Source organism: Riemerella columbina DSM 16469 (assembly GCF_000374405.1).
GTDB classification, from domain to species: Bacteria; Bacteroidota; Bacteroidia; order Flavobacteriales; family Weeksellaceae; genus Riemerella; species Riemerella columbina.
Map to the genome: position 1 here is coordinate 57,672 of NZ_KB894281.1, position 57,671 is coordinate 115,342.

Genomic DNA, 57,671 nt, shown 5'->3' on the forward strand with positions numbered 1-57,671 from the left:
ATTTCTTGAAAACTTAATGGCATGGACATTCGGGTTTTTAGCCCTTAGTGTCATAATAACTTCCCAAGAATTATCCGTACTTCCATCGTCTACAAACCAAATTTCGTAAGAAATATCCGCCTCTAGACAAGTGGTATCAATACGCTGATAAAGTTCTTCTAAAGAAGAGGCTTCGTTGAGTAATGGAATGACGATAGACAAGTTCATAAAAGGGAGTATAAAAGATTAATATTCGCTTTTGCTTCTGAAAAAACTTCCAAAAAACACCGATAAAATAATAAAAAACAAACAGTAGCCAGCAAAGACTAATGAGAAATAGTACGCCGAAAACATATCTTCTTTGGCTTCTACTTTTTTAGCAATACGCAGTTTGCCTTCTTGATATTTTTTTTCGAGGTCTTTGGCTTCTTCGGTGTTTGGTTTTACCATAGATTTTGCCTTTGCATATTCCTCTTCTAAAGAGTTTTTAAAACTTTCAATATATTGTCGGTTAAGGACTTGTTTTACTTCGGCATCACCAAAATTAATAAATAAAAATATAGAACCAATGGATAAAAAACCCGCCATAAACATGGGTAAAAAAGCACGATTGAAGGCTTCTTTAAAACTCATTCTTCCTTTTAGTTTCTTATAAGTATAGACCGAAACAAAAGCACCAACCGCAAAAATCAAAGGCAATACGAACGCATTCATCACCATAGTGGTTCTAAAGTATTGCTCGTTCATAAAGAAATAATAAACACCAAAAAACAACACCAATACCGCCACATACATCCACCATGCGTACTTTATAATATCTTTATTCATCTAGTTTTATTTTGTTAAAGCCTTTTAGAAGGCATATATTTTAAAGGCGTAAAATTACGGATTATTTTTTAGACTAAACATAGGATTTAGAACCAACCTCGCCGAAGTTGCGTGATAATGGCAGAAAGGTTAAAATTAAACATAAATCGTATGCGTTTGTCATAGTGAGGTAAGCTCGGTTCAAAACCTAAAGTGGATTGTACTGGGAAATAAATTTCAAAAATATCTGGAATCAACTGAAGCCCCACACCACTATCATAGATAAAATGGCCTTTGTCATTTCTATTTTTATAAACCCCAGCATCGGCATAGAGGCTGAAAAATTTCCATACTTGTAGATTGGTATTCAAAGTGGTAATCCACTGATTAGCGGTATCATTTATAGACGATTTAAAGGCTCCTTCGGCTAAAACGAACTGGCGTGGTGCATAATAATTTCCCGTAGGTCGGCGGATGATACTATGCGAAAAACTATAATTAGACAGTGTGGAAATTCCAAAATCAAAATAAGAATTTCTGGTTTCGTTAGTTAGAAAATATCCACCAAAAAGTCTAACGCTTAATTTTTTATCTTGAATATATTCCCAGCGATAAAAGGCTTCGGCAGAAACTTTATTGAAATCTTGGGCATGTTGCAGAGTAATTCCCATAATTTTTTCGTAGATGGCTTTCCTATCAGAATAGACATAGCCTAAGTTCCAAAGATGATACGAATCATAGTCATTTAAAGCTTTCATAGTCGAGCTTAAATCTTTATTTACATGATCAAAAGAAAGGCTTAAATATCTTCCAATTTGGCTTCTTGGATGTTTATTAAAACTCAACTGAGAATACAAACTTATTTTTCTAAATGCCAAATCTTTAGCATAGTGAAAATAGGATGCTTTAGCCCCGATGCGCCAACTTTGGAAAAATGCATCAGCAGGTAAAAATTGATAAGATGCTCCTGCTAGTCCCGTCATCTGCCCCGTTCCCGTACTATAATAAGGCTTTACCACAAAGGTAAATGGACGGTTTAACAAATTTTCATTCGTAATGCCCAAACCTATTAAAACTTTATCGTAATAATTGTATTTAAAGGTAGGACTAAGATAAAGTTCGTTATATTCTGGATTAGGAACATCGGTAAATAGTTTTAGTTTTGGCTTTTTCATATTCGAGAAAAAACCTCTGGTATAGAGATAATTATCTCGGTCATTGCTTTCTGGAAATAGATAATCATCATTAATGATAATTTTCTCTGCCTGATGTTCTGGAATAATATAAGTGGATTCCTTTTTGGAACTGGTGTCGTACCAATATTGATGTTCTTTTCCTTGAGAATCTATGGTTTTAAGTTGAAAAGGAATCTGGGCTTCGGTATTTTTTTTAACCTTTACCGCAATGGTACCATCTTCTTGCCTCTTAAAGTTTTTAAGTTTAAAATTCACTCTATTTTTAACCTGAATAAAATCCTCTAAAAACACACTGCTATATTGAGATTTTTGTGCCAATTGGTTAAGAAATTCGGATAGCACAATTGGTTGATGAGGATGGGTAGTAATCCAATTTTTCAAAAAGGCATTAAACTTTTGAATACCCATTTTTTCGGCGATAAAATTAAATAAAGTTCCCGCTTCCATTTGACTAATTGCCAACTGATTAAAATTGCTCAATTCTGGATAAGAGGTTGCCATGGCTTGGTCTAGATTTTGGCTCATCATATATTGATAGCCTAAACCATAGCGGTCCGAAAGGGTTAATTTGGAAAGGTGCGTCCACTTTAAAGGACTGATTTTAAACAATATCAACTGTTCTGGTAAATCACCCAATAATTTTTTATCATTATAAAAACGCTTAATGTACTGCATTTCCAAATAAGTCTTAATCCCATTTTCTATCCAATGATTTTCAATGCCATCGGTATTAAAAAGTTGTGTAGCACATGCCTTAGAAAGTGTAGAAAAATAATCTAAATCATTTTTTTGGGCATCATTGAACAATTGAAATCTAAATTTCCAAAAGGTAATATCATCAATTCCGATAAAATGTTGGTCGCTTTTAATTTTTTTAGTGATAAGGATTTTCTTTGGTAAAGTGCCCAAGTATTCCTTAATGAAATTGAGTTGTAGTGGAATATAGAAATTGAGATATTGCTGCTGATTGGCATCTACGGGATAAGTAAACGCTACCAAAGTTTCTTGATAAGTAATGGTAAAGGACGGCTGTTGCTGCGATTGAACCACAAAAATAGGGTCGGTATTCAATAGCCCTTCAAAATGATGGGCATCGGTTTTGGTAAGGTTAGAAGATACCGATGCTGGCGTTTTAAAATCTACCGTCCAATACATATAGTTCGATTGTCGTTCATCTACATTATAGAAAGATTTTGGCTTATCAGAAGGCACTAAAAAGAAATATTTTAATAAAGCCTCTTGACGGTCTACCCCGTAACCCGTAAACTTTTTAGCAGGCAACGCCAAAGTATAATCCAACTGCAATTGGACAGCCTCGCCTTGTTGCAAAGTTTTTTTTAGAGGAATGGCAATCACTTCTTGATTTAATGATTTATAGACGATGCCATCAACCTCTAACCGCTCTAGTTTTCCTTGTTCTTCGGGTTTAGAAAAATACAAATCGGTTTTTCTAGATTCCAAAAGTCGCTTGGATAGTGTAGAACCATTGGGCTGATACGCAGAAATCCAGTTTAAAAGATATAGCGTATCCATTGGTTTTGCCTCTGGATTATGATAAATAATCGATTGATTGACTCGCCATTGACTAAAGTCTTGCCCCACTCTATTAACCTCCATAGCAATACGATTTTGCTGTGCAAAACTCCAAAATAAGGTCAATATGAGCCCGAAGGATAAGGATTTGGTTAGAGGTCTCAAGGTGTTCTATTTAATTGTACATTCATTATTCACTTAATGAATTTTGATAGGCTTGCCACCCTTCTATTTTATATTTTAATGACGCTTTTTCGGCATCGTCGGCTTTATAAATGCCTCTGCCCACAATAATAAAATCGGTATGCAACTGTGCAAAAGCGTATTCTGGCGTGTTATATTGCTGCCCTTTAGCATCGCCTTTATTTTCTAAATTGATGCCTGGTGTAAATAGTAACATTTCTTCTGGCAAGGCATTTTGAGCTACTCCGCCAATCACATTCGCATGAGATTGTGCCACTTCCAAAGCCTGCTGTTGATAGTGAGCGTCCGTTAAAGTTCCTTTAGAAGACATCCCCAAAATTGCGATAACGCCAGAGTTTAAGAAGTAATCCAAAGACGCTTCGCCACCAATCATATGAGAGGTAATTAAATCTGCCCAAAAGGAAATTCTATAAATGCCATAAGAATATTGCAACTCCTGCGTATTCCCGATGTCCCCGAATTTTCGGTCTTCCATCAGTAGGAAATTGTGTTTTTTAGCAAGGTCTTGAAGTGGCAAAATAGTGTTATCAAAATCAAAATCGGTAATGATATCCATATGTGTTTTTAGTGCCACAATATTAGGTCCTACCCTATCAGCAAACGCCAATAATTCTTTTGTGGTAATGACATCCGCAGAAGCGATTAAGTTAGATTGTTTTTCTATCGCAATTTCTAATAATTTCTTTGCAGACGAATGTTGAGCGTGTTGAAGTTTTTCCTCGTAAGTCAGGCGTCTTTTTTTCTCAAAACTAATCGGGTTGCCAGCAATAAAATCCTTAATCTTATTTAATTCTTGGTCTGGCAATAAACCGTCTTCGTTTAGGTAGCCACAAACCTCTTGAATGGTAAATAAAGTATGTACTCGGTAGCCTTTATTCTCTAATAATGCCTTACCACCTTGCTCTCTATCCAATACCACAAGGATATCGCGAACCTTTATCCCTTCGTTTTCAATTTCTGGAAGGGTTTCTAATAAAGATTTACCACTGGTGATTACATCTTCTACCACCGCACATTGTTGCCCAGCTTTATAGATGCCCTCAATCAATTTTTTAGTACCATAGGCTTTGGCTTCTTTTCTTTTGATGATTAAAGGAATACCACTTTCCAAAGACATGGCTGTTGCCATAGGTAGCGCGGCATAGGGCACACCACAGATGAGTTCCGTAGTCGTTTTATCTATACATTCTAATAAAAAATGACTTAACTTTTTAAGAATAATCGGGTTCGATGCCAAAGGTCTTAAGTCTACATAAAACGGGCTTTCGATACCACTTTTTAAAGTAAATTTTCCAAATTTTATAATGCCTAATTGGTAGCACTCTAAGAAAAAAGATTTTTTTGATTCCATAAGATTAAGTCAATATTTTTTAAGATTTGTGTATATATCGTGTGAGTTTGATGCCCATATCCGTCCAAAGAATTTTGCTGTTGGCGTTTCTACTCAAATGGTAGTCGGCTTCGGAAATTTCATTTAAAATGTCCTCGATATTGGCACCGTGGATAAAATTGGAAAAGGCTTCCCAATTAAAATTATTTTGTATCAATTTTTTATAAACCAATTGGTCTATATTATAACTCTGCATCAATGCCAGCCTAAACACATCGGCACAGAACTGCAAGAAACTTTTTTGCTTTTCCCTATTCCAGTCGGCAATGGCTTTTGCCCAAGTAATTAAATCCTTTAGCACTTGAGGTTTCTTTTTAGCCTGAAATGCCAAACGCACCCATTGGATAAAATAAGTTTCAAACTCCTCCTCTATCGCATTAGTTTGTAATAGTTTAAGTGCAGTATTGTAGTTCCCTTGCGCTTGATGAATAATTTCAACTAATTTTTGTGGGTCACTCACTTGATGCATCAAAGCCTGCTCTAGCTCTTGGTCTTCTATCCTAGGGACACTCGTCACTTGGCAACGCGATAATATGGTTTGAAGCATCGTTTCCGTAGACGAAGCCGTAAGGATAATCACTGTTTTTTCAGGAGGCTCTTCTAAAAACTTAAGGAATTTATTGGCGGCATCTTCCCTCATTTTATCGGCATTCCAAACGATTAAAACTTTAGTCCCACCTTCAAAACTTTTGAGGCTAAATTTTTCGTTTTTGTCCTTTATTTCATTAGAAGAAATAAAAAGCTGTTTGTTTTCGGCATTCAATATTCCTACCCAATCCTGATAATTACTATAAGGATTTTCTAAAATCATATTTCGCCATGTTTCAAAGAACCCACTACAAACCCCTTTGTTTTTGTCTTCGCTATAAACTGGAAAAGAAAAATGCACATCTAAATGGTTAAGATGCTGTACTTTGTCCGCAGATTTTTCGTGTTCCCTTTTAAGAAGTTCGGTCGCATACGCTAGTGCCAAAGGCAGCGTGCCGTAGCCTTCATTGCCTACAAAAAGCTGGGCATGGCTTACCCTGCCATCCTCAATACTTTCTTTGAGTACTTGTTTTACTTTTTGCTGTCCTATTACCGCCTCCCAATTCATAAGCCCAAAGATAATAAAATCCGATAATTTTACAAGCCCAAGGCAGAATTATATTTTGTCTTAACAAACTTTAACGCCTGATAAATTTTAATATTCCATATATAATTAAGATATTTGCGTTTTGATACAAGATAAAAAACGCATGAAGAAAATCATACAAGCCTCGTTTATGGTATTGGCAGGTTGCCTTGGCGCGCAGAGTTTAGGAAATTCCCCTTATGCCGCATTTGGTATTGGCGACATAAAATATGACCATCCTGCAGATGTAAGTGCGATGGCAGGGATATCCACTGCCCATGTTTGGGATTTTAATAATATCTATAATTTTAATAACCCCGCAGCCAATGGGAATTTTGACCTTACCAGTTTCAAAATTCAGGTGAATAATGAAAATCAGTTTTTCAAATCGGATTATAATCAATTGGATGTTACCAAGCATTCTACTTACCTATCCAATATTTCACTGGCATTTCCTATTGCTAAAAAGGTAAAATTTGGATTAGCCTATCAGCCGTTTTCATCTAAAAAGTACAATATCCTTAAAACCACCACTAAAGCTGGCGACCTAACTCAAGCTAATTCTTTTAGTGGTGAAGGTTCTATTAATATGATTCAAGGGGCTTTAGGGTATCAAATCACACCTTCGTTTGGTGTCGGAGTAAGAACCAACTTTTATTTTGGCAAAATTTCCGATATCGAAGAAATTGCCATTTCTGATACAGAACTAGTAAATGGATTTGAAACTTCTAGAAAAATTAAAAGTTGGAATTTCACTACTGGGGCAACCTATCAGCACCGACTTGGCAATGATAGAAAACTGACTTTAGGAGGGACTTATACCTTCGGTAAAGTTGGTAAAACGGACAACCAATACATCAATAGCACTTATTATTATATTGGTAAAGAAAAAGTGAATAAAAGCATCATAGAAACCAAAGACTACACCCAAGAAAATGTGATCCCGCAAAAGGCGTCTTTCGGTGTAGGCTATGGGCAAGAAGCTAAATGGTTTGTTTCTACTCAGTTGGATTATACTAATGGTGGTAAAATAGAGTTTAATGGGTTACCCGTTAATTTTAATGACAGTTACAGAGTTGCCGTAGGTGGCTGGTATTTACCGAACTATAATAACTTTAGAAATGTATTTTCTAGAATTATCTACCGCTATGGGGCATACTACGAGAAAGGAAATTTAACCATCAACAATCATAATATCAATGAATTTGGTCTAACCTTTGGGGCGACGGTTCCATTCCAAAACAATAGTGTTTTGAAGATGAGTGGCATCGACTTTGGTTTAGAAATTGGAAAAAGAGGAACCAGCAAAGACCAATTGGTATCGGAACGATTCATCAACTTTAAGGTTGGGCTTAATTTTGCCGATAAATGGTTTAATAAACGCCAATACGACTAATTTTATTCATCCCAATACCCATCTCTAATGAAAATATGGGACTTTAAACGGAGTTATAAAAAAAATATAGTTGCCACTATTGCGGGAACTATATTTTTTATGTTATGCTCCTGCGAAGAAGATTTGGCAAAATACGATAAAAATAAACCGACGAATTTCCCCTCCAGAATTATCCATAATGCTGATATTATAAAGCATGATTCTGGAATGGTAAATCTAAAATTTAAGGCCCCACTAATCGAGGAATATGAATTTATAGACACTCCTTATGTAGAAATTCGCAAAGGGCTGTATTTGGAATTTTATGATAAGAAAAAGCCTAAAATCCCAGGGAAACTTTGGGCTAAATATGCCAAGATAGTAGAGAAAAAAGGACTCTATATGGCGAAAGGTCGTGTGAAAGTGATTAATAATGAAGGAAGAACCTTCGTTATGGAATCTATATATTGGGATAAAAAAAATAAAAAAATGTATACCCAAGACACGGTATTCATCACCGATAAAGAAGGGAATACTTTTGTAGCAGCTGGCGGAATGAATGCTAAAGACGACTTCTCGGAATATACTTTGTATAATAATTCTGGCAACTTTAATGCGAAAGCCATTCCAAAAGCAGGAAAGTAATTTTAGTAAAAAATAAAAAGGCTACTTTAAAAAATTTAAAGTAGCCTTTGTTTTTTAGAATGGATAACCAATCGCCAAGTTTAGGGTTGGTTTTAATGGCTGTATTTCTTTAAACCTCCATCTGGAGCCTTCTGGCTGGTTAGGGTCGTAGATTTTATAGGCTAAATCCAATCTTAATGTAATATAGGCTACATTTATTCTTAACCCTAATCCACTACCTACACCAAGTTGCTTCCAAAATTTATTGAATTTAAACCCATCGCCAATGCCAGATTCTTTAAGCGACCAAATATTCCCCACATCGGTAAATACTGCCCCTTCAAACATACTGGTCAGCGGAAAACGATACTCCACATTGGTCGTTAGTTTTACATTTCCCATGATATAAGAACGGATTTTTTCGTCTAATTGCGTATCCGCAGGTCCTAATCCTCCATAAGCGACCCACGCACGAATATCATTAGACCCACCATTAAAATAAGATCTTACAAAAGGCATAGTTTTAGAGTTGCCATAAGGAACGCCTACTCCAATAAACTGTCTTAACACTAAAGTATGTTTATTGTCCGACTTATTAAAAAATGTAAAATACTTTCTGGCATCAATATCAAACTTCACAAACTGAGAGTATGGAATTTTAAAAATCGTTTTCTCTCTATCTTGCAGGACGCTTTCGGATGCATTCGCCTTGCCTACTAGACTTAATAAATTCCCTGCAAGTTCCATCTTTCCACTAAAATAAAACGGGTTTGTATAATATTTATTCCCCATTTCATTATATAGGAATTGGTATTTTAGAGAAGAAATTAATATATCTTGGGTTTGTCTATCCTTATTCAGCAACGATTGTAAAAATGTGCTGAGTAATTCTTCATTTTGATTACTTAAACTCGCCATAAAATTTTGGTCTGCCAAGATATGTCTGGAAACTTCATCGTAGGAATATGCCTTTACATTATAACTTGGGTTATAGGTTTTATAAAGATTAAACACTTCTGCCCTTACCTCATCATCCCCTCTAAAGAGTTCGTAATACTTATCTTTATTTCGGGTTAAACTTAACTGCGTATCAAACAACGATAGTCGGTGCGAAACTACACTATTGATATTGGCATTATAGCTCAATTGACCATTAAAGTTGATACGGCTCATCCCAATATTATTCTGTATGGAAGTTCCCAGTCCGATAGATGATGTAGGCGAATAGCGTTTAGGAATCCATTTATAATAGTTAAAAGGCAACATAAATCTCGGAAATTTAAGCGCTACCTGTGCCGAAAGTTCATAAGCGTTAAAAGTTTTCCCTGGATTTTTAGCATTGTTGGTAGTCCCCACAATTCCATAAAAACTGGTACTTAAGTTTTCCCCACCGCTTAAAATATTTCTTGAAGTCAGCTCCACAGAAGGCGAAAATCCAAAATTCAAAATTTGAGAATAGTGTAAATCCAACGCTGTCTTAAGTTCGTATTTTGGTAATGGCTTTAGAAAATATTTAATATTTAAGATGCTGTCATTGGGCTTTTTAGATAAACTTTCATCATAGTTAATACTAAAATTATTCATCGCCATTATGTTTCGCTTGGTAAGATCTAAGTTTTCTTGATTGTATACCTCGCCATGTTTTATCGTTACGGGTAGCCATAGCGATTTGGTAGTAAACTGGTCATTGAGTTTATGAATGTGCACCCCGTCATCTACCTTAGCTTTTTCAAATCGGTAAGTTTTGGTATTCAGTGTATCCTTCACATCATTTACCACATAAAGGTCAATATCGCCAATGGTCGTTTTTCTGTACGGACTATCTATGGAATCTTTGTGAATATCCATAGTTAGAGGTACATTTTTTCTACTTTCTAGAGTATCCGTAGTAAAATAGATTTCCTCACCACTACGATTGAAAGAATAATACCCTTTTTCTCTCATAAGTTCTGTAATACGCTTTACCTCGTCTTCCAAATTCGATTGGTCTAGGATTTCGTCTGCCTTTATTTTACTTTTATCACTTTCTTGTTTGTAGAGTTGGCGAATGGCTGTATCTGGAATATTGTAGTAATAATTTTTAATTTTTGTAGGTTCGTTAAAGGTCATTTTATATTCTACCTGAGCTTTTTTTGCGGCAGAATCTAAATCTTGTTTAAAGTCCACATGGGCATCCCAATAGCCTCTGAACACCATATACTGGCGGATATTCTTAGCACTGGCAATGGTTTTACCTTCATCTAAAATCACAGGAGGCTGACCAATGGTGTGATAAAATCTATTCCAAAACAAGGACTTGCCTTTGTATTCTGGGTGACCGTATTTTACAAATAAAGAATCCCTCAATGCTTGGTTTCTCATCTGTCTTGGGTAAGTCATATATTCTGCCAATATCGTATCGTATTTAGGGTTCGCCATATTATACGCATATAGCCCCATAGGAAATAAGAATAGAACTTTTTTATTCGGTTTTTGACTTACATAGTTAGGGATTTTTCCCGTTAATAATTTTTTATCTTCATATTTGAATTTATTTTTCGTGAGCAAATATTCCCCATCAGGTACTTTTTTAGTCGCATTACACGCATATAAAAATCCAAGTAACATTGCAGAAATGGAAAATATGTAATACTTTTGAAAATAATTTCTCATATGCTTACGTCTCATAGAATAAAGATTTTAAGGTCTTTGGATAAAAAAAAATTTAGACAAAAATACAATTTGTTTTTGGTTGAAGGGAATAAAATCATCAAAGAATTAAAACAATCTCTTATCAAGATTGATGCCATATATTCCCAAACTCCTGAAGATTTGGACTTTAATCCTGATTTAATTACAGAAATTAATGAGTCGCAACTCAAAAAAATAAGTTTTCTACAACATCCTAAAGATAGCGTAGCAGTTTGCCATTTACCTAGTTCCGAGCAATGTATAGACACCGCTATCAATTTGGTATTAGATGGCATACAAGACCCTGGCAACTTAGGCACTATCATTCGCCTTGCCGATTGGTTTGGCATCGAGCAAATCATTTGTAGTAAAGATACGGTGGATGTTTATAATCCTAAAGTTATCCAAGCCACGATGGGGTCGTTTACGAGAGTCCATGTTTTTTATACCGATTTAGAACCTATTTTAAGCCAACACTCTCATACCAACATTGGTACCGATATGGAAGGGGAAAATTTATACCAAACCCATTTTGAATCACCTTTTAATTTAATTTTAGGCAATGAAGGCAACGGCATAAGAACCAACACCAAAGCATTAATTCATAAAAATATTACCATTCCAAGATTTAGCCAGCACCAGTCTACCGAAAGCCTTAATGTATCTATGGCAGCCGGTATTATTTTAGGACAAATATTTGGAAAAAAATAAATTCTACAATTTTCTAAGCATAAAATATAATCTAATGAAAACCATCACCATAAAAGCTAAAGATTTTTTTGAACTTTTAAAATTAAGAGATGCCTCTATGTGGGATATTTTCTCTCAAATGATAAACGGCGAAGAAAAACAATTGTTATTTATCGCAGAAAACGATACGCTTTTATTCGACTATATTCTACCTAAAACTTTAGAACAACTAAAAGAAGACCAAGCGACATTTGCCAAAGAATACGCCGAAAAATTATCCCAAAATTAATCTATCTGCTTTATCGTTTGCATCGCTTCTGCTACATCGTGTACCCTAAGTATGGCAGCGCCTTGTTTTAGCATTTTCAAATGAAGGGCTTGGGTTTCTGCATTAATATCATGTGGGGACTTTCCGAGAGGTTTATAGATAAAAGATTTTCTAGAAATACCAATCAACAAAGGATATTCGCCCAACCCAATATTGCCCACTTCATCTACCATTTGCATCTGGTTTTCTACGGTTTTCCCAAATCCAAAACCAGGGTCTAGGATAATGTCGTGGATACCCATTTTTTTTAACTTTAAAGCCATCTCAGAAAAGTATAAATTCAATGTGGTAACGATATCATCATACTTTATCTTTTCGTGCATGGTCTCGTAGGTCGCATTGCTGTGCATTAAGATATAAGGTAATTGGGTTTTGGCAACAGTAGTTAGTAATGCATCGTCAAAACTACCACCAGAAATATCATTAACGATATCAATCCCTTCATTATAACCGAATTTTACCACTTCCGAATAAAAAGTATCCAAAGAAATGAGTACTTCAGGAAAATGCGTTTTAATAGAAGAAATGACAGTTCCTATACGACGAATTTCCTCCTCAGCAGAAAGATACTCGGCATTGGGTCGGGTTGATTGTGCGCCAATATCAATAAATGTAGCCCCTTCGGATAGCATTTTTTCGGTTTGTTTTAAGGCTGCGGTTTCGGAATTAAAGCGTCCACCATCGGAAAAGGAATCTGGTGTCAGGTTTAGAATCCCCATGACTTTCGGTGTAGACAAATCTACCAAATTCCCGTTACAATTGATACTATGGTATTTTTTTGGTTTTAAATTCATTAGGCTGGTTCTATAAAATCGATTTCTGGATTCAGGATTTCTTTAATGATAGTTGCAACGGAAATCATAGCTTCTGATAGTTCACTATTAAGATTTAGCGACTGCACGCCTCTACTCACTTCGGCAAAGCTCCAAATGCCACATTCCATCATTTGGTTAGGGAAATAACCATTTCGGGACAAAGCATATTGATACATACACAGTTGCAAGGCTTGTTTATAATCCGAATTCATAAATAAAGTTTCTCTATTCTTATCGGTTATTTTTACTTGTAGTTTCTTAGTTTTAGCCGTTTTGTAATCTATAACTCTCAATACGCCATTCAAACGGTCTATTCTATCAATAAAACCTTTAAAATAAACCGTTTGTTCATCGTCTATTTTAAAAGGAACACCCTCAATTTTCTTTTCCAGTTCTACAATTTCTAAAGTATTTCCAGATTTCACCAAAACCAAATCTAAATTTAATACCTCTTCTATCACTTTTTTAGCCATAGCTTTATGAACGAAATTCATTCCTCGCTGGTAAAATTCAGGCTGATGTTTGAGTGTTTTGATAGCAAATTCTATACTCTCATCAATAGAAGCAATAGCCTTTTCTAAATCACTCACTAACAGTACTTTACCTTTTAATTGTTCATAGAGGTGTTGTAAGGCATAATGCACTAAGTTACCATAATTTCTTACCGAAAGTTCTTCTTCTATTGCATCCATTTCCTTTACCCCAAGTACAATTTTCATATAAAAATCTACGGGATTGTAGAGGTAAGTCATCAAATGCGATGCTGCCACGCCCTTAGTCCAATCTTGAAGTTTCTGAAGCACCTGCTCGGATTTTTTAAACTGCATAGGATTCTGCTCAATAGGCTCAGAAGGATTTTCGATAACAATTTGCTGAATATCGTGAGGGCTTTCAATCTTTAATTGCTCTATAAATCGGCTTTTTTCGCCTGTATTAACACCCGTTGATAATCCATTGTACAATAAATGCACCTGCTGACTATCTTGCAACAATCGGTAAAAGTGGTAAGCATAGATGCCATCGTTTTCTATAAAAGTATTGAGCCCAAACTGCGCCCTTACATCAAAAGGCAGATAGGTGTTTTGAGAATTCCCCAAAGGCAATTTACCTTCATTGGTCGACAATAAAATAATGGTGTCAAAATTAAGCAATCGGGTTTCCAAAAGTCCCATCACTTGAAGCCCTGCGAGCGGCTCCCCCTCGAAATCGATATTTTCTGAATTGAGCATTTGTTGGATAAGCACTTCTAAATTTTCTATTTTAATCTCGAAATCGTAAGGCGAAATTTGATTTTTTACAATTCTAAAATTCTTTTCAAAATAGGCTATCGTCTCGAATAAAATATCGTCTATCTCTCGGAATTTTAGTTGGTAGCAATAATCAATCAATAAGTTTAATAAATCCTTTGCCGACTGTGGTTGCAGTAGAGGAAAGTAAACCAATGTCCCCAGATAGTCTTTTAGCAACGCGGCTGATAAATACACCACATTATGCTCCGTGATGTGTTGCTTAAAGGTTTTAATGATTTCTTCTTCCTCCGCAGTTGCGGGTAAACTTTCTAAAATGGTGATAACATCTTTATAATAATATGAAGCTTTTGGTTTTTTAAATAATTGATTTTGAAGGTAAAACACCTGCTTCATCGCGATACTAAACGAAAGATTTTTAATGGGTAATCCCATTGTAATATTCAATTGTGGCACCGCAGATAGAGCGTCCAAAGTAGTAGGCAATAAGTTTTCATCAAGCAGTACTATGGCGGTTTTGGTATAATCTTCTGGTGTAAAGCCGTCCAGCAATTTCGTTAATAAATGCGTTTGGGTTACATTGCCAGACACCTCGTAGGTTTTAATTTGTTTTGGCTTAGAAAAATCATCTTCTATCCATTGGAAAGGGCGGTAATCATTAAATACCTCCCATTGCTTGTATTGCCTTAAAAACTGACCTGCCTCTTGCCTTCCGTCCTCCATATAGTAAGTATCGGATTGGAAAAAACACAGGGCTTTATCCATAGATAGAGCCGTTTTTACCAAGCGTTCTTCGATTGGCGTTAAGGCATTAAACCCACAGAATACCAGAGTCGCATCTGTATTTTGGATATAAGATTCCAAATGATGCTTTGCCTCTTGATGCAGCATCCCCGATGTAGCAAAGCCTTGTTGTTCTAATTCTTTTTTTAAAACAGGCAGAAAATCTTTCATTTTTCGCCAAAAATCTAAGTGACGGTTTCTCGCATTGTCCTCATCGCCAAGTTGTGCGCCCCAGTTTTTGATGCGTTCTTCATCAAACATATAGTCGAGAACGGCAGTATCATCATCGGTAAATTTTAAAATATCGTCCCAATCTTTCAACAAAGTAGGAAACCACTTTAAAAACTGACTAAAATCCTCCGCAGGAAAAAGCCTTTGATAGACTTGATAACTGAATAACCACAACACTACGCCTTTTAACTCTTGTTTTTGGGCGATAGATGTTATTAAATCTTCAATCGTGCTAAACTGCGGTAGAAAACCAGAATACTGCTTTTTATTTTTAAGGATATCTCTAATGAATACCACCGGTCTTTTCCCCGGTAGCACCACATGATAATGCGATAAATCCTTAGATTCTGCCAATAGAGCATCTATTATTTTATTGAGAAATTTCATGGGTTTATATCATAAAAATGCTTAGATCAAAGTATCTAAAAAATCTTTGACTTACAATGGTCAAAGATAGCGAAATTTCTTTCAGATGCCAATAAAAATCGGTGGCTAAAAAGGATTAAGCAAAAATATTTTCTTAATTTTGTGTCTTTTACAATCAGTATGGATATTAACCAATTATATACCAACCAGCGCACTGGAAGCGACCAACCTACGCAAGTCTCTAGAAATGATTATCAGCGAGATTTCGATAGAATTATCTTTTCATCAGCGTTTAGAAGATTACAAAATAAAACTCAGGTTTTTCCATTGCCTGGCAGTGTGTTTGTGCATAACCGCCTCACCCACTCTTTGGAAGTGTCTTCGGTAGGGCGGAGTTTGGGCAGCCTAGCAGGAAATTTTATCGTAGAGCAATTAGGTTCACAACTCAATGAGGACTCAAAATTATTCTATCAACACCAACTTAGCGAAGTGATTGCAGCCGCGTGTTTATGCCACGATATTGGCAACCCTGCTTTCGGACATTCTGGGGAAGATGCCATCGCCAGTTATTTTGAAAAAAATGAAACCGACCTAAAACCATTATTCTCGGATGAAGAATGGGCGGATATGATTCATTTTGAAGGTAATGCTAATGCGATAAGAGTGCTAACCCATCAACAAAATGGAAAAGATGCTGGTGCTACACAACTGACTTACACCACTTTGGCAAGTATTGCAAAATACCCTTGCGAAGCCATCGCGAAAGACAAAGACCAGATTTCTAAAAAAAAATTCGGGTTTTTCCAAAACGAAAAATCTACTTTTAAATCAATTGCAGAAGGTACCGCAATGAGATTGGACACCCAAGAACCTCTCAGTTATTATCGTCACCCTTTTGTTTGGCTGGTAGAAGCTGCTGATGATATTTGCTATAATATCATTGATATGGAAGACGCCCACCGATTGGGCATTGTCTCTACCGAAGATTGTAAAAATTTGTTCTACGATTTAATTCGTTCAGTAGATGGAAATACTAAACGCGTAGATGATAAATTGTTAGTGGTATCGGATAAAAACGAGCAAATCTCTTACCTTAGGGCTAAAGTCATTAATGCTTTGGTCAATAAATCTATTGCTCTCTTTCAAACTCATTTTGAGGACATTCTCAATGGAAAACTCAATAAAGCATTAATAAAAATTTACCAAGACGAGAATACATCCTTACAAGAAATAGAACAGTTTTCGATAGAAAAAATATACAATCATAAAGCCGTAGTAGAAATAGAAAATGCAGGCTATAATGTTATGTATGAATTGCTCGACCACCTAGTACCGCCTAGTATTTTGAACAAAGATAAAAGAAAAAAATACGATAAAAAGGCGTTGCAACTCATCCCTAACCAATTCCGATACGAGCAAGGCGGCGTCTATCAAAAAGTTTTGGGCATCCTTGATTTTGTAAGTGGCATGACGGATAACTACGCCACCGACCTTTACCGAAAAATAAAAGGAATTGATATCGGTATGACGATGTAATTGCATCAATGCAAAAGGCTGCCTAATTCTAGACAGCCTTTTTATTAACCTTAGCAAATAAGATTATTTTACTTTTACCAACTCTACATCAAAAATCAAAGTAGCATTTGGTGGAATTACGCCACCAGCACCTCTAGCACCATACGCTAAGTCCGATGGAATTAAAAGTGTGGCTTTTTCGCCCTCTTTCAATAGCATAATACCTTCATCCCAACCTTTGATTACTCTTCCCATTCCTACTGGAAATTCAATTGGTTCACCTCTTTTAAAAGAATTATCAAATTCTTGACCATTAACCAATCTACCAGCATAGTGTACTGCCACAGAATCGCCTGCTTTTGGAGCTTTACCATCTGTTTCGTGTGTTTTCTTATACATCAAACCACTAGCCGTAGTCGTCATCCCCTGCTTTAATTCTTCTAATTTTTTAGCAGCTTCGGCTTCTTTTTTAGCATCGTAAGCCTTATTTTGTTCTTGGATTTTACCTTTACCTTCGTTAAAGATTTTAGCAGCATCATAAGATTTATAAGCATCACCTTTAGTAAATACTTCTACTTTTTTGATGACCACATCTTCTTTAGGTTTATCCTGAGCACCTTTTTCTACATCAGCAATAGTATCTATCACTTCTAAGCCCTTAATTACTTTCCCAAATACGGTATGTCTACCGTCTAACCAAGGTGTTGCCACTTCGGTAATGAAAAACTGAGAACCATTGGTATTCGGTCCAGAGTTTGCCATAGATAAATAGCCTTTAGCTTCGTGCTTAAGGTCATTTCTTTCATCATCAAATTTATAACCTGGGTCCCCCATACCTGTACCAGTAGGATCTCCTCCTTGAATCATAAAATCTTTAATTACACGGTGGAAGATAATTCCATCATAATAAGGTTCGCCTTTTTTCTTGGCTTTATTTTCGATTTTCCCTTCTGCTAAACCAACAAAGTTGGCAACGGTAACAGGCGCTTCTTTATCAAAAAATTGGATAATCATATCGCCTTTTGAAGTTTCCATTTTTGCATAAACGCCATCTGGAAGAGCGTTATAAAATTCTTTGTCTAAATTCATTTTTTTATATATTGGATTACAATTCGTAAGTGAAATTAATGCCACAAAGGCAAAACACAAAATTAATATTTTTTTCATAGTCTATCAAGTTTTAAATTATCTATACTCTAAAGAATCAAAGTACAAACATACTAAAAAGTTTTTCCTAAATTAAAAGATTTCTAAAATATCTATCAAAAAAAACCGAGAATTAGTCTCGGTTTAATGCATTATAATGTATCAGCAAATCCTTTTTCTACTTTGTACCTCCAGCCAAATGGGTCTTCTAGTAAGTTAGTTTGGATACCTACCAATTGCTTTTTCAGCTGAAGTGCAAAACTTTCTTCATCGCTTAGTTTAGGTAACTCTAGCTTTTCATCTTTATAACCTAAAGCCTTGAATGGGCTTACGACCACCGCCGTTCCCACACCCCATACTTCTTTAAGTGTACCATTTTTATGGGCTTCTACTACATCAGAAACCTTCACATGCTCTACTTTTACTTCGATATTATTGGCTTTAGCCAATTGGATAAAACTATCTCTTGTTATACCATCTAAAATTTTTTCCGAAGTTGGAGGCGTATAAATGGTATCATTAATTCTTACAAACACATTCATCGTTCCACTTTCTTCAAAATATTCGTGGGTAGAGTCGTTCGTCCAAATAATTTGTTCGTAGCCTTCTTCATTGGCTAATTTGGTAGGATAGAATGATGCTGCATAGTTTCCTGCTGCCTTTGCCGAACCTACGCCACCGCTTGCCGCTCTAGAATAGTAATCTGCAATTTTTACAGCAATCGACTCCGCATAATAAGCTCTAGCTGGCGTTGCCACGATGGCAAACATATATTTATCTGCAATTCTTGCTTTTAAAGCCTCCTCAGTAGCAAATAACAATGGTCTTATATATAGCGATTCGCCCTCGCCGTAAGGTACCCAACCTCTATCTACATCAACTAATGCCTTTAATCCATCCATAAAAATAGATTCTGGAAGTTCTGGAATAGCCAAACGCTTAGCCGATTTGTTGATTCTTTTAAAATTCTTTTCAGGTCTAAACAGAAATACCTCCCCATCTTTATCTTTATACGCCTTCATCCCTTCGAAACACGCTTGTCCATAGTTTATGCCCATCATTGCTGGGGTAAAACCTAGAGGACCATAAGGCATCAATTTGGGTTCGCCCCACTGTCCATTTTCGTATTCACAGATGACCATATGGTCTATAAAGTCAAAGATACCTGGTTTAAAGGTACTCACACGAGGATGTTCTGATTTCTGAATTATCATTTTAAAAATTTTTAAGATTGTTTACAAAGATAACATAATTTTTGAAAATTACAATTTTTAATTTATTTTAGCCAAAAATTATTATGCAAAGAGAAATAAAAAATACCGCTGACGGATCTAAAACACTATATATAAAAGATTTAGAAGAGGGCTATCATTCCCACCATGGCGCCTTACAAGAAGCTCAACATGTATTTATTAAAAATGGAATTAATAATATAAAAAATTCAGAAATTAATATTTTAGAATTGGGTTTTGGAACTGGACTCAATGCACTCGTTACTTTGGAATACTTAAAAAATTCTGAACAAAAACTCCAAATCAATTATTTTTCTTTAGAGAAATATCCCGTTAAGATAAACGAAGTTGACAACTTAGCATTTCATCAACTATTTAACGATTCCGATTTTGAAGCATGGAACACCAAAATTCATGAGTGTACATGGGAAAGTCCTCAGTCCATCACTCCACAGTTTAACCTAACCAAATTCAATACCGATTTCTTTAACTTAACCCAAGTTGACTTACCTCCCATAGACTTAGTCTATTTCGATTGTTTCGGAGCACGGGTACAGCCCGAACTATGGGAACTGCCCCTTGCAGAAATGATTGCCCATAAGATGAAATCTGGAGGACTACTGACCACCTATTCCTCAAAAGGAAGTTTTCAGAGGGTGCTAAAATCGTTGAACTTTGAAGTGAAAAAAGTGGAAGGCCCAAAAGGAAAACGAGAAATGATAAACGCTTGGAAACATTAAAACTTTAATTTCAAAAGAAATACTACGGGATTCGTTCAGCATTTTAGTTATCGTTTTTTATCTTTGCAAATTATACTAAACTACGCTCATGGTCATCAACCTTAATCAAAATAAGAATTTAAAATTATTTAAAACTATATCTGAAGTCGCTGCCACACAACAGCAATCCGTCTATATTGTAGGTGGCTATGTGAGAGATTTGTTGATGAAACGCCAAGCACCTACCGACATTGATTTTGTCACCGAGCAAAGTGGCATCGATTTAGCTAAAGCAGTCGCCAAAGCCTTAGATCCTAAACTAAAGGTATCTGTATTTAAAACTTACGGCACTGCCATGATTAAATGGAAAGGACTAGAGCTAGAATTTGTAGGAGCTAGAAAGGAAAGCTATAGCGAAGACAGTCGCAATCCCGCAGTAGAACAAGGCAGTTTAGAAGACGATCAAAAACGAAGAGATTTTACCATTAATGCCATGGCAATTTCTCTTAATAAAGAAAATTTTGGAGCTTTGATAGACCCTTTTAATGGACAAAAAGATTTAGAAAACAAACTTCTAAAAACCCCACTAGAGCCTTTACAAACCTACTCTGACGACCCTCTAAGAATGATGCGTGCCATTCGTTTTGCTACAACGCTTCAATTCAATATTGATGAGCCTTCTCTACAAGCCATCACTCAAGAAGCCGAGCGTATGGATATCGTTTCTAAAGAGCGTATCATGGTAGAGTTTAACAAAATTATGAGTGCACCTAAGCCTTCTATTGGGCTCAGTTTATTAGAAAAAACAGGGTTAATGCATCGCATCCTTCCAGAACTTACCAACCTAAAAGGGATTGAAGAGATTGAAGGACAAACACACAAAGATAATTTCTACCATACTTTAGAGGTTGTAGATAATATTTCCGAAAATACAGATAATCTTTGGCTCAGATGGGCAGCCCTCCTCCACGATATTGGCAAAGCACCCACTAAAAAGTTTGTAGAAGGGACAGGATGGACATTCCATGGTCATGAATTTCTAGGAGCTAAGATGGCAAAGCCTTTATTCCAAAGGCTAAAGTTACCCTTAGGAAATGATTTAAAATATGTTCAGAAAATGGTGCGTTTATCTTCTAGACCTATTGCTTTGATCACCGATGATGCTTCCGATGCTGCTCTAAGACGCTTATTATTTGATGCAGGGGAAGATTTAGAAGATTTATTTACCCTTTGCAAAGCCGACATCACCACAAAAAATACCAAGCGCCAAAATCGCTACAAAAAGAATTTTGAATATGTGGCTCAAAAAATAAAAGAAGTAGAAGAGAAAGATCATATTCGCAACTTTCAGCCGCCTATTTCTGGGGAAGAAATTATGGCATTGTTTGGGATAAAGCCAGGTAGAGAAATCGGCATTCTAAAAGAAAAAGTAAAAGAAGCCATTCTAGAAGGCGATATTCCCAACGACCCTACCGCTGCGAAACAATTGGTAATTGAAGAAGCGAAAGCATTAGGGTTGAATGTGGTGTAAATTCTTAGTGATTATGTATTATTTATTAATAATTTTTTAAAATTTTACCATTCACCCAAAACATCGGTAATATAAAAATAAACATAGTCGTAATAGGAAAAATAAAATAATAAAAATAAGCCGCATAATATCCCATATCACCATAAGAAACAATACACTTCAGTAGAGCAATATTTATAATTATAAATGTTAAGGTTAATTTTGATAAAACTACAATAATGTGTTCTTTACCGTAACATCTATATACGATGAAAAATAAAAAAATAAAATTGAACTTATAGCTAGATTAAAGAGAAATATATAAAAATCCCCATAATAAATGTACATCCGTATATTAACCTCGTGTAATATCAACTTTCTAAAAATACGCCCAATAGGCGTAAATATCACATCACCAATCTCAAACCCTAATTGTATATAATAACTACTAAATATTTCAAAAACAATATGATATAAAACAATATAGAATAGTATATGTATTGTAAGCTTATTGAATTTCATATTCATCATTTCGGAGATTACAAATGTATTTGATTCCGTTTCAAATATACCCATAAAATCCTTAAACTAAAGCCAATAGACTATCGTTTCAGCAAAAAAGATAGGATTTATTATGGTTAGATTAACTCAAATCCCCACTTACACCCAATCCAAATAAGGCAAAATCATAGATAGCGGGGTCATTGGGATTCCAAAGTCTAATGGTTTGGTCTAACTCTTCTACAGTTTTCCAATCGTTTTGTTTCCGCTGAAGAATGCCTAATTTCCTTGCCATATTTCCCGTATGGACATCTAATGGAATAGATAAATAGCGTGGTTCAATATTTTCCCAAATTCCAAAGTCTACACCGCGTTGGTCCTGGCGTACCATCCATCTTAAAAACATCATCAGGCGTTTTGCCGCAGAGTTTTTATAGGGCGAACTCACATGTTTATGACTTCTATGTTTTTCTTTGCCAAGAAAAAAAGCTCTGAACCGCTCTATAGGATGGTAGAAATTGGTTTCATTATCCTGAAGCTGAAATAAGACTTCCATAGAGTCATGTTGTGTATAGAGCAGTTTCATCCTCTGCATAAAATATCTAAAATCTTCTGCACTAAAAGTTCGGTGTATCGCTTTATCACCAATAGAATTAAGATCGGATTCGGAATGATGCAGTACAAAATCATAAGGATTATTCCCCATGATATTAAGAATATTTTCGGCACTTTTAATAATGGATTTACGATTGCCCCACGCAATAGTTGCGGCTAGAAATCCAGCAACTTCAATATCTTGTTTTAAGGAAAACCGATGTGGAATTTGTACAGGATCATCTACAATAAAATCGGGATGATTGTATTGGTCGGCTTTTTCGTCTAAAAATTCTTTGAGTTCTTGAGAGGTCATCACTTAATCTCAACTGGTTCTAATGCCTTTGGCAAATAAGTTTCTGGGAAAATAGAACGGGCTTCGTCGGTAAAAACTGTTAAATCTGCATAGCGGTTAGAAAAATGACCTAAAATCAGTTTTTTAACCTGTGCCTTTTGTGCAATAGTAGCAGCTTCCAACGCCGTGGTATGTCCTGTATAGTCTGCCATTTCTTTTAATTCATGAAGAAAAGTGGCTTCATGATATAGTAAATTAACACCTTTTATAATCGGAATCACCGTTTCCAAATAGCGGGTATCGCTACAAAAAGCATAAGACACGGGAGGCTCTGGTGGTAGAGTCAACACTTCATTTTTAAGGATAAATCCATCAGAAAGTTCAAAATCTCTTCCTTGTTTTAGAAAATGATAATCGCACACTTCAATTTCAGGGTACTTGCGAATTTCTTCCATATTAAGGTGTCTATCTTTAGGCTTTTCCCTAAAAAGATAACCGTTACAATAAATTCTATGGTCTAGCGGAATAGTAAAGACCTCTACCCTAGCATCTTCGTAAACCTTAATCGATTCAGAGCTGTCTAGTTCGTGATATATCACTTCAAAACCTCTATGCGTTTCAGTAATGTCAAAAATTGTTTCTAGCATTTTTTTAATGCCTTTCGGTCCGTAGATATGCAACGGGGTTTCTCTACCCAACAACCTAAAAGACGCTACCAAACCAGGTAAACCAAAACAATGGTCGCCATGAAGATGAGAAATAAAAATATGGTTAATTTTAGAAAATTTGGCTTTAGCTTTTCTCAATTGCACCTGAGTTCCCTCGCCACAATCAATTAGGAAATAGCGTTCTTGCATTTCCAAAAGTTGCGAAGTGGGTGAGGAATTAACCGTTGGTATCGCCGAATTAAAACCGAGTATCGTTAGGGTTGCACTCAAAATTTGAATTTTTAGGTCTTACAAAGTTCGTTAAAAATTATGGATTACTCAAAGTTTTCAGCAATTTATCCAATGCATTCCTGCGATGGCTAATGGCATTTTTATCTTCTGGACGCATTTCCGCAAAAGTTTGGGTGTAGCCATTTGGTAAAAATATAGGGTCGTAGCCAAAGCCTTTAGTTCCTTTAATTTCATTAATAATTTCGCCCTCTACTCTACCTTCAAAATATTGAGGTTCGCCCTCGCCATCTACTAGGCACATCACGGTAATAAAGTAAGCCTTTCGGTTATCTTTACCTTGCATTTCCTCCATGACTTTAGCAATATTAGCTTCAAAATCATGATTCCCCGCATATCTCGCAGAATAGATTCCAGGTCTACCATCTAAGGCATCCACCACCAAACCACTATCATCACCAATACTCGGAATGCCAGTCTTTTCAAAACAATAGGCTGCTTTTATATGGGCATTTTCTCTAAAGGTAGCACCGTTTTCTACAATCTCATCAAAAATTTGATAATCGGTAAGACTTTTAACCGTATAAGAATCGCCTAGCATCTGCTGAATTTCTTCTTTTTTATGCTCGTTATGAGTTGCGATAAGTAATTCTTTTTTCATGATTAATATGGTTTTAGTTTTAATATGAGAGAGGGTTGATATTAGATTTTTCCTTTTAGATGATGAACTTTGCGATGCATAAATAAATAATAGAATACCCCAAACAACACCGCTCCAATGAAAAATATAATCCAAGAGTTCCACCCTAGGGCTTCTATAAAAGAATCTTTACCTACATAAAATAACATTAAACACGCCACCAAATTGTTGAGCGCATGTAATATCATTGTGAGTAGAATAGATTTGGTTTTATAATACGCCAATCCAAGCACTAGACCAAGCATCACCGCACCTAAAAATTGCCATGGATTACCATGGACTATTCCAAAAACAACAGACGAAAGAACAATAGCGGTTTTCGGCGCTATACCATTATTAAGCAAACCTTTTAAAATGATCCCTCTAAAAATTAATTCTTCAAATATGGGAGCAAAAATAACAACGGTAATCAACATTCCAACTTTATCGTATGCCATACTTTTAAAAACGCCATTGAACGCTTGATACCATTCCCCCAAAACACCACTGTCCGTAGGAATCCAAGAGGTAACGACTTCTGCCATAAATCCCATTCCAAACATCATTGGAATTGTTAATAGATAATCGGTGGTGGGTAATAATTTAAACGGAATATGGAGCGGCTGACCAATTTTTGGACGAACAATACCAAAATCAAATGCTAAAATTGGTAATCCCATACTCAGAACAAAAGAAACCATCGTATAGCCCATGGAATACTGTACTTCATCTTTAAGCACAAAGAGATGGAATACCGCATAACTCGCCATTAGCAAATTGGCTACAATAAACGCCGCGACGAGTACCACCACACATTTAAAATCTAACTTTATTGAATCTTGCATAATATCCTCATTAAAATAAACAAATGCCAATCCAATAATATAGACTGGCATTTGAAAAATTCATCCTATCATTTATTCCGTTGCTTTGATTACAGCATCGGTAATTTGGTTCATTTTTTCTGCCGCATAAGTGGTATCATACGGTTTCATCACCTCAAATAAATATTGATAAAATGGTGTTACCTTCTGAACATTACCTGATTCTTGGTAGGCTTTTTCTTTACCCATCGCTTTTAAATCTGCCACCAAAGCATTGAATCTTTTATCAATAGGTTTAATAGAATTGACTAAATATTGATAGCCTTTATCTGGCTGACCAATTTTCTTATACGCATCCGATACCGACGCTACCACCATAGAATACAACATCGGTTGAGTTGCCATTTGGCGTTTTACAAACTGCTGGTCTTGTGGCGATAATGATAGGTAGTAATCATACTCTTGGAAAATATCTTTTTTCAATTGTTCTGCCATTGCCAAGCCTTTTTGTTCTTGACCAGAAACGATATAACCATAGATGATAGCAGTAAGCGAACGCGGGTCGTTATATTTAGACACGGGAATTTCTTGGCTCGCTAAATCTAAAAGCTCTACCGCTTTTTTCTTTTCGCCTTTTTCAACCAAAGCTTCTGCCGCTCTACTTGCCGAGCTTCTATAACTATAAATATTAGACGTACAAGTTTCATCAAAATGAACCCCTAAATCTTTAAAGTTACCCCAACGGAAATTCTTTACAATGTTATATAAATCATCGGCATCTACTCTACCCATTTCGCCATCTTCGGATTCAGGCGTTTTAATTGGAACCAGTCTGTAACTAAAGCCATCATACTGTAAATAATCTTTTAGATAGAAGACATTAGCATCATCATAAATCCCCCCTACCGAGAAATTTATTGGGCGTTTCCAATCGAAATTGGCTAGAATATCCATCATCATTAAATCATTTTTAAACAATGTAGATTTTTTATAGTCTATTACAATTTGTTGCTCTGCTAAAGCCGCCTCTTTTGCTTTGATAATCCCAGATTTTACCGCATTATTTACATTAACGGGTAATACGAATTTGCTTACAGGTAAAAAGTTATATTTCTCATATTTCTCTTCGCCATAAAGCATTTTTAAAATCACATTTTTGTCCTCAGATTTCATTTTTAGAAAGTCTACCGCCTCTTTTAGCGTCATACTATCTTGAGTTTCGTATTTTCTAAATCCTTGTAGAAAATCGTCTGGAGCGCCACTGTTTTTAAGGTTTTCAAAAATCTGTTGCCATTCTTCTTTAGATAAAGTATGCACTTGCTCATTCATCCCAGTACGATAATACTCATGGCTCAGTTGAGATGGCACTGGACTACTGTTATAAGTCTTACGCTTCACTTGGTCAATATTCCAACTCGTAGCTAAAAGGGTAAAATTCACCACTTTTACATCGTCCCTAAAACGCTCAGTTTCTTGGATTGCCCAAAGCGGATAAGTGTCATTATCGCCATACACGAAAAGAATATCATTCTTTGGTAAGGATTTAAGGGTAGAATATGCATAATCATAAGCGGTATAGCGGTCGCTTCTATCATGTGGCGTATAATTTTGGAAGCCCATCAATGCTGGAATCCCTAATAATAAAGTCCCAACACCCAAAACTGCTGACTTCTTTTTAGTTTCTCTTTGGACTAAATGCAAAATAGCCGCTGCACCTAAGCCTACCCAAATCGCGAAGGCATAGAAAGAGCCTACCATAGCGTAATCTCGTTCTCTTGGCTCAAATGGTTTTACCCCAGTGTAAAAAATAATCCCAATACTAGTCAATATAAATAATGATAATACCGCATAGAATCGTCCAAAATCTTTGGTTAGTTGGAAGTAAAGCCCTATTAAACCTAATATTAATGGCAGAAAGAAGAAATAGACCGTAGACTCGTTATGGAATTTCTCTGGCATATCGTTTTGGTTACCATAAAGGAAATTATCCACCAATGGAATCCCCGAAATCCAGTTTCCATTAGTATTTTCCATATGACCTTCTAAGTCATTCTGGCGACCAACAAAGTTCCACATGAGATATCTTACAAAATAATAACCATTTTGGAAAGTAATAAAGTAATCTAAACTCTGTCCTAGAGTCGGTTTTTTCACATTAATCAGATGGTATTGCTTTGCTTGAAGATAATCATCCAACTTAATAGTACCATCGTCATATTTTTTTCTAAGTTCCTCATAAACTCTTTCAGCTTCAGGATTATTGGCAATATCATCATCACCATAATTAAATTCAAAATCTGGTGCTCCATACATCGAAATATAGTTTGCCATCACCGCTCTATCCTGAACAAACATTCTTGGTAAAAAACCAACATGGGTAGGATTGAACACATAGTCAAACCTTTCGTCCACAGCGATATATCGTCCTGTTTTTTCGTCTTTTTCGTAGACATCACCTTTTTTTACCGTTTTAAGGCTACCATCCTCACTTTTCAATAATCCATTCCAATCCAAATATGCGGTATAATTTTGACCATATAAGGTAGGCCAGTCGCCATATTGCTCACGATTGTAATAATCTAGCATACCGATAGCATTATCTGGGTTGTTCAGGTTCATAGGTGGATTGGCATTGGCACGGATAGGAATCATCATCCAACAAGAAAAGCCTATAAGCATAAATACCACAGACAATACTGCCGTTTGTAATAAGGGTTGCCCTTTCTTTTGAGCCAATCTAATAGCGAGAAAGGCTAAAGCAATCAACACCACAAATGCAAAAATAGTCCCCGAATGGAACGGCATTCCTAAGACATTAACAAAGAAAATTTCCGACTTCCCAAACATCGTCATCACAAAAGGAAAAATCCCTTTAAATACAATCGCCAAAATCACTAAAGTGATTAAATTGGCTATCGCAAAACTTTTCCAAGTAAAAGTATATTTTCTAGCATAATAGACAAGACAAACCATAGGAATCGCCAGCATACACATCATATGCACGCCCACAGAAAGCCCCGTAACAAAGAAAATTAAAATAATCCAACGGTAGTTATCTGAACGGCTGTACTCGTTTTCCCATTTTGTAATCAGCCATACAATTAAAGCAATAAATAGCGATGCCATAGAATACACCTCACCTTCTACCGCCGAAAACCAAAAAGTATCTGAAAAGGTAAATACCAATGCCCCTACCGCACCAGAAAATAAAACCACCAAACTTTCTTGCCAAGTGATATTATCAAAATTTTTATGAAGCAATCGCCTTACCAAGTGGGTAATCGTCCAAAATAAAAATAAAATGGTAAAGGCACTAAACAATGCTGACATGGCATTAATCACGATAGAATACCACGCTTCATTGCCAAATGCGAATATCGCAAATACCGCACCGACTAACTGAAATAAGGCAGCCCCTGGAGCATGGGTCACTTCTAATTTAATCGCAGAGGAAATATATTCCCCACAATCCCAAAAGCTAAAATTAGGTTCTATAGTGCTGATATAAGTGATAAGTGCGACAACAAATACCGCCCATCCTACAATGGTATTCCATTGTTTAAAATGCCAATGTTTCATAATGATAAAAACTTTGTGCGAAAATAACGCTTTTAGTTTAGTTGAACAAACGGAATTCATTTAGCGATTTAACCTTCAACCACTCAAACACCAACAAACTACCATACAACATCGAAAAGCAATAAAAGGCATCTTCTACGGGAATGGTTCCCATACGAATACCCAAATTTTCGGTATTATCATAAAAGACAATCGGTTCATCGGTAAAACTACCCGTTAGCCAAGAATTTACGATAAAAACGGGATAAAAATCACGATAAAAGACAAGGCATAGCGTCTAAAATACGGCCATTGTTTGATGCTTTGAAACAATAACAATACGGCAAAAAACCCAAAACTACAAAGTGTATAAATTTTATCCGTATTCAATAACGCTACACTTGCCGAAATCACAAACAACAACCACGACAACACCTTCGCCGATGGTTTCGACAATGTAGGTTTCGGAAAAAAATACAGCAAAGCATAATGAATAAAATTACTCGCATACGGAATCAACAAGAAAAACAGCCACTCTTCCAATGGCAATTTAAACCATTCAACCCTAATCAAATAGCGAGGATTGAAGCCCCAAACGCCTTGATAAGCAAAATAAATATCCCATAAAATAAAAAACAAGCCCACGCCCATTATAGCGGTAAAATACGGCTTCCAATATTGAATAAAATGCAATCGTCGCCTTTCAAAACTATAAAGAAACGGCACCGAAAAACTCAATACATCCAACAACAAATATAAATAACGCTCCATTTTTTTACTTTTTTGAACACCGATGACTCTGTTCCGCAGCATCTCGCTTTATCTGTGTTCTACCAACTACCTCCTATTCCAAAACTCTTTAAAATACTTCATCGGCACGAACAGCATTCCAAAACACTCCCCATGCTCTTTCCCCAGATGCTTATGGTGCATTTTATGCGCTTTTCGTAGGGCTTTCAAATACCAATTATTCGTTTTATCAAACCACTTGAATCGGCGATGAATCAACACATCATGTACCAAAAAATACGCAATTCCGTAGAGCAAAATCCCAAGACCGATAAAAAACAACCAATTGATACCGTCAACCGTTCCAAAATAAAACAGCAAAATACTCGGAATCGCAAACACCACAAAGAAAAAATCATTTTTCTCAAACACATGCGGATACCCCGGTTGATGATGATCTTCATGAAAATACCAACCAAAACCATGCATCACATACTTATGCGTGAGCCAAGTCACTCCCTCCATCGCTACAAAAACGACCAGCGTCAAAACAATATATACAACAATTTCCATACGATTATTTATTTAAAAATTTTACTATAATCCCCTTTAATTCAGCATCTTTCACTGCATCTACCCTTTTTTTTCAAAAATACTCGATCGGCATTAATATCAGAACTATACCCTAAAATCGAGGGCATTTCTTCCTGTGATTTCAACCGCAACACACGCAATTCCAAATCATTCGGCGCCGCCTCAATCGCCGCCTTCAATAAGTTACGACCTTTTTTAAAATACTGCAACTTTTTAATCGGATTAAACACATGATTCGCCATAAAAAAATACCCCACCGCCTCGTAACCTCTATAAGTTTCCACCTTCGATTTTTCAAAACCCTTTTTTGCCGTTGCAATCAAACGCAACGCCACTTTTTCCGATTCTTTTGCTTCCAACAACGAACCACGCAACTCTCTCAAATTCTGAGCATTGACCATGCATCCTAACATTAAAAATATTCCAACCAACCAATTTTTCATCACACTTATTATTTATTATTTGGGCATGCTGCCTTCCCAATTTCCAACGCTTTAGCACCGCCGTCGGGCTTTCGGCTCTATCTTTTTTTGGGCTTTCGACCGCGTCTCAGCCCCTCAAAAAAGGATGCCACCTCTATCCCTCACGCGTCGCACCGCACAACCTACAGTTCAATTTACACTCAATTACAAAAATAGCGTCATCAACTGCCTTTTTACAAATACACGAAGAAAAATCAACGATTTTTGAAAATCATTCACACGGATACGCGCTTGTAAAATATGTTCGGGTTGGGTGTTTTTTATTTTCTTGAACAATTTGTAGTAATATTTATATGCCAAATAAACCGCAAATCGGGAAGTCAATGCCAATTGTTTGATACCTTGCAATGCGACACGGAAATCCTCTTCTATATCGGCTTCAATTTTTTGTTTGTCGGTAGAGGTAAATTGAGAAAAATCCACATTCGGGAAATAAATTCGATTCAATCCCTCAAAATCCGCCTGAATATCCCTGAGGAAATTCACTTTTTGCAAAGCCGCACCAAATCGCTGAGCAGAGGCTTTCAATTGCTCAAATTGTTGGGCATCACCTTTTATAAAAACATACAAACACATCAAGTCTACTACCTCAGCCGAACCGTAAATATAGGTTTCGTATTCCTCGTGGGTAAGATTCTGCATAGGGTGTAAATCCATTTCCATCGAGTGCAAAAAAGCCTCTACCAAATGGTCGGGAATACCGTATTTTTGTTTTGTCTAACAAAACGCGTGAATTACTGGATTGATAGACAATCCACACGCTTTCGCTTCTTCATATTCTTGGGTAAAACGCGTCAGCATCTCTGCTTTGGGATAGTCGTGAAAAGTATCTACAATTTCATCTGCCAAACGCACAAATCCGTAGATGTTATAAATGTTTTGCCGAATTTCAGGCTCTAAAAACAATATCGACCGCAAAAAAGACGAACTGTATTTCTTCGTCATACGCCGACAAATATCTGCCGAAATATCGTGGTATAATTGCATATTGTTGTTCATAGTGTTTTTTGTTGTTTAGTTTTCTTCAATTTTATATCTTTTCTGTCGAGACCCTGAAATAAAATTAGGGTGACACTTCTCAAACTTACCCGTACTGTTATGCTGAACTTGATTTAGCATCTTTTAATTTCTATTTCCCTAATTTCTTCTCAATATACTCCGCTACAATCTTTCCCGAAATCAAAGCGGGTGGCACTCCGGGTCCGGGTACGGTTAGTTGCCCTGTATAGAATAGATTTTTGATTTTTTTATTATCAATTCTCGGGCGTAACACACTCGTTTGAAGTAGCGTATTTGCCAATCCGTAAGCGTTTCCTCTACACGAATGATAGCGATTTTTAAAATCTTTCACTCCGAATGATTTTTTATACACGATATGTTCTGACAAATCTTGTCCCGTACATTTTTGGATCCGTTTTAGAATCAACTCCAAATAATGCTGGTGCGTTTTTTCATCATCTTCCAAATCTACTGCCACAGGGACCAAGAAAAATAGCGTATGTTTCCCTTTGGGTGCCAAACTTCGGTCGGTTTTCGATGGAAAATTCACATAAAACAAAGGGTCTTTCGGAAATACAAAATCGTCATAAATCTCTTTGGCGTGATGTTGAAAATCTGTATCGAAAAACAAATTGTGATGTTCCAAATTCTTAGGCTCGGTATCCAAACCAATATAATAGAGCAAAGACGAAGGAGCAAAAGTTTTCTTCTGCCAATAGGCTTTGGAATAGTTCTGTTCCTCCGAAGATAAAAGCGTTTCGGTATGTGCATAATCCGCTCCACTGACCACCAAATCTGCCGAAATCTTTTCGCCATTGACTTTCACTCCGATGGTTCTTCCGTTTTCAGTAATGATTTTCTCTACCTCAGCATCCGTCTGATATTCCACGCCCAACTCTTTGCCCAAACTTACCATCGCCTGCACTATGCTATTCATTCCATTTTTTGGGTACCAAGTTCCCAAACCGAAATCTGCCCAATTCATAAAGTTGTAAAAAGCGGGGGTTTTCTCAGGTTTTGCTCCTAAAAATAACACGGGAAACTCCAAAATACTTCTCAAATTCGGATTTTCGGTAATTTTCGATACTTGAGAAGTGATATTTTTGACAAACAAAGGCAATCGTACCACCGCCTCCCAAGTCATCAATTCCGTGAGTGAACGCCCAGGTTGATAGACCAAATCTTGCATTGCGATTTGATAGTTTTTCTTCGCTTCATCGAGGAATTTTTGCAATTTTTGACCGCTTTTGGGGTCAATTTGTTCAAATTTCTGTACAATTTGCTCTGTTTCTGCCGAAATATCCACAAAATCATTCGCACCAAAATATACACGATAGGCAGGGTCTAATTTTTTCAATGAATAATAATCGGAAGTAGTTTTTCCAAAATCATTGAAAAATCGTTCAAAAATATCGGGCATCCAATACCAACTCGGCCCCATATCGAATCGGAATCCGTTTTCTTCCAAAACCGAAGCCCGACCACCTAATTGTCCATTTTTTTCCAATACCAAGACTTCTCGCCCTTGCTAACGCAAATAACACACCGCCGCCAAAGACGAAAATCCCGAACCGATGATAAGGGTTTGTTTCAAAATAAAATCGTTTTTAATTTAGTACAAATATAGATAAATCACAATGATTTAATAAAATATTTTACTATTAAATCCTTAATTTAGAAGCATCCTAATTTAAATAAAAAAGTGTAGATTATAAAACCTACACTTTAGTTTAATCAACCATTTTAGTAATTCTTCAACAATATCCAGCCTTGCCTACTTTGTCTTCGGTTAGTCGCTGGGTCTAGCCACTGGACTACATACCAATAAGTTGCCGATGGCAATGGTCTTCCTTTCACTTTACCATCCCAAGTTAAAGGCTGTCCCGACTGTGCCTCAAATACGGTTTTACCATAGCGATCGGTGATCACAAGATTAACCTCAGACATTTGGTCTAGGTAATCGACTTGCCAAACATCATTTTTACCATCACCATTTGGAGTTATGACATTATTAAACTTTAGGAAATAAACCATTTTAGGCTCGCCTAGACATCCCGTAGAAGATTTTACTTGAATCTGATACACACTTTCCTTAGGGTTCATTAAAATCGGGCTACTTTGCTCCACGCCATTGTATAAATAAGTATATGGAGGAACACCTCCCGAAGCGGCAACTTCAATTTTATTATCACTCGTTTCAATTGCAATAATTTTGGGTTGGTGTTCGTTAGAAACCATAACTATTTCGGTCACTTTACAGCCGTTAGGGCTTGTTGCCACTATTGTATAATTGCCCCATTGAATATCTTCGTAGTTATACATCAGTTTGGCATTGGTAACTTTTGAACCATTGGGCAATTGCCATTCTACAGATTGATAATCTGAGGCATTATCCACTTCTAAGTTCAAAATTTCGCCATAGCAAGGGTTTAAGTTTCCTATAATTTGGGCTGGTATAGAAGTATTTACCTTAATCTTAAAACTAAAATCCGTTGGACAAAGGTTTGGATTTATTGCTATTCCATAAATAGTTTCTTCAGCCGATTGATTAGTATAGTTGGATGGATTTTTAATTTCTACCGTATGGGCAGCATCTTGATAAAAAGTAAGGTTTGCATTGGTATCCGAAGTGATTTGCGATTTCCAATCATTTAAATTAAAAGTGGTTAACCCATCAAAATCGGTATCGCATTTTACAAAATCATCAATTTTATTATTTACTGGCGTGGGTGCATTTTGTTTAAATACTACCTGCTGTAAATCGGATAGACAACCCGAAGTTTTATCTTTAATATAAAACTTAACCGCATAAGGTAAAGCAAACCACGATAAATCCGAAGTCAGAGGATTCATATTTTCATCGAAAAATTCGTAATTCGCTGGATTACTGACTGCCTTAGTTTTAAAATTATCTAATGCATAAGTTGTTCCTGAACAGACTAAAATTTCTGAAGCCGTGGCTCTAGGTTTTGGATTTGATACAAGATTATAATTAATGGTATCTTTACATTCATCATTTCCAGTTATGTTAAAGTATAGTTCTGCATACGGCGTTCCATTCACAGAAACATCATAGTTTTCATATTCTGGCTGAGATAATTGCTGCCCATTCTGATCAAAATATTTGATAACAAAACTACCATCCCAATTTTTAGGGTTTTGGATGAATTTATTGATATCTGTAATGGTTAAATTGTAAACTGAACTACCACAAGAAGTCGTTTTATCTTCTATTAGATTGTCATAAGTTTTAGGTTTACTATAAACCACCAATTTTAAAGTGGCTTTGGTCGCAGCTTCGCAACCCGTAGCTGTATTCTCTATTTTAATGGTAATAGTGCCACCACCTCTATATTTTAAATTTGTGATTTCAGCACCATTTTCATCATAAAAAGTAGCTTTTATGTCTGAATTATACTCTAATTCCTGTTTTGTTTTTTCAAGGTTGAAATATTCTACCATACTCGAACAATGCGCTGGAAAAGGCGTGATAGGCATTACTTTTACCTCATCATAAAAATCAAATTTTAAATTGATAACAGAAATACAAGAAAAATCAGGATGTGAGATTTTAACCTTAATATTTTGGTTCGTCTTAGGGTTTATTGAGTTTAAATTTTGATAAGTTACCCCACCATCTAAAGAATATTCAAACTGGTAACCTTTGCCATTAAAATGAGTCGTTTCAAAATTCTTTAAATCATAATCTATGGTTTCAAAACATAGTTTTTCTGTATAGGTTTTATTATTTTCTGGAAACGCTAAATAACTTATACTAAAACTGGCTTCTGCATTACAAGAAGGTACAATACCAGACTTGGTTTCAACCTTTATTTCAAAGTTTTCAGTTTTGCCAGAAGTCAGTTCAAAAGCATTAACCTCTGTACCGTTATGGTAAAACTTCACATCATAATCAGCCCCCAAAGGATAACCTGCAATTTGATTAATTGTTACCGTTTTTTTACCCGAATAGTTATTATCACAAAGTTTAAAATTTTTATCTTTAAAGGTAATTGCAGGAATAATCGAATTAATATTCACTTCAACTTCATCCGAGACTGCCTCACAATTTTGATAAGTCGATTTTATTTTAACAATATATTTTCCATTCCCCACTTGGATGGATGGTCCAGTTCCGATGGATTGAGTGTCCCCTACTTTATACCATTCATAAGTAAAATCGGATTGATAATTGTCCACTTCTAGCACCGCAGGGTTTCCACAAGTACCATATTGAGGTGACTTGATAATAGGTTTATATTGGTCTAGCTTCTTAAAAGTATGTTCAAAGTCCTGAGGTTGCCCAACCTGATTCCCTAGATCATCTTTAAAAATAACTTGGGCTTTTAAAACCTCTTCGTTATTGGTCGGTTGATAATTAGAATATTCAGTTCCTGAAGATTTTAACACACCATCTACATACCACTTCACTTCTGGTGTTAAGGATTGATTAGGTGTAAATGCATAAGCCTCCGACCCTTGACTTGCCCAATCTTCATTATTAAAAACCGGTTGCTCTACTCTATATTTGGTAGCATCTTGATTCTGAACACCTAAAATCGCATTTTGTCCTTTTACTTTAATCACTTTAACGATAAAAGTATTATCCTCTAAAATAAGAATTTGAGCAGAGAATTTCCTTTGATAATTGGATTGTAGCTCTATAATTTCGGTGAACGAAATAATAATGCCGTTCTTACCTTGATAAGTCGTTTTACCATATTGTACTCTATCGTAATCACCTGTATTATAATACCCTAAATCTGTAAACCCAGCAAAAATTTGAGCAAAATTAAAGGTTTTACTTGGGTCGTTATTATCTACTTGGTTATAAATAATACGGGGTAACTTTTTATTAGGATTAGCGTAGCCACTATAAACCTTATCTACATATTGGTCTTGGTATAGATTTTCAAAATCTTGTCCTTCCCCAAAAATAAGTCTTCCATTAGAGCCTACCACCACTTTGGTATAGTCTTTATCATAAAAACTAAAAGTAAAGCCTAAATCTATCGGTCGGCTAAAATGGTTGTTTGCCACTTTATTTACGAAAGGGACTAATTGATAGCCATTCGCAATATTAAAATTATTAATTTTCTTGACTTCATAATCCCCCGTGCTTTGGGCTTGAGCATCTAATTTTAAATTGAATTTTTCGCCATTACAATAATAGACTGTAGAAGGCAAATTGGTATTAGTATCAATATTTATAACTTGACCGCTTGCCACAGAAACGATACTCATATAGAGTAAAATAAACCACTTTTTCATCTTACAAAATTGCAAAAAATTATTGATTATCGTCTGTTTTAAGAAAATAAATTTGTTAAAATTAGGTTTTTTAAAAAATTACTTTATTTTTGTTTCTTAATCTATACTGTTATTATACCGACTATGAACCAACTTTTCAGAACAAAACCATACGACTCCAATAATCTTAATAGTTCCTTTATCCGTACCCTTGGCGTTTGGGATATTGTATTTTTTGGTATTGCCGCCATTATTGGTGCGGGAAGTTTTAGTAGCCTTGGCGAAGCCGTATTTAGAGGCGGTCCTGGGGTTATTGTTTTATATATTATTTGTGGATTTGCTTGTGGGTTTACCGCTTTGTGCTATGCAGAATTTGCCAGTAGAATCCCTACCGCAGGCTCTGCCTACACTTATGCCTATGCAAGTTTTGGGGAACTGATAGCGTGGGTTATTGGCTGGGCGTTAATTATGGAATATTCTTTTGGTAATATCTATGTGGCGTTTTCATGGTCAGATTATTTCACTTCTTTTCTTTCTAGAATTGGTATTCACATTCCAGATTACTTAACTTGCAGTTATTCTGAAGCTCATAAAGCGGTATTAGACGGTTCTACCCATCCAGAACTCATTTCTGCGTGGAACAACGCCCCTATCGTTGCAGGCATTAGATTTATTGTCGATATTCCTGCTTTGGTGATTAATGCTTTAATCACTTGGCTGTGCTATGTGGGGATTAAAGAAAGTAAAAACTTTAATAATATTTTGGTGATTGCTAAACTGGCAGTTATTGTACTGATTATCGCAGTAGGGATTTTCTATGTTAATACCGACAATTGGACGCCTATAAGTTCCATCACCAATGAACCTTCATTGATGCCTAATGGCTTTGCAGGAGTAATGAGCGCCGTTTCTGGTGTCTTTTTTGCCTATATTGGATTTGATGCTCTAAGTGTATTGTCTGAAGAAACCAAAGACCCGCAACGCACACTTCCACGAGGGATGATTATCTCATTGGTACTGTGTACCGTGATTTATATTGTATTAACCTTAATTTTAACGGGTATGGTAGATTATCGTAGATTTGATGGCGTGGGCGACCCACTTTCTTTTATATTTGAACCTTCAAATGCCGATGTGGCGTGGATGGAATTGGTGGTATCCGTTACAGCAATTATTGCCATTACTACGGTATTGTTAGTATTTCAAATGGGGCAACCAAGAATTTGGTATTCAATGAGTAGAGATGGACTTTTACCTAAAAAATTTCAAGAGGTACACCCTACGAGAAAAGTACCTTCATTCGCTACGATTGTTACAGGATTTGTCGTGGGGATTCCTATTATTTTTACCGATAAATCTTTTATTTTAGACTTTACAAGTATTGGAACTATTTTCGCGTTTGTGGTGGTTTGTGGTGGTGTATTACTATTACCGAGAAAAGAAAAAATCGCGGGACGCTTTCAAATGCCTTACATCAACGGAAAATGGATTTTTCCTATTTTATTCCTAGGAGGACTTGTATTTTTCTATTTCTGGCAACCCGAATTTTTTCATAGTTTAATGAATTGGAACGACCCTAATGAAGGCGAATTTAGATTGGCAATTTGCGTGTTTATTATCGTTAATTTAGTGCTTTGCGTTTTAGCATTTCTCAAAAATCTTTCGCTTATTCCTTTAATTGGTTTAAGTTCTTGTTTGTATTTATTGACGGGTATGAGCCACGAAAACTGGTATTGGTTTGGGCTTTGGTTTGCCTTAGGCTTGGTATTTTACTTTAGTTATGGTTATAGAAATAGTAAGCCGAGAAACACCAAATAAACTTTCTTTAAAATGAAAAAAATTATCATCCTTTTTTTATTTTCAGTATTTAATAGCCTTACTGCGCAAAGTTCTAACATCAGTCAAGCAGTGAACACTTTATTAAGTTCGCATAAAATGTATGCGGCTAATTTATCATTTTATGTCGCCGATGAGCAGGGCAATGTTATCTATGAATACAATGGTAATAAAGGACTTTCCACAGCGAGTACACAAAAACTTTTTACCGCAGCAGCAGCATTAGAAACCTTGGGCAGCAACTACCGCTACACCACAACTATGGCTTACGATGGCAATATCAATCAAGGAACTCTAGAAGGCAATCTTTACCTAAAATCCAATGGTGACCCTACTTTGGGAAGTTGGCGCTACAAAGGCTACCAACCTGAAGATTTTCTAAATAAAGTTCTAGAGGCTATTAAAAAGGAAGGGATTACAACGGTTAACGGAAACCTCATCATCGACGATTCTTATTTTGATTTCCAAACTATTCCTGGGGGCTGGGCTTGGAATGATTTGGGCAATTACTATGGTGCTGGCGTTTGGGGTGTTAATTGGCGAGAAAACCAATTTGACATAAAAATAAAAGGTGGTAAAAATATCGGGGATGCGACCTCTATCGAAGGATTTTCCTTTCCATTACTGGGCGTTCAGTGGATTAATGAAACCCTATCAGGCAGTCCTCAATCTGGCGACCAAAGTTATATTTATACTTCACCGCATAGCCTTGTCGCCACCATTAATGGTACTTTACCTGCTCAGAAGTTAAGTACCGTTTCTGGTGCTACCCCTAATCCACCAATGCAATTAGGTGCTGAAATTCAAAATATTTTAATGAGCAACGACATCCATGTTTCGGGAACAGTAAAAACTACCGCCCAGTTTAAAATTGATGGACTTACACCACATACATATCCTAAAACACATCAGTTTTTTGAGTATCAGTCGCCGACTTTAGACCAAATTATTTATTGGTTTCTAAGAAAAAGTGTGAACCTTTATGGAGAAACTTTGGTGAGAACCATGTCAAAAGTCAAGTATAACGATTCCAATTTAGCACAAAGTGTTGAGCATTTAAAACAATTTTGGAATGATCGAGGCATCCGCTCTGCTATGATTAATTTTGCCGATGGTAGTGGGTTATCCCCTCAAAATTATGCCTCTGCAAGAGCCGAAGTACAAGCGTTAATTTGGGCTAAGCAACAACCTTGGTTTCCACAGTTCTATGAAGCCCTACCTATTTATAACGGTATGAAAATGAAAAGCGGCACCATAAAATCGACCAAAGCCTATGCAGGTTATCATACTTCAAAATCTGGTCAGCGGTATGTGTTTTCCATTATCGTAAATAATTATGAGGGGGATAGTATTAACTCTGAATTATTTAAGGTCTTAAACACTCTAAAATAGCGCTTATGAGAAAAAATAAAGCCTTTTTTTCTAAAGCGAATTTATTGGTACTTTTTGTACTCTTCAGTATTGTGGTATTTGGTATCACGGCTTATTCCTATATTATTGTAAAAGATTTAAGACAAAATGAAGCAAGGAATATCGCCGTATTTGCTAAAGCTATGAAATTTCTACAGGACGAAAATCAAGGTGATGCTAGGATGCTAGAATTGATTCAGGAAATTATCGTAACCAATGATAACATCCCGATTATCGTCACCGACGAGCAAGGGCAACCGATTCCAGAACTCATTAAAAATATTCCAGAGGAGATCCAAAATAACCCTCAACAATTAGAACATCGGTTGGAACAAATGAAGCAATCATATCCGCCTTTTAAACTCCAAATTTCGGATACCCATACCCAGTATTTGTATTTTGACAATTCGGAACTGATGAACAATCTTCGCTACTACCCTGCTTGGATTGGCTTTTTTATTTTTCTATACCTTATCCTATCCTATTGGTTTCTAAAAACCATAAAAAAAACCGACGAAGGTTACCTTTGGGCGGGTTTAGCCAAAGAAACAGCACATCAAATTGGAACACCACTGTCTTCTATGATTGGCTGGATTGAAATTCTAAGAATGGAAAATGAAAACAGTGTAGGAGTAAAAGAAATTGAAAAGGATATTCAACGCCTCACCACCATATCCGAACGCTTTTCTAAAATAGGGTCTGTCCCAGAATTAAATGATTTCAACCTTAACGAAACCCTTCAACTCAATTACGATTATCTAAAACATCGCATCTCAAAAAAGGTGAATTTCAGTCTTGATTTGCCAGCTCAACCTCTATTGGTCGCCCATAATAGAACCCTAATCAGTTGGGTTATTGAAAACTTGACCAAAAATGCAGTAGACGCCATGAAAGGCGAAGGCACTTTAAACATAAAACTCTACGAAAAAAGCAACAAAATCTTTATTGATTTAGCAGATACGGGCTGCGGGATGAACGCCCAGCAAGTAAGACATGTTTTTAAGCCTGGTTATTCTACTAAAAAAAGAGGTTGGGGATTAGGATTATCATTATCCAAAAGAGTCATTTCAGAATATCATAAAGGCGATATCAAAGTTTTACATTCTGAAATTGGTAAAGGCACCACCTTTAGAATAGAAATGAAGATGCAAGATTAAGTTGGCATATTCTATTTAATAATTCATGGATTTTATATATTCCATTTTCAAATCCAATATTACTTACTTATATTTGCAAATTATAAAACAACCTTATGAAATGTGGAATTGTAGGTTTACCCAATGTAGGTAAATCAACCTTATTTAACTGTTTGAGCAATGCCAAAGCACAGAGTGCTAACTATCCATTCTGTACCATAGAACCCAATCTAGGCACAGTATCCGTACCAGACCAAAGGCTTTTTGAGCTAGAAAAATTAGTCAATCCAGAGCGTGTATTGCCAGCCGTGGTGGAAATTGTAGACATTGCAGGATTGGTAAAAGGCGCCAGTAAAGGCGAAGGTTTAGGCAATCAGTTTTTGGCAAACATTAGAGAGTGTGAAGCCATTATCCATGTGCTAAGATGTTTTGAAAATGGTAATATCGTCCATGTAGAAGGTTCGGTAGACCCATTAAGAGATAAAGAAATTATCGACATAGAACTTCAGTTAAAAGATATAGAAACCCTGACCAAAGCGGTAGATAAAGCAAAAAAATTCATTAAATCTGGGAAAAAAGAAGATATTCTAAAGTACGAGACCCTAAAACAAATGCTAGAATTTGTGGAAAGTGGCCGCAATGCGAGGGAATTTGAAACGAATGAATTGACCCAACCGATTATAGACGAAGTACAGTTATTAACTAAAAAACCTGTACTTTATGTTTGTAATGTAGATGAAAATTCTATAAAAAATGGTAACGAATGGATTGCTAAAATTGAAGCGCTGGCACAAAAAGAAAATGCCGAAGTGGTGGTTTTAGCCGCACAAATAGAAGCTGATATCAACGAACTAGAAACTTTTGAGGAACGCCAAATGTTCCTTGAAGAATTAGGGCTAGAAGAGCCTGGTGTGAATCGTTTGATTAGAAAAGCCTATGAATTACTAAAACTCCAAACCTATTTTACCGCAGGGGTAAAAGAAGTGCGAGCGTGGACGATTGGTAAAGGCTGGACGGCACCACAAGCGGCTGGCGTAATCCACACCGACTTTGAAAAAGGGTTTATCCGTGCCGAAGTGATTAAGTATGAAGATTTTATAACTTATGGCTCTGAGGCTAAAGTAAAAGAAGCAGGAAAACTATCCGTAGAAGGGAAAGAATATATAGTACAAGACGGCGATGTGATGCACTTTAGATTTAATGTCTAACCACTAAGCCTCCCCAAAAAACCAAAACACCCATTTCAAAATTAATCGTTGAAATGGGTGTTTTTTATTTTATTTAAAATAAGCATTCAGTACAATTTGTATATTTTTGAAGGTTTGTGGAAAAATAGATTCTAATACCTGTTTTTTCGGCAACCATTCTACTTTAGAAATCCCCTCTTCAGTTTGGGGAACTGGCGTATCGTTACCATGATGCTTCATGGCGTACCAATAGGTTTTTTTTAGGTTTTTTTTACCTTTTTTTCCATTGTAAAGATGATAAGTTTCTTGGATAAAATGAGTGATTTCTAAATGTCCCACTCCTGTTTCCTCCTCCACTTCTCGTACTGCGGCGGCTTCTATCCCTTCGTTCTTTTCCAATTTCCCTTTTGGTAAATCCCATTTTCCCAATCGATAAATCAATAAGGTTTCCCCTTTATGGTTTTCCACTAAGCCTCCTGCCGCTTCTACCACTTTAAATAACTTCTGGAAAGCCTTCCAAAGCTGTTCTACATCGCTGGAATATAATCCTACTTCGGTCGCTGGCGTTTTTTCTAAGATGGCAAGGGCTTTATCTAAGCTCGGTTGTCCATCGAATGGTATATTATCTTTCGTCACTTTTGGATGATGACTTAAAAGGATACTTTTTTCATTAATAAAAACTTTATACATTTGTAGCGTATTTAATATTTAACAAAATTAAGAAATGAATTTAGAAGGAAGAAAAATTATCGTAAATAAATCTGCAAAACAATTGACAGAGATGCTAAAACGCCCCGAAGACTATCAAGAGCTAATGCCAGACGGGTTGCAAAAGTTTGAAACCGTAGCCGATGGTTTTAAATTTGGGTTAAAAGGGATGCCAGAAATCGCTCTAAAAATAGACGAAGTAAAAGAGAATGAAAAAGTAGTTTTAAAATCTGCCAGCTCTAGCCTAGACTTTAGCCTTACGGGAACTCTTAATCCCGTTAATGAAAACCAAACAGAAGTGCAATTGTTATTTGAAGGGAAATTCAATCCATTTATAAAAATGATGGTAGAAAAACCGCTTCAAAATTTTATCAACAACCTTACCGATAAGATAGAGCAACTTTAAAAAGACAAGATTCTAGCGCTGAATAGCACACTTTACTAAAATAGTGTGCTATTTTTTACAATATAGTTATTCAACTAAAGCACTACAAATTAATCCATTATAATAAATTTTAAAAATAATTAATAAAATAAATCATATTAATTACAAATTATATTAGGTTTATAAAATAATTAGCGTATATTTGCATCATAATTAATGACAAAGGCACCTTTTCGCCGCTTTCTGACAAGAAAGTTTTTTAGAATATTTTCTTTTTTACTCCTATCAGTTTTTGTGTTTTCAGTTGCCATTAGAATTTCAACAACGAAGTTCTTTAGTCGACAATACAATATATGAATTTTACACAATTACCATTATCGAGCCCTATTTTAAAGGCGATACAAGAAGCAGGTTATACTACACCTACGGACATTCAAAAAAATGCCATTCCAATTATTTTAGAAGGCAAAGACCTTATCGGTTGTGCCCAGACAGGGACAGGAAAAACAGCCGCATTTTCTATTCCATTATTACAATTGATGGAAAACACCCCTAAAAAAGGGAAAGCCATAAGAGCTTTAGTGCTTACACCAACCAGAGAACTCGCCATCCAGATAGAAGACAATGTAAAGCAGTATAGCAAATACCTTAACATTAATCATTTATCTATATTCGGGGGCGTACCTCAAGGCAAGCAAGAACGCGCTATAAAACAAGGCGTAGACTTACTTATAGCCACCCCTGGTAGACTTTTAGATTTAATGAATCAAAATATCATCAATCTTTCTAAAATAGAATTTTTAGTATTAGATGAAGCCGACCGTATGCTAGATATGGGCTTTGTAAATGATGTGAAAAAAGTATTGGCTAAAGTACCTAAGCAACGCCAAACCCTATTCTTTTCTGCCACGATGCCAACTAACATTCGTAAGTTTGCCAATACCATTCTTAACCAACCTAAAGAAGTGACTGTAACACCTGTTTCTTCTACGGCTAAGACCATTGGACAATCGGTTTATTTTGTAGAGAAAAATAAAAAAACGGGACTACTAATAGACATCTTAAAAGATACAGCAGATATCCGTTCATTAATCTTTACAAGAACCAAACACGGTGCTGATAGACTAGTAAAACAACTAGGAAAAACAGGAATTTTTGCCGCTGCTATCCATGGAAATAAATCTCAAAATGCGAGACAAAGAGCATTAAACGATTTTAAATCTAACAAAATCAATGTCCTTATTGCAACGGATATTGCTGCTAGAGGCATCGATATTGAAGAACTTCCACAAGTCATCAACTACGAACTTCCCAATGTACCAGAAACTTATGTTCATCGTATTGGGCGTACGGGTAGAGCAGGTGTAGAAGGCAATGCGATTTCTTTCTGTGGCGAAGACGAGCAAAAAGACTTTAGAAATATCCAAAAGTTAATCGGATTTAAAATTCCAATTCTTAACTAAGCGATATCATATCCACTTAATCAATAAAAAAACATTCAACAATTTAAATATATGGCAGATACCTATAGTAAAAAGGAAAACAACAAGAAAAAAGCGCAAAAACTTAAAGAAAAAGCGATGCGTAGAGAAGAGCGTAAACTTAATAACAACAAAGGAAAAAGTTTAGATGATATGATTGTCTATGTAGACGCCAATGGTCAGTTTACCGAGGAAAAACCTACTATAGACGATAAGATAGAAATTAGTTTAGACGATATCCAACTAGGGGCAGCTCCTATAGATGTGGATGATACTCAAAATAAAGGTACCGTAAATCATTATAACGATGAAAAGGGCTACGGGTTCATCAGCGACCATAAAACTAACGACAGTCTATTCTTCCATGTGAATGACACATCAGAAACATTAAAACAAGGCGATAAAGTCTCTTTTGAAAAAGAGCGTGGTCCAAAGGGCTATGTCGCCGTAAATGTTATCAAAATAAAATAAATATCAATTTTTTAAATTCAATTACAATGAAACAAGGAACAGTAAAATTCTTTAACGAAACTAAAGGTTTCGGATTTATTACACCAAACGACGGTAGTGCAGATGTATTTGTACACACCTCTGGATTAACGACAAGAATCCGTGAGAACGACGAAGTAGTGTATGAAACAGAACAAGGAAAAAAAGGCATCAATGCCGTGAATGTGAAGTTAGCATAAGCCTATATCATATACAAAATAGCAACGGCTCCGAAATTTCGGAGCCGTTGCTATTATCATATAGAACTTCTATTAAAAAATCTCTCTTCCAGAAAAATGGAATGCTGCTTCAATTTGTGCATTCTCATCAGAATCTGAACCATGTACTGCATTTTCGCCTACGCTTCTAGCATAAAGTTTTCTTATGGTACCTTCTGCCGCGTCTGCAGGATTAGTTGCCCCAATAAGCGTTCTAAAATCTTCTACTGCATTTTCTTTTTCCAATACTGCCGCAACGATAGGTCCTGAAGACATAAAGTCTACCAACTCGCCATAGAATGGTCTTTCTGCATGCACTTCATAGAATTTCTTAGCATCCGCTACGGTCAGTTGCGTCAATTTCATAGCTTTAATTTTAAAGCCTGCTTCTGTAATTTTCTCTAATATGTTGCCAATGTATCCATCGGATACTGCATCTGGCTTAATCATTGTAAATGTAATGTTTCCTGACATCTTATTTTAATTTTTTCGAGGGCAAAAGTACAAACTTATTTTTGTATGAAAAAACTTTTTAAATATTTTTTGGCACAGACTTTGTATAATAGAGTTTGATTCTCATGTTTAATTTGAGTTTTCATGGTTATTAGTTTTTACCCCGATTAATTTATTAGTCGGGGTTTTTATTTATCATAAATTAAAAAAGCCACCTCCCTGAGATGGCTTAATAAAAATTAAGTTGTCAATTTATTTTTCTTTCTCAACTTAGAGAAGTTGTAATGGCGTCTTTTCTTCTTTCTAGAAAACATTTTCAGCAATTGATAACCAACAATCCCAGACAATATCGACGCTACTAAAATAGCAAATTTGGCTTCCTCTTGTAACCCATGATAGCCTTTAAAGGACAATAGAGCGATGAATATAGACATCGTGAAACCAATTCCTGCAAGGAAACCACTACCAATCATTTGTTTCCAATTAGTCCTATCTGGCAATTCACTGATTTTAAGTTTCACCGCAATGAACGACATTAGATTAATCCCTATGACTTTTCCTAAAAATAGACCTAAGATAATACCATAACCAAAATTAGTAAATAAACCGTCCACCATTTTTTCTTTTAAAGTAATATTGGTATTGGCTAAAGCGAAAATTGGCATGATGATAAAGTTGACTGGTAAGTGTAGTTTGCCTTCTAATTTTTCCAAAGGTGATATTTCTGTTTCGGAAACATTAGTAGGAATAGTAAAGGCTAGCAATACCCCAGCAATAGTAGCATGGATACCAGAGTGATGCACACAATACCATAAAAATACACCTGGGATAAGATAATAAATATGTTTTTTAACGCCAAAGTAATTAAGTCCAATTAATAGTGCCATAATCCCAGCACTTAACCCTAGATACATCCACTCCAATTGGTCAGTATAGAATAAGGCAATCACAATAATGGCACCTAAATCGTCCACAATAGCCAAAGCCGCTAAGAAAATCTTAAGCGATGCAGGCACGCGCTTCCCCAGCATAGAAATAATAGCTAAACAAAACGCAATATCCGTAGCCATAGGAATAGCCCAACCATGATGATATGGTGTACCATAATTGAAAAACATAAAGATAAGCGCAGGAAATAGCATCCCTCCTACCGCTGCAAATATTGGTAACGATGCTTTTCTAAAGTTAGACAATTCCCCTTCTAGCAACTCTCTTTTAATCTCCAAACCTACTAAAAGGAAGAAAATTGCCATTAAACCATCGTTAATCCACATATAAACCGAATAGTTAAGGTGCAGACGCTCACTACCAATTTTAAAATTGAGAAAATCTTGGAAATATTCTGCTAAGGAAGAATTAGCAATCATCAATGAAATAATGACACATACAATCAGTAACAATCCAGACGATTGGTTACTTTGCAGAAATTTTCTAAAATAAGTTGTTATCTTCATTTAATCTGTATTTAAATTTTATAATTATATTCTTTTAACTCTTGTAACTCCTTCAATTTGCTTGAGTTGCTTTAAAGTCTCTTCTAGTTGTGTTTTATTTTTTACTTCTAGTGCTATTTCTCCATTAAACACCCCATCATTAGAATTAATACTAAAGCTTCTCATATCAATATTCATAGCATCGGTTATGACTTTAGTAATATCGTTTATCATTCCCATTCTGTCCAATCCTTCTACCTCTATTTTCACTCTATTATTAAGGCTTTCCGCATTGACCCACTTTGCAGGAATTACCCTATAATCGTAGTTGGCACGCATATTGATCGCATTAGGGCAATTATCATTATGCACCTTAATACCTTCTGAAATAGTGACAAACCCAAAAATTTTATCCCCAGGAATAATAGTACAACATTTAGCAAAACTATAGTTGAGTTTTTCCTCGTCTTTACCAAAAACGATTAAATCTAACTTCTCGTCCGTTGTAGGCTCTTCTTTATAAGTCTGGGTTTTGACACTTTTTTTAAATTTTTGCAATAATGATGCAAAAACACTCTTTTTCTCAGCATAATGTTTCAGGTCACCAATATCTAAACTTCCATCTTGGAATTTTAAAAATAAATCTTGGGAGTTTCTAAGATTAAAAAACTTCTGTAAATTATTAACCTCCTCTTCACTAAAGTTGATTTTTGTATTTTTAAGTTTACGCTGTAAAATTTCTTTACCTTCTTTTACTCGCTCGTTTCGCTCTACATTCAGGGCATTTTTAATTTTAGATTTTGCCTTAGAAGTTACTACAAAATCCAACCAATCTTGTTTGGGTTTTTGGTTGTTAGAGGAAATTATTTCCACTTGGTCTCCACTATTTAGGATATAACTGATCGGAACCAACTTCCCATTTACCTTAGCCCCAATACATTTAGCTCCTAGTCCCGTATGGATAGAAAAAGCAAAATCTAGTGCTGTAGCATTTTTAGGAAGAATCATCACTTCACCTTGTGGGGTAAATACAAAAACCTCTTTGGCATAAAGGTTGAGTTTAATATCATCCAACAGTTCGGAAGTCGACATAGATTCTTGGTTTTCTAAAACCTCGCGAATCTGTGTTACCCACTGCTCAAAGTTGGTATCATCATTATTTCGTTTAAAGCCTTCCTTATATTTATAGTGGGCAGCCACCCCTTTTTCGGCAATTTCATCCATACGCTCCGAACGGATCTGGACTTCTATCCATTTATTATCTGGTCCCAATACCGTAATATGTAAACTTTCGTAGCCCGTAGACCGCGGTGCAGAAATCCAATCGCGCATTCTTTTAGGATTACTTCGGTAAGAATCGGTAACGATGGAATAAATTTTCCAAGCTAAGAATTTTTCATTTTTAGCATCCGATTTGTAAATAATACGCACGGCATAGTTATCATAAACTTCCTCAAAACCAACATTTTGCTTTAGCATTTTTCGGTAGATGGAACTAATCGCCTTTGTACGCCCTTTAATTTTAAAGTTCAGCCCTTCGTCTTCCAAGCTTTGGGTCACCTCTTTTTTAAAAACCTCTAGATAGCGCTCTCTTTGCTCCTTAGCCAATTCAAGTTTTTCAGTAATTTCTGTATAAACTTCAGGATTATTGTACTTTAGAGATAAATCTTCTAACTCAGATTTGATGGTATAAAGTCCTAATCTATGGGCCAATGGTGCATAGATATATACCGTTTCCGAAGCTATTTTCTTTTGCTTATCTGGCCGCATACTATCCAGTGTACGCATATTATGAAGCCGATCCGCAATTTTTACCAAAATCACCCTAAAATCCTCTGATAGCGTTAATAATAACTTTCTATAATTCTCGGATTGCACGGAGATATTTTGGTTATTCATCACCGAAATTTTCGTTAAACCATTAACGATATTGGCAATTTTTTCTCCAAATATTTTTTTAATACCTTCGTAAGTATAATCGCTATCTTCAATCACATCGTGAAGCAATGCACAAGCAATAGAGGTAGCCCCCAAGCCGATTTCTTCTGCCACAATTTTTGCTACGGCTATGGGATGATAGATATAAGGCTCTCCTGTTTTTCTACGCTGGTCCTTATGCGCATCTAATGCAACATCAAACGCCTTTCTGATGAGTTTGTTATTCTCTTCATTCAGCGTTCTATAAGTATTAGAAATCAAATCCTTGTATCTTGCAAGGATTTCTTTATTCTCTTTTTCTAAATCGTAAACCATAGGCATACCAATCAATGGTCAATCATTTTTATCTTTAAAAAGTGTTGCCACTTGTGCATTTACAGCCTCTAGAAAGCGTTCATCTTCAGAAGTAAAAGGGTCTATGGTGTGAGAATCAATATCTATTTGACCAATATTTTTACCCTCTACAAATAGTGGTATCACAATTTCGGATTTTACGGTAAGACTACACGCAATATAATTATCCTGAGCCTTTACATCTGGTACTACAAAATTGGCGTTAGATTCTGCCACCTGACCACAAATTCCTTTTCCAAAAGGAATCTCCGTATGCTCTGTAGGTTCACCAGAATAAGCTTTTAAATGAAGTGTTTTAGTATCATGGTTTGCAAAATAAAACCCCACCCAATTATAATAATCTACCTCCTGCTGCAATACGGTACATATTTGCTGTAATTTTTGAGTTCTGGTTGTTGTAGAGCAAACAATTTGTTCTACTTTTTGTAGTAATTCCTTAAACAACATTTCCATCAATTAAATATCTCGAATTAATATAGATTTAAAAATCACTTGGCAATATTAATGACAATACTATCCATTATTCTATACCATCATTTCAATAAGCCTAATTTCTGCCTTATGATAAGCCACAAATATAATAAATAAATCTTGCATTTGAAATAAAAATCCTGTAAAATTAACCGAGTATTAAAGGGTTAAAGAAGAGTATAGAATAAATAGATAAAGCCTCGTAAGTCAAAAAAACCGTATCTTTGCAAAAAATTGGGCTTCAAAAGTTGAAGTAACCCATTAATAATCATTATTATTAAACATTTTTATGTCGAATATTGTTGCCATTGTGGGGCGTCCTAATGTGGGGAAATCCACTTTATTTAATAGACTTTTAGAACGAAGAGAAGCCATAGTGGATTCTACTGCTGGGGTTACCAGAGACCGCCATTATGGAAAATCGGATTGGAATGGTGTAGAATTTACCGTGATAGATACAGGTGGCTATGATGTAGGCTCTGATGATGTTTTTGAAGAAGAAATTCGCCAACAAGTACAACTGGCTGTGGAAGAAGCCACTTCTATTATTTTTATGTTGAATGTAGAAGAAGGCTTAACGGAAACCGACCAAGAAATCTACGAAATGCTGAGGCGTTCCAATAAACCTATTTATATTGTAGTGAACAAAGTTGATTCTGCTAAAGAAGAATTACCTGCTACGGAATTCTATCAATTAGGGATTGATAAATATTACACCTTGTCATCCGCAACGGGTTCTGGAACAGGGGATTTACTAGACGATGTAGTCGCCGAATTTCCTACTACGGAATACAAAGACCCATTTGAAGGCTTGCCAAAAATTACTATTGCAGGGCGACCGAATGTGGGAAAATCTACCCTTACCAATGCCCTACTCGATAACAAAAGAAACATCGTAACCGATGTAGCAGGAACCACTAGAGACAGTATAGAAACGCTTTATAATAAATTCGGGTACGAGTTTGTGCTAGTAGACACAGCTGGAATGCGAAAGAAATCTAAAGTGAATGAAAACCTAGAATTTTATTCCGTAATGCGTTCCGTAAGAGCGATTGAAAATTCCGATGTGGTAATCATTATGGTAGATGCCACACAAGGCTGGGAATCTCAGGATATGAATATCTTCGGAATTGCTCAGAAAAACCGAAAAGGAATCGTTATCTTAGTGAATAAATGGGATTTGGTAGAGAAAGAAACCAATACCATGAGAGATTTTGAAAACGCCATAAAAGATAGAATTGGTCAGTTTAACGATATCCCTATTCTGTTTGTCTCTGCATTGACGAAGCAAAGAATCCTTAAAGCCGTAGAGGTTGCTATGGAAGTTTACGAAAATCGTAAGAAAAAAATTAAAACTTCTAAACTTAATGAAGTGATGCTCCCAGTTTTTGAGCATACCCCTCCTCCTGCCATCAAAGGAAAATATATTAAAATAAAATACTGTGTGCAACTGCCAACTCCATCGCCTCAGTTTGTATTTTTCTGTAATTTACCACAATATGTAAAAGAACCTTACAAAAGATTTACAGAAAATAGACTCCGAAAGGAATTTGGATTTACGGGCGTACCGATTGAAATCTATTTTAGACAAAAATAATCATACAACAAAGCCACCTTTTGCGGGTGGCTTTTAAATTATTCTAAAGAATTTCTTAATCTATAAATCTAAAGTTGGTAGCAAAAGTTCTTCCATTTTTGCTTTAATCTGAGAAACACTCCCTCTATAATTATTAAATAACAAAGAAAAGGTAAGTGTTTTTCCAGACTTAGTTTTAATATACCCTGCTAGACATTTAACCCCTCTTAATGTTCCCGTTTTGGCAAAAATTTGTCCATAGCCGTCGTTATTTATAAACATAGATTTTAGCGTTCCCGATTGTCCCGCAATAGGTAGGGAATTAAAATAAATAGGAAAATAATCCTCTTTCATCACCCCTGCTAAAAACTTAACTTGAGAAATCGGCGTTACCACATTACTTCTAGACAAGCCACTACCATCTGCTAAATTAAGCCCTGTAAAATCATAGCCTTTATCCTTAAGTAATTGCACAATGGTACTTCTACCCGTTTCTAATGACTCATCTCCATTTTTGTAAAACCCTGCGGTTCTTAATAGAGCTTCCGCAAATTTATTATAACTTCTTTGGTTAGTAAAGTAAATAATATCCTCTAACTTAGGCGATTTATAAGTCGTAATGATGACTCTATTTTCAGGATTGACATCCATACTTTTGCCTTGAACCGTACCTAGAATGGATATCCCATTTTTTAATAAAGAAGCCCTAAGCGTATTAGCCAAATAATAAGGCGCATCTGGCACTTTACCAGAAATACTATTTCCTAAAAAGGTATCGGTATACACCATTTTATGTGTGTAAGGCGAGATATAAAAGAAACGCTTTTCTTCGTTAAATGGATTTTTTTGCCTAACGACTTGTCTTTCATTTTTAGGGTTGATGCCTTCTGTTCTACCCACTGGCAAGTAATAATTATTATGCTCTAACCAAACAATATGTTCGGGTAATAGATGTTTATTTTCTTTAAACACCGCAGTTTGCACATAGATATTACCCGTTACTTTAGTAATCCCCATATTTTTCATAGCGTTGATGTAATCCGTAATAATAGGAGTGTATCTAGACGCGCCGCCAAGCCCCGTGCCAATGGTAGGGTCACCACTACCTACCAAATACAAATTCCCATCTACAACGCCATCTTTTAAAGTTCCCGAATACTCCAATTGGGTATTGTAGCGAAACTGAGGTCCCATAATCTCTATGGCTGCATTGGTAGAAAGCAACTTGGTGGTAGACGCAGGTACTAAAGGTTCATTTTCATTATAAGAACTAATGATTTTTTTGGTCTTTGGGTCGTAAACAACAAAGCCCCAGTTGGCATTGCGTACTATGGGCTGGTTCATCAGCCTATCAATTGCGGCATCTACCGCTTCTTTAGCTGGGGGCGTTGCAATGATTTCATTAGCAATATCAGGAGTAGAATATTTGGAGTAAGAATTGCCTTGTCCAAAAACTAATGAAAAGAGTGATACATTAAAAGCTAGTATACTTTTTTTAATAAAATTCATAAAAATTTATATTTTTCTTAATAGGATAACCTCTATGGAAGGCTATATCTCTAAAACGAAACAAAATTAAATATTATTGTTCTCTAGCCCTTATAACGGCATAGTAAATAAGCCTAAAGTTTGTTAAAATCTGTTAAATATCCACAAAAACATGAATTTTAACCGATTGATAAGCACTAATTTCCCGAAACTCCTCTAAAGCCACTCCTATTTTGTCTTTATACTCATGGTATTTTTTAGATTTTGGGAATTTTAATAAAATCTGATATTGGTATTTATTTTTCAGTTTTGCAATAGGGGCTTTTTCTGGACCTAAAATACACATTTCAGGAAGGTATTTCCTCAATATAGAACCTAAAAACTGAGAGGCTCGGTCGGCTTTTCCTTCTTTAGCATGTTTTATTTCTAGTAGTATTAACTTGGTAAATGGTGGATAAAGAAATTGTTTGCGTTCCCTTAAAAAATGTTGATAGATTTCATCTGAATTTTGGGCTTTAATTAAACTAAACACAGGATGATTAGGGTTATAAGTCTGAATAAATACTTGTCCCTTGCCCGAAACTCGACCTGCGCGACCCGACAACTGCGTAATGAGCTGATAAGCACGCTCCTCCGCCCTATAATCCTGAACATAAAGCAATGCGTCCGCTTTGGGAATAGCCACCAAATCAATATATTCAAAATCTAAACCTTTAGAAATCATTTGGGTCCCCACAATAATATCGGTTTCTCGTTGCTCTATTTTTTCATAAAGTTTTTCGTAGGCGAATTTTTTCCTCATACTATCGATGTCCATTCGCTCTACATCGGCTTCAGGAAAAAGTTGCTGGGTTTCTTCAAAGATTTGTTCTACACCAATGCCTTTAGTATTCAACTGGTCGGACTGGCATTTAGAACATTGGGTAGGTTTCGCCGCCCGCTGACCGCAATAGTGGCATTTGAGTTCTTGTGAAACCTTATGGTAAGTCATCACCACATCGCAGTTACTACAATAGTGTACATGCCCACAACTTTCGCACTCTATCACATTAGCATAACCTCTACGATTGTGCAATACCATAATTTGCTTATCATCTTCTAAATGTTGCGCCATCATTTCCATAAGTGGGAAAGTATAATGCCCTTTCATCTGTTTGGTTTGCTGGGCTTCCTTTAAGTCTATAAGCTGATAGACAGGTTGTGCCGTACCGCCATAGCGCTCAGAAAGCCTTACATAGCCCAATCGACCTTTTTGTGCGGCATAATAACTTTCTAATGAAGGCGTTGCCGACCCCAAAACCAGCGAGGCATTATAAAATTTTGCCAACATCTGTGCGGCATCTTTAGCATTAAAATAAGGGGTGCTTTCCCTAGGTTTATATGCCGAGTCGTGTTCTTCATCTACAATGATTAAATCCAAATTTTCGTATGGAAGAAATAATGCCGAACGCGTTCCTATCAATAGTTGGATTTGATTTTGTTTGATTTTTTTCCAAACTTCCACCCGCTCAAAATCAGTCAATTTTTGATGATAAAATCCTATTTTATTCCCATATTTTTTTTCTAGCCGATGGATGATTTGCTTGGTCAGTGCCATTTCGGGTAATAATAGCAAACTATTTTTTTGCGATTGCATCATCTGCTCAATCAAATGAATATAGAGGTGCGTTTTTCCAGATGCCGTTACACCGTGTAGTAGCACATGTTTACCTTCATCAAAATAAGCCTTAATCTCTGCTAACGCACCTTGCTGTACTTCCGATAGTGCTTCTATTGTTTCTGTATCGCCTTGATAATGCTCCAATCGGTCTTGCTCTAGCCAATATTCTTCCACAAAGCCTTTATCTACCAAAGATTTAAGTTGAGCATAGGCAAAATTTTCTTCATCAAATAAACTCGATTTTTTGATAGGCTTATCAGGATGTTCTGTTTGCTCCGATAGAATTTGTAAGAATAATTCCTTTTGTTTAGTTGCTCTTTTTAGTTGATTAAGGACTTCTGCAATACGCTGATTTTCGAGTAAATCTGGGTGGATTTTTACAAAACTTACTTCTTTAGCCTTATATTTTTCCGCTACCTTTTCGTCAATTTCGATATAGCGCATATCAATCAGCCCATTAATCGTTTTAATTAATTCTTTTTTTGGGATAAAGGCCTCTACTTCCTTTAGGCTGATGATTTGTTGAACTTCTAAGGCTTGGATTAAATGCAATTCATTCCCATCTAATAAATCGTAAGTGATGTCTGCATTGGGCTTTAATTTCAAATAAGTTTCACTTTCCAGCTTTAAAGACGAAGGAAAGGCATAACGATAAATTTCCCCAATATTACAGAGATAATAACTGGACAGCCAATTCCAAAACGCCAACTGTGGCTCTGGTAATACTGGACTATCATCTAGAATACTGATAATTTCTTTAGCTTTAAAGCCCTCTGGCTCTTTATTATGCAATTCCGAAACGATACCTGTATACACCTTTTTCCCCCGAAAAGAAACCAGTACACGCATGCCACAAACGATTTGCAGCTGCATTTCTTTAGGAACTTTATAAGTAAAAGTCCCTTTAAGGTTTAGCGGTAAAATAATCTGAGCATAAAGCATAACAGCAAAAATACAAATAAGTTTTGAGTTAAATTAATTGCTTAGAAAAGGATTAGGTTAAATACACAATTTTTTTTTTTACAGCATCTATAGAGTGAGTCTCAATTAAAAATACAACTATTTGTTGATTTTAAGTTTAAAAAATCGGAAAAAGTAAGACTGCAGAGATTGCTTTTATTTCATTTATCCTTCTAATGCCACCTTTTTTAAATTTGTAAATAATCAAAGTTGCATTTGCTAGTTGAATCTACCTAAAACCTAATTTCTAAATTTTCTTGCACAATAAAAAAATTACCCATATTTTTGCCCCCATTATGTTACACATTTTCACAGAAATAAAACTTTTTCAAAAAAACTACTCAAATAATTTGGTGGTTTCAGAAAATTGTGTAAACACACACAGGTTAATTCCTGCGTAGCGCGCGTATTATACAACTTTTTTTCGAAAAAAGAGCTTAGAGATGAGAGCTTAGAACTTAGGGGGGGGTATGGCTTTATGCCGTAGGCTAAAGGCTTCAGGCAATCACTCAAACATCGCTTTATGCAGTAAGCCGAAGGCTATAAGCCACTTATCACTTAAAACTCATCACTTTTACCCTGCTGTAGGCGATACGCTCAATGCTATCATGCTGAATTTATTTACTCATTCTGTTTTATTATATATCTATGGATTCGTGAATTTTCAATTTCAGCATCTCACGGAATGGGCGTTACATTTACCAATTTTAAAGACCCTGAAACAAGTTCAGGGTGACACTGTAATATCCGCAGTAGGCTTTAAGCCTAAAGCGGCAAGCCACTTATCACTTAACCCTTTTCACTTTTACCTTGCTGAAAGCCTAAAGCTTGAAGCTTACTGCTTATATGCAGCCCTTTCTTTGGCATTCCTTGCCATGGGCTGTAGCCCTGTCCTCATTTTCTTTATGTTGTGTGTTATATATCTGGGGGCAGGGCGTTTTTTCTGTATCAATGTACCGATGTACCAGTGTACCTCAATACATTACACAATCATACAACAACCATTAAAAACCATATAAATTATGCCAATTAAGTACAAAGTCATTCAGAAAGGGCAACCAGGAGTTGCTGGTGGAGGCGAGAAAAAATACTACGCTTCTGCCAATGTAGTGAGCGAAAAAACTTTAGCGGGTCTGACTAAAGACATTGAGAAAATCTCAACAGTAAGTGGAGCGGACATTAGAGCGGTGCTTTACGCCCTAGTAGATGTTATGCAGGCTTCATTAGCAGACGGACAAATTATCCGATTAGGCGAACTGGGTAGTATGAGAGTGAGCATCAGTAGTGAGGGTAAAGCCAAAGAAGAGGAAGTAACCTCAGCAGCTATTAAAAATGCCAAGGTGGTCTTTACCCCAGGTTCTGACCTGAAAAAGATGCTCGCCACGCTAAGCTACGAAAAGCTCTAGCAGAGGGAAATAAAACCGCACGCGTGAAAAAAAAATCCGCAGGCGTGCGGTTGGACAACCACAGGCGTGAAAATTTAAACGAGACGCCTGCGGTTTTAAGCCCAGAGGAAATCAAGAAAAAAACGGAAACTAAACAAATAAATTATTAACAACTTTAAATTTAAATTTTATGAAACAGACAACAACAAAATTAGGTGTATTAGCCTT

Annotated in this window: 47 protein-coding genes and 2 pseudogenes (2 of these 49 cut by a window edge); 20 read left to right on the plus strand and 29 right to left on the minus strand. The window is 36.0% G+C overall.

Annotation, left to right across the window (positions count from 1 at the left end; genetic code table 11):
• From C237_RS0111350 to C237_RS0111370, 5 genes are all read right to left on the minus strand, one after another.
• Positions 1 to 207 carry the beginning of a glycosyltransferase family 2 protein gene (locus tag C237_RS0111350; protein ID WP_018676580.1) on the minus strand. The gene continues 744 nt to the left of window position 1, outside the view, so only the first 207 of its 951 coding nucleotides appear in the window; it begins with the start codon at positions 205 to 207; its stop codon lies beyond the left edge, outside the window.
• A gap of 18 nt (positions 208 to 225) precedes the next feature.
• Positions 226 to 807 (minus strand): DUF4199 domain-containing protein, encoded by a 582-nt coding sequence (locus C237_RS0111355; protein WP_018676581.1) that lies wholly within the window; start codon positions 805 to 807, stop codon positions 226 to 228.
• An 86-nt stretch (positions 808 to 893) separates the two neighbouring features.
• Positions 894 to 3,599, minus strand: a complete 2,706-nt coding sequence (locus C237_RS0111360) for a hypothetical protein (protein ID WP_018676582.1) — start codon at positions 3,597 to 3,599, stop codon at positions 894 to 896.
• Between the two features lie 106 nt (positions 3,600 to 3,705).
• On the minus strand, positions 3,706 to 5,070 hold the full coding sequence (gene pyrF / locus C237_RS0111365) for an orotidine-5'-phosphate decarboxylase (RefSeq protein ID WP_018676583.1): 1,365 nt from the start codon (positions 5,068 to 5,070) through the stop codon (positions 3,706 to 3,708).
• Positions 5,071 to 5,089: 19 nt separating this feature from the next.
• Positions 5,090 to 6,205, minus strand: coding sequence for a DNA polymerase III subunit (locus C237_RS0111370; RefSeq protein WP_018676584.1), 1,116 nt, complete (start codon positions 6,203 to 6,205; stop codon positions 5,090 to 5,092).
• A 142-nt stretch (positions 6,206 to 6,347) separates the two neighbouring features.
• Here C237_RS0111370 and bamG point away from each other — a divergent pair, with 142 nt between their 5' ends.
• Together bamG and lptC are read left to right on the plus strand one after the other, a co-directional pair.
• Positions 6,348 to 7,619 carry a BamG family beta-barrel-assembly machinery protein gene (gene bamG, locus C237_RS0111375; protein WP_018676585.1) on the plus strand — a complete coding sequence of 424 codons (1,272 nt, stop codon included), beginning with the start codon at positions 6,348 to 6,350 and terminating at the stop codon, positions 7,617 to 7,619.
• A 27-nt stretch (positions 7,620 to 7,646) separates the two neighbouring features.
• Positions 7,647 to 8,243, plus strand: a complete 597-nt coding sequence (lptC, locus tag C237_RS0111380; RefSeq protein ID WP_018676586.1) for an LPS export ABC transporter periplasmic protein LptC — start codon at positions 7,647 to 7,649, stop codon at positions 8,241 to 8,243.
• Between the two features lie 54 nt (positions 8,244 to 8,297).
• On the opposite strand, the gene tamL is transcribed toward lptC, so the two are convergent.
• Complete coding sequence (tamL, locus tag C237_RS0111385; protein ID WP_026315662.1) at positions 8,298 to 10,889, minus strand: translocation and assembly module lipoprotein TamL; 2,592 nt, start codon at positions 10,887 to 10,889, stop codon at positions 8,298 to 8,300.
• Here tamL and C237_RS0111390 point away from each other — a divergent pair.
• Entirely contained in the window at positions 10,875 to 11,603 is a 729-nt protein-coding gene (locus tag C237_RS0111390; RefSeq protein WP_018676588.1) for an RNA methyltransferase, read from the plus strand. The two genes, tamL and C237_RS0111390, sit on opposite strands and share 15 nt — an antisense overlap.
• A gap of 34 nt (positions 11,604 to 11,637) precedes the next feature.
• Complete coding sequence (locus C237_RS0111395; RefSeq protein WP_018676589.1) at positions 11,638 to 11,871, plus strand: hypothetical protein; 234 nt, start codon at positions 11,638 to 11,640, stop codon at positions 11,869 to 11,871.
• On the opposite strand, the gene folP is transcribed toward C237_RS0111395, so the two are convergent.
• Positions 11,868 to 12,704: a dihydropteroate synthase gene (gene folP, locus C237_RS0111400; RefSeq protein ID WP_018676590.1), complete on the minus strand. Its 837-nt coding sequence runs from the start codon at positions 12,702 to 12,704 to the stop codon at positions 11,868 to 11,870. The genes C237_RS0111395 and folP overlap by 4 nt on opposite strands.
• Positions 12,704 to 15,373: a PD-(D/E)XK nuclease family protein gene (locus C237_RS0111405; protein WP_018676591.1), complete on the minus strand. Its 2,670-nt coding sequence runs from the start codon at positions 15,371 to 15,373 to the stop codon at positions 12,704 to 12,706. Before C237_RS0111405 ends, folP begins: the two co-directional genes overlap by 1 nt.
• Before the next feature lie 159 nt (positions 15,374 to 15,532).
• Between C237_RS0111405 and dgt the strand changes: the two genes are divergently transcribed.
• A complete protein-coding gene (gene dgt / locus C237_RS0111410) occupies positions 15,533 to 16,888 on the plus strand; it encodes a dGTP triphosphohydrolase (protein ID WP_018676592.1) in 1,356 nt (451 codons plus the stop codon).
• A gap of 63 nt (positions 16,889 to 16,951) precedes the next feature.
• On the opposite strand, the gene C237_RS0111415 is transcribed toward dgt, so the two are convergent.
• Both C237_RS0111415 and C237_RS0111420 read right to left on the minus strand, forming a co-directional pair.
• The gene (locus C237_RS0111415; protein ID WP_245539725.1) at positions 16,952 to 17,956 is read right to left on the minus strand and encodes a peptidylprolyl isomerase; all 1,005 of its coding nucleotides are present in this window, start codon (positions 17,954 to 17,956) and stop codon (positions 16,952 to 16,954) included.
• Positions 17,957 to 18,165: 209 nt separating this feature from the next.
• The gene (locus tag C237_RS0111420) at positions 18,166 to 19,227 is read right to left on the minus strand and encodes a branched-chain amino acid aminotransferase (RefSeq protein WP_018676594.1); all 1,062 of its coding nucleotides are present in this window, start codon (positions 19,225 to 19,227) and stop codon (positions 18,166 to 18,168) included.
• An 83-nt stretch (positions 19,228 to 19,310) separates the two neighbouring features.
• Between C237_RS0111420 and mnmC2 the strand changes: the two genes are divergently transcribed.
• Together mnmC2 and C237_RS0111430 are read left to right on the plus strand one after the other, a co-directional pair.
• A complete protein-coding gene (gene mnmC2 / locus C237_RS0111425) occupies positions 19,311 to 19,985 on the plus strand; it encodes a tRNA (5-methylaminomethyl-2-thiouridine)(34)-methyltransferase MnmC2 (RefSeq protein WP_018676595.1) in 675 nt (224 codons plus the stop codon).
• 88 nt (positions 19,986 to 20,073) lie between these two features.
• Positions 20,074 to 21,495 carry a CCA tRNA nucleotidyltransferase gene (locus C237_RS0111430; protein WP_018676596.1) on the plus strand — a complete coding sequence of 474 codons (1,422 nt, stop codon included), beginning with the start codon at positions 20,074 to 20,076 and terminating at the stop codon, positions 21,493 to 21,495.
• A gap of 622 nt (positions 21,496 to 22,117) precedes the next feature.
• Here C237_RS0111430 and C237_RS0111440 read toward each other — a convergent pair.
• The 12 genes and pseudogenes from C237_RS0111440 to C237_RS0111490 all read right to left on the minus strand — a co-directional run bounded on the left by C237_RS0111440 (position 22,118) and on the right by C237_RS0111490 (position 36,896).
• Positions 22,118 to 22,885 (minus strand): TIGR02757 family protein, encoded by a 768-nt coding sequence (locus C237_RS0111440; protein ID WP_018676598.1) that lies wholly within the window; start codon positions 22,883 to 22,885, stop codon positions 22,118 to 22,120.
• On the minus strand, positions 22,885 to 23,802 hold the full coding sequence (locus C237_RS0111445) for a ribonuclease Z (protein WP_026315664.1): 918 nt from the start codon (positions 23,800 to 23,802) through the stop codon (positions 22,885 to 22,887). Before C237_RS0111445 ends, C237_RS0111440 begins: the two co-directional genes overlap by 1 nt.
• 37 nt (positions 23,803 to 23,839) lie before the next feature.
• Complete coding sequence (gene rdgB / locus C237_RS0111450) at positions 23,840 to 24,421, minus strand: RdgB/HAM1 family non-canonical purine NTP pyrophosphatase (protein ID WP_018676600.1); 582 nt, start codon at positions 24,419 to 24,421, stop codon at positions 23,840 to 23,842.
• Positions 24,422 to 24,462: 41 nt separating this feature from the next.
• On the minus strand, positions 24,463 to 25,335 hold the full coding sequence (locus C237_RS0111455; RefSeq protein WP_018676601.1) for a CPBP family intramembrane glutamic endopeptidase: 873 nt from the start codon (positions 25,333 to 25,335) through the stop codon (positions 24,463 to 24,465).
• Between the two features lie 21 nt (positions 25,336 to 25,356).
• Positions 25,357 to 28,842, minus strand: coding sequence for a glycosyltransferase family 117 protein (locus tag C237_RS0111460; RefSeq protein WP_018676602.1), 3,486 nt, complete (start codon positions 28,840 to 28,842; stop codon positions 25,357 to 25,359).
• 37 nt (positions 28,843 to 28,879) lie between these two features.
• Positions 28,880 to 29,077 (minus strand): lycopene cyclase domain-containing protein, encoded by a 198-nt coding sequence (locus C237_RS15060; RefSeq protein ID WP_342661997.1) that lies wholly within the window; start codon positions 29,075 to 29,077, stop codon positions 28,880 to 28,882.
• On the minus strand, positions 29,071 to 29,592 hold the full coding sequence (locus C237_RS13730) for a lycopene cyclase domain-containing protein (protein WP_245539726.1): 522 nt from the start codon (positions 29,590 to 29,592) through the stop codon (positions 29,071 to 29,073). The genes C237_RS15060 and C237_RS13730 overlap by 7 nt, the downstream gene beginning before the upstream one ends.
• A 66-nt stretch (positions 29,593 to 29,658) precedes the next feature.
• Positions 29,659 to 30,123, minus strand: coding sequence for a sterol desaturase family protein (locus C237_RS0111470; RefSeq protein ID WP_018676604.1), 465 nt, complete (start codon positions 30,121 to 30,123; stop codon positions 29,659 to 29,661).
• A 41-nt stretch (positions 30,124 to 30,164) separates the two neighbouring features.
• Complete coding sequence (locus tag C237_RS14055) at positions 30,165 to 30,587, minus strand: hypothetical protein (protein ID WP_156809756.1); 423 nt, start codon at positions 30,585 to 30,587, stop codon at positions 30,165 to 30,167.
• Between the two features lie 183 nt (positions 30,588 to 30,770).
• Positions 30,771 to 31,625 (minus strand): annotated as a pseudogene (locus tag C237_RS13735) (phytoene/squalene synthase family protein).
• Positions 31,626 to 31,755: 130 nt separating this feature from the next.
• Positions 31,756 to 33,141 (minus strand): annotated as a pseudogene (locus C237_RS13740) (phytoene desaturase family protein); the annotation flags it as partial.
• A 227-nt stretch (positions 33,142 to 33,368) separates the two neighbouring features.
• A complete protein-coding gene (locus C237_RS0111490) occupies positions 33,369 to 36,896 on the minus strand; it encodes a T9SS type B sorting domain-containing protein (protein ID WP_018676609.1) in 3,528 nt (1,175 codons plus the stop codon).
• Positions 36,897 to 37,019: 123 nt separating this feature from the next.
• Between C237_RS0111490 and C237_RS0111495 the strand changes: the two genes are divergently transcribed.
• The 4 genes from C237_RS0111495 to ychF all read left to right on the plus strand — a co-directional run bounded on the left by C237_RS0111495 (position 37,020) and on the right by ychF (position 42,465).
• A complete protein-coding gene (locus tag C237_RS0111495; RefSeq protein WP_018676610.1) occupies positions 37,020 to 38,693 on the plus strand; it encodes an APC family permease in 1,674 nt (557 codons plus the stop codon).
• Positions 38,694 to 38,705: 12 nt separating this feature from the next.
• On the plus strand, positions 38,706 to 40,103 hold the full coding sequence (gene dacB, locus C237_RS0111500; protein ID WP_018676611.1) for a D-alanyl-D-alanine carboxypeptidase/D-alanyl-D-alanine endopeptidase: 1,398 nt from the start codon (positions 38,706 to 38,708) through the stop codon (positions 40,101 to 40,103).
• A gap of 5 nt (positions 40,104 to 40,108) precedes the next feature.
• Positions 40,109 to 41,278, plus strand: a complete 1,170-nt coding sequence (locus C237_RS0111505; RefSeq protein WP_018676612.1) for a sensor histidine kinase — start codon at positions 40,109 to 40,111, stop codon at positions 41,276 to 41,278.
• Between the two features lie 95 nt (positions 41,279 to 41,373).
• Positions 41,374 to 42,465: a redox-regulated ATPase YchF gene (ychF, locus tag C237_RS0111510; protein WP_018676613.1), complete on the plus strand. Its 1,092-nt coding sequence runs from the start codon at positions 41,374 to 41,376 to the stop codon at positions 42,463 to 42,465.
• Positions 42,466 to 42,534: 69 nt separating this feature from the next.
• On the opposite strand, the gene C237_RS0111515 is transcribed toward ychF, so the two are convergent.
• The gene (locus C237_RS0111515) at positions 42,535 to 43,134 is read right to left on the minus strand and encodes an NUDIX hydrolase (protein WP_018676614.1); all 600 of its coding nucleotides are present in this window, start codon (positions 43,132 to 43,134) and stop codon (positions 42,535 to 42,537) included.
• Between the two features lie 34 nt (positions 43,135 to 43,168).
• Between C237_RS0111515 and C237_RS0111520 the strand changes: the two genes are divergently transcribed.
• The 4 genes from C237_RS0111520 to C237_RS0111535 all read left to right on the plus strand — a co-directional run bounded on the left by C237_RS0111520 (position 43,169) and on the right by C237_RS0111535 (position 45,707).
• The gene (locus C237_RS0111520; RefSeq protein ID WP_018676615.1) at positions 43,169 to 43,558 is read left to right on the plus strand and encodes an SRPBCC domain-containing protein; all 390 of its coding nucleotides are present in this window, start codon (positions 43,169 to 43,171) and stop codon (positions 43,556 to 43,558) included.
• Between the two features lie 332 nt (positions 43,559 to 43,890).
• Positions 43,891 to 45,000: a DEAD/DEAH box helicase gene (locus C237_RS0111525; RefSeq protein ID WP_018676616.1), complete on the plus strand. Its 1,110-nt coding sequence runs from the start codon at positions 43,891 to 43,893 to the stop codon at positions 44,998 to 45,000.
• A 51-nt stretch (positions 45,001 to 45,051) separates the two neighbouring features.
• Complete coding sequence (locus tag C237_RS0111530) at positions 45,052 to 45,489, plus strand: cold-shock protein (RefSeq protein WP_018676617.1); 438 nt, start codon at positions 45,052 to 45,054, stop codon at positions 45,487 to 45,489.
• Between the two features lie 26 nt (positions 45,490 to 45,515).
• Positions 45,516 to 45,707 carry a cold-shock protein gene (locus C237_RS0111535; RefSeq protein ID WP_018676618.1) on the plus strand — a complete coding sequence of 64 codons (192 nt, stop codon included), beginning with the start codon at positions 45,516 to 45,518 and terminating at the stop codon, positions 45,705 to 45,707.
• 72 nt (positions 45,708 to 45,779) lie between these two features.
• Here the strand turns inward: C237_RS0111535 and C237_RS0111540 are convergent, their stop codons facing one another.
• The 4 genes from C237_RS0111540 to C237_RS0111555 form a co-directional block, all read right to left on the minus strand.
• A complete protein-coding gene (locus C237_RS0111540) occupies positions 45,780 to 46,199 on the minus strand; it encodes a nucleoside-diphosphate kinase (RefSeq protein WP_018676619.1) in 420 nt (139 codons plus the stop codon).
• Positions 46,200 to 46,417: 218 nt separating this feature from the next.
• The gene (nhaA, locus tag C237_RS13495; protein ID WP_051081520.1) at positions 46,418 to 47,632 is read right to left on the minus strand and encodes a Na+/H+ antiporter NhaA; all 1,215 of its coding nucleotides are present in this window, start codon (positions 47,630 to 47,632) and stop codon (positions 46,418 to 46,420) included.
• 24 nt (positions 47,633 to 47,656) lie between these two features.
• A complete protein-coding gene (locus C237_RS0111550) occupies positions 47,657 to 49,864 on the minus strand; it encodes a RelA/SpoT family protein (protein ID WP_026315666.1) in 2,208 nt (735 codons plus the stop codon).
• Between the two features lie 18 nt (positions 49,865 to 49,882).
• Positions 49,883 to 50,350 (minus strand): GAF domain-containing protein, encoded by a 468-nt coding sequence (locus C237_RS0111555; protein ID WP_026315667.1) that lies wholly within the window; start codon positions 50,348 to 50,350, stop codon positions 49,883 to 49,885.
• Positions 50,351 to 50,663: 313 nt separating this feature from the next.
• Between C237_RS0111555 and der the strand changes: the two genes are divergently transcribed.
• A complete protein-coding gene (gene der, locus C237_RS0111560) occupies positions 50,664 to 51,971 on the plus strand; it encodes a ribosome biogenesis GTPase Der (protein WP_018676623.1) in 1,308 nt (435 codons plus the stop codon).
• 60 nt (positions 51,972 to 52,031) lie between these two features.
• Here der and dacB (C237_RS0111565) read toward each other — a convergent pair whose 3' ends face one another.
• Both dacB (C237_RS0111565) and priA read right to left on the minus strand, forming a co-directional pair.
• Positions 52,032 to 53,459, minus strand: a complete 1,428-nt coding sequence (gene dacB / locus C237_RS0111565) for a D-alanyl-D-alanine carboxypeptidase/D-alanyl-D-alanine endopeptidase (RefSeq protein WP_018676624.1) — start codon at positions 53,457 to 53,459, stop codon at positions 52,032 to 52,034.
• 133 nt (positions 53,460 to 53,592) lie between these two features.
• On the minus strand, positions 53,593 to 56,040 hold the full coding sequence (gene priA / locus C237_RS0111570; RefSeq protein WP_018676625.1) for a replication restart helicase PriA: 2,448 nt from the start codon (positions 56,038 to 56,040) through the stop codon (positions 53,593 to 53,595).
• A 488-nt stretch (positions 56,041 to 56,528) separates the two neighbouring features.
• Here priA and C237_RS15065 point away from each other — a divergent pair, with 488 nt between their 5' ends.
• The 4 genes in view from C237_RS15065 to C237_RS0111585 are tightly spaced (at most 23 nt apart) and all read left to right on the plus strand, a layout consistent with a single transcriptional unit that may run on beyond the window.
• Positions 56,529 to 57,077, plus strand: a complete 549-nt coding sequence (locus tag C237_RS15065) for a hypothetical protein (protein WP_245539727.1) — start codon at positions 56,529 to 56,531, stop codon at positions 57,075 to 57,077.
• 3 nt (positions 57,078 to 57,080) lie between these two features.
• Positions 57,081 to 57,464, plus strand: a complete 384-nt coding sequence (locus C237_RS0111580) for an HU family DNA-binding protein (protein ID WP_018676627.1) — start codon at positions 57,081 to 57,083, stop codon at positions 57,462 to 57,464.
• 23 nt (positions 57,465 to 57,487) lie between these two features.
• Entirely contained in the window at positions 57,488 to 57,613 is a 126-nt protein-coding gene (locus C237_RS15125) for a hypothetical protein (protein WP_281166438.1), read from the plus strand.
• A gap of 20 nt (positions 57,614 to 57,633) precedes the next feature.
• A protein-coding gene (locus tag C237_RS0111585) for a hypothetical protein (RefSeq protein ID WP_018676628.1) crosses the window boundary here: on the plus strand, positions 57,634 to 57,671 show its beginning. 631 nt of this gene lie beyond the right edge of the window; only the first 38 of its 669 coding nucleotides appear in the window; it begins with the start codon at positions 57,634 to 57,636; its stop codon lies beyond the right edge, outside the window.

Bases quoted from the DNA above. Each gene is read 5' to 3' on its own strand.
- C237_RS13730 (WP_245539726.1), bottom strand. From the start codon at position 29,592: ATGGAGCGTTATTTATATTTGTTGTTGGATGTATTGAGTTTTTCGGTG.
- C237_RS0111355 (WP_018676581.1), bottom strand. From the start codon at position 807: ATGAATAAAGATATTATAAAGTACGCATGGTGGATGTATGTGGCGGTA.
- C237_RS0111405 (WP_018676591.1), bottom strand. From the start codon at position 15,373: ATGAAATTTCTCAATAAAATAATAGATGCTCTATTGGCAGAATCTAAG.
- C237_RS0111415 (WP_245539725.1), bottom strand. From the start codon at position 17,956: ATGAATTTAGACAAAGAATTTTATAACGCTCTTCCAGATGGCGTTTAT.
- C237_RS0111530 (WP_018676617.1), top strand. From the start codon at position 45,052: ATGGCAGATACCTATAGTAAAAAGGAAAACAACAAGAAAAAAGCGCAA.
- C237_RS0111440 (WP_018676598.1), bottom strand. From the start codon at position 22,885: ATGACCTCTCAAGAACTCAAAGAATTTTTAGACGAAAAAGCCGACCAA.
- dacB (WP_018676624.1), bottom strand. From the start codon at position 53,459: ATGAATTTTATTAAAAAAAGTATACTAGCTTTTAATGTATCACTCTTT.
- C237_RS0111555 (WP_026315667.1), bottom strand. From the start codon at position 50,350: ATGTTGTTTAAGGAATTACTACAAAAAGTAGAACAAATTGTTTGCTCT.
- nhaA (WP_051081520.1), bottom strand. From the start codon at position 47,632: ATGAAGATAACAACTTATTTTAGAAAATTTCTGCAAAGTAACCAATCG.
- ychF (WP_018676613.1), top strand. From the start codon at position 41,374: ATGAAATGTGGAATTGTAGGTTTACCCAATGTAGGTAAATCAACCTTA.
- rdgB (WP_018676600.1), bottom strand. From the start codon at position 24,421: ATGAAAAAAGAATTACTTATCGCAACTCATAACGAGCATAAAAAAGAA.
- folP (WP_018676590.1), bottom strand. From the start codon at position 12,704: ATGAATTTAAAACCAAAAAAATACCATAGTATCAATTGTAACGGGAAT.
- lptC (WP_018676586.1), top strand. From the start codon at position 7,647: ATGAAAATATGGGACTTTAAACGGAGTTATAAAAAAAATATAGTTGCC.
- C237_RS0111515 (WP_018676614.1), bottom strand. From the start codon at position 43,134: ATGTATAAAGTTTTTATTAATGAAAAAAGTATCCTTTTAAGTCATCAT.
- C237_RS0111420 (WP_018676594.1), bottom strand. From the start codon at position 19,227: ATGATAATTCAGAAATCAGAACATCCTCGTGTGAGTACCTTTAAACCA.
- der (WP_018676623.1), top strand. From the start codon at position 50,664: ATGTCGAATATTGTTGCCATTGTGGGGCGTCCTAATGTGGGGAAATCC.
- C237_RS0111470 (WP_018676604.1), bottom strand. From the start codon at position 30,123: ATGGAAATTGTTGTATATATTGTTTTGACGCTGGTCGTTTTTGTAGCG.
- bamG (WP_018676585.1), top strand. From the start codon at position 6,348: ATGAAGAAAATCATACAAGCCTCGTTTATGGTATTGGCAGGTTGCCTT.
- C237_RS0111505 (WP_018676612.1), top strand. From the start codon at position 40,109: ATGAGAAAAAATAAAGCCTTTTTTTCTAAAGCGAATTTATTGGTACTT.
- C237_RS14055 (WP_156809756.1), bottom strand. From the start codon at position 30,587: ATGAAAAATTGGTTGGTTGGAATATTTTTAATGTTAGGATGCATGGTC.
- C237_RS0111390 (WP_018676588.1), top strand. From the start codon at position 10,875: ATGCTTACGTCTCATAGAATAAAGATTTTAAGGTCTTTGGATAAAAAA.
- C237_RS0111490 (WP_018676609.1), bottom strand. From the start codon at position 36,896: ATGAAAAAGTGGTTTATTTTACTCTATATGAGTATCGTTTCTGTGGCA.
- mnmC2 (WP_018676595.1), top strand. From the start codon at position 19,311: ATGCAAAGAGAAATAAAAAATACCGCTGACGGATCTAAAACACTATAT.
- pyrF (WP_018676583.1), bottom strand. From the start codon at position 5,070: ATGGAATCAAAAAAATCTTTTTTCTTAGAGTGCTACCAATTAGGCATT.
- C237_RS0111370 (WP_018676584.1), bottom strand. From the start codon at position 6,205: ATGAATTGGGAGGCGGTAATAGGACAGCAAAAAGTAAAACAAGTACTC.
- C237_RS0111540 (WP_018676619.1), bottom strand. From the start codon at position 46,199: ATGTCAGGAAACATTACATTTACAATGATTAAGCCAGATGCAGTATCC.
- C237_RS15065 (WP_245539727.1), top strand. From the start codon at position 56,529: ATGGCTTTATGCCGTAGGCTAAAGGCTTCAGGCAATCACTCAAACATC.
- tamL (WP_026315662.1), bottom strand. From the start codon at position 10,889: ATGAGACGTAAGCATATGAGAAATTATTTTCAAAAGTATTACATATTT.
- dgt (WP_018676592.1), top strand. From the start codon at position 15,533: ATGGATATTAACCAATTATATACCAACCAGCGCACTGGAAGCGACCAA.
- C237_RS0111495 (WP_018676610.1), top strand. From the start codon at position 37,020: ATGAACCAACTTTTCAGAACAAAACCATACGACTCCAATAATCTTAAT.
- C237_RS0111395 (WP_018676589.1), top strand. From the start codon at position 11,638: ATGAAAACCATCACCATAAAAGCTAAAGATTTTTTTGAACTTTTAAAA.
- C237_RS0111430 (WP_018676596.1), top strand. From the start codon at position 20,074: ATGGTCATCAACCTTAATCAAAATAAGAATTTAAAATTATTTAAAACT.
- C237_RS0111520 (WP_018676615.1), top strand. From the start codon at position 43,169: ATGAATTTAGAAGGAAGAAAAATTATCGTAAATAAATCTGCAAAACAA.
- C237_RS0111525 (WP_018676616.1), top strand. From the start codon at position 43,891: ATGAATTTTACACAATTACCATTATCGAGCCCTATTTTAAAGGCGATA.
- C237_RS0111360 (WP_018676582.1), bottom strand. From the start codon at position 3,599: ATGGAGGTTAATAGAGTGGGGCAAGACTTTAGTCAATGGCGAGTCAAT.
- C237_RS0111580 (WP_018676627.1), top strand. From the start codon at position 57,081: ATGCCAATTAAGTACAAAGTCATTCAGAAAGGGCAACCAGGAGTTGCT.
- C237_RS0111455 (WP_018676601.1), bottom strand. From the start codon at position 25,335: ATGCCAGTCTATATTATTGGATTGGCATTTGTTTATTTTAATGAGGAT.
- dacB (WP_018676611.1), top strand. From the start codon at position 38,706: ATGAAAAAAATTATCATCCTTTTTTTATTTTCAGTATTTAATAGCCTT.
- C237_RS0111460 (WP_018676602.1), bottom strand. From the start codon at position 28,842: ATGAAACATTGGCATTTTAAACAATGGAATACCATTGTAGGATGGGCG.
- C237_RS0111550 (WP_026315666.1), bottom strand. From the start codon at position 49,864: ATGGTTTACGATTTAGAAAAAGAGAATAAAGAAATCCTTGCAAGATAC.
- priA (WP_018676625.1), bottom strand. From the start codon at position 56,040: ATGCTTTATGCTCAGATTATTTTACCGCTAAACCTTAAAGGGACTTTT.
- C237_RS0111535 (WP_018676618.1), top strand. From the start codon at position 45,516: ATGAAACAAGGAACAGTAAAATTCTTTAACGAAACTAAAGGTTTCGGA.